Genomic DNA, 55,895 nt, shown 5'->3' on the forward strand with positions numbered 1-55,895 from the left:
TGCGCAGCTCGAAGGCTTCGACATCGTTCCAGCGCCGTTCGCGGTCGCGCCACACCTCGGGCGCCCCGTCAGGCAGCAGCACTTCGGAATGCACGACACCGCGCTTGCTGGAGAAGTCCTGGACGCGGTCGATCCGGTCATCGCGCAGCCTTGAGGCCGAACGGTATGCCGCGGACGCCACCGCACTGGAGCCGGCCCTGCGGCCGATGACCTTGACGTGAAGATGATAGATCGCCATCGCGATCCGAACATCAGCACGGCGAAGCGCACGTCGGAACGACGTATAAACGCGCCCTCCCTCGAAAAAATCTCGGGAGCGACGAGGACATCCCAGTCTGTCCCGGCAACATTACAGCCTTACGGAAGTCGCTCAACTATCATCATTGCATCAACTGCTGATGGAGATGACCATGCGCAAGCCACGGGACTTCGACGCAGAGCTGAAGGCGCTTGAAGACAAGGCACGAGAGCTCAAGACCCGCAAGGTGCAGCAGCTCGGCGATCTGGTGATCGCGACCGGCGCGGACGCGCTCACGGCGGAGGAATTGGCCGGCGCGCTGCTCGTGCTGGCCGAGACCAAGGATCCTGGACGGAGGGAGGCGTGGGCGCGACGGGGCGCCGCGTTCTTTCACGGCAGGTCACGCCGAACTGCATCAGCGTCTCACCGCGACGTTGGTGGCGCTCAACCGCAACCGGGCGGCGCGCAACCGGCATCAGGGAGCGCAAGCACGGAATGATATGCGCACCTGGCAGGTCGAGCGCCGCAGGCGCACGCGGCATCTGATCGAGCTCGGTGGGCTTGTGGTCAAGTCGGGCATTCTCGAGCTCACTAGCGACGATCGCGCCATGATCTACGGCGCGCTGCTCTGCGTGGCCGACAAGCTAAGGAGCGGAGATGGCGATCGCGCGCGCAGCCTTTGGAAAGCGAGGGGAACGCAGGCGTTCGACAAGCATCACCGGCCCGAGGAGATGCATTGCACCCAAAGATAAATCGATTAGTCGTCCGGGATGTGCTGTGCGTGCTGGTCCGCTTCAATTCGGTGGAGCGCGGCACCGCGGGGTTAGCGGGCTACGAACGCTATTCCACTCAGGTTGATCTGCGTCGGAGTTTGACGGATTCCGTTGAAAAAGTCGGCGTTGCTGTCGGGCTGAAGTCCTGATTCAGTTGTCCTCGCGGATGGAGGGACGGGGCGATGATGGGCGAGCGGACCGGGGTGCAGGAGGCTCTGTTCTACGAGTTCAGCCTGGAGCGTCATGTTCCTGCCGGCCACCTCGTGCGGGCCATCGACGGATTTGTCGACCTTTCCGGCATCCGGGCGCACCTCAGGCCTTTCTACAGCGAGACCGGTCGGCCCTCGATCGACCCGGAGCTGATGATCCGGATGCTGCTCGTCGGCTATTGCTTCGGGATCCGCTCGGAACGGAGGCTGTGCGAGGAAGTCCACCTGAACCTTGCTTATCGCTGGTTTTGTCGCCTCGGGCTCGATGGCCGTGTGCCGGACCACTCGACCTTCTCCAAGAACCGTCATGGCCGTTTCCGCGACAGCGACCTTCTCCGGCATCTGTTCGAGACCGTGCTGCAGCGTTGCATCGCGGAGGGACTGGTCGGCGGAGAAGGGTTTGCCGTCGACGCCAGCCTGATCAAGGCCGAGGCCAGCCGGCAGAAAGGCGTCGAGGGCGAAGCAGGGCTATCACCCCAGGCGGCGGGACGCGCGGTCGAGGAATATCTCGCCGTGCTCGACGATGCAGCTTTCGGCGCGGCCACCGAAGTCACGCCAAAGCTCCTCTCGCCGGCAGATCCTGCTGCCCGCTGGACCGGCGCACATGGTGGCCAAGCCTTCTTCGCCTATTCCACCAACTATCTCTTCGATGTGGAGAACGCGATCATCGTCGACGTCGAGGCGACGACGGCTATCCGACAGGCCGAGGTTCTGGCGGCGAAACGCATGATCGAACGTTCGATGGACCGCTTCGACCTTTACCCGGCACGGCTGATGGGCGACAGCGCCTATGGCTCGGCGGAGATGCTTGCCTGGCTGGTCCATGAGCATGGCATCGAGCCGCACGTTCCGGTGTTCGACAAGTCGGGACGTCGTGACGGCACCTTCAGCCGAGCCGACTTCACCTACGACCGCGAGGCGGATGCCTATGTCTGTCCGGCCGGCAAGCTGCTGCGGCAGCGCCAGAAGGCCTATCGCGCACCCAAGCCCCTCGTCGATGAGGATGGCATGATGCGCTATCGTTCCAGCAAGCTGGATTGCGATGGCTGTGCCCTGAAGCCTCGCTGCTGCCCGCCCACGCCCGCCCGGAAAATACCCCGCTCGATCCACGAGGGCGCCCGCGACATGGCGAGGGCCATCGCCGGCACCGACGCCTATGTCACGTCGCGGCGGCAGCGCAAGAAGGTCGAGATGCTGTTCGCGCATCTCAAGCGCATCCTGAAGCTCGACCGCCTGCGCCTGCGAGGCCCGAACGGAGCTCGCGATGAGTTCCACCTCGCCGCGACCGCCCAGAACCTCCGGAAACTCGCCAAGCTCCTCCCGAGCGGACCGCAGACCAGCCCGGCATGACGGGAGAAGGCGTCCGATGGCGAAATCCGGCTTCGTGCCGGCACGCCTAACAAGCCGACTTTTTCAACGGAATCGACGCAAAAGGGGCCTCTCGACCGCCCTTTCCGGGACGTCGGCTTTGCGCCGCGATTTCGGCCATTGGTCTGGTAAAGTCCGCGGCTCAAAAGCGGACATTAGTGAGTGGGCATGTCGGCACCTTTGCGCCATACATGACATAGCGTGCGCAGCTGAAAAGAGACATTGAGGCGTGTGCTCCGAAGTCTACTTTGACTGAACTTTTTTTGGGGGGGCACACGCGATAACGACGTCGCGTAAAGCACTTACAGCCCGGAAACGCTGCGTATCCTCACGTCGAATGGCTGCGGCCGACCATCGTCAGCCGCCACTCCCGCCATAGGCGCTGGTTTCATGCTTGGTCTTGCCACGGAACACCCAGTAAGCATGAGCCTGATAGGCGAGGACGATCGGGATGATCACCGCGACGCCGACCGAAAGGAAAGCGAGAGACTGCGGGTCGGACAGCCCGTCCCACACCGTCACGTGGCGCGGCACGAGATAGGGCCAGAGGCTGACGATCAGCCCAATCAGTCCGAGCGCGAAGAGCGCGAGTGAAAGCAGGAAGGTGCGGGGTTGCGCACCGTCCCAGATGCCGCGCCAGAGCGCGACGATGACGGCGAGCGTCACCAGCGGCACCGGCGCGAGCAGCAGCAGATTGGGAAGGGCGAACCAGCGCGCCGCCACCTCCGGCACGCTCCACGCGCTCCAGGCGCTCACCAGCGCCATCATCGCGCCGGTGAGGATGAGCGCGGCATGGGCAATCTCGCGGGCGAAGACCTGCGTCGCGCCGTCGGTCTTCCAGATCAGCCAGCCGGCGCCGATCAGCGCATAGCCGCCGACAAGGCCGACCCCGCACAGGACGCCGAGCAGGTTGAGGAAGCTGAACGGCCCGCCGGCGAACATGCCATTCTCCACCGGCACGCCGGCAATCAGCCCGCCCAGGATCAGCCCCTGGCAGAAGGTGGCCAGCACGGAGCCCGCGAAGAAGGCGATGTCCCAGACCAGACGGAAGCGGGTCGCCTGCAGCCGGAAGCCGAACGCCACGCCGCGGAAGATCAGCGCGAACAGCATGAACATGATCGGCAGATAGAAAGCTGGCAGCAGGATGTAGTAGCCCGCCGGAAAAGCGGCGAAGAGCAGCGTGCCGCCCATCACCAGCCAGGTCTCGTTGCCGTCCCAAACCGGCTCGATCGAGGCCATCATCAGATCGCGGTCCTGATCGCGCGGCGCAAAGAGGAACAGGATGCCGACGCCGAGGTCGAGCCCGTCGGCGAGCACATAGACCGTGACGCAGAACACGGCGACGGCGGCGAAGAACAGCGGGACATAATCCGCCTGGAGAAGTTCGGTCATGGTCAGGCCCTCGCTGGGTCGGTGCCGCGCACGGGCGACGGGACGGGAGACGTGGTGAAGGCGCCGAGCGTGCTGCGCTCCATGCCGGGATGCTCACGCGTGACGGGCGAGCTATCGATCGGTCCCTTCAGAGCGACCCGGCCGGCGAACCAGACGAAGGCCAGCAGCAGCACATTGTAGACGGCGAAGAAGATCAGCAGGCTGGTCGTCACCGCCCCGGCCGCCACGGGCGCGGCCGCGTCCGCGGTGCGCAGCGCGCCATAGATGATCCAGGGCTGCCGCCCGGCCTCTGTCACGGTCCAGCCGGCCAGCACCGCAAGGAAGCCGAGCGGGGTTGTCGCCATCGTCACGTACTGAAACCAGCGTGCGGTGAACAGCCTGCCGCGCAGCCGCAGGATGAAACCGGTGATGGCGGTGGACAGCAGCACCACACCGATGCCGGCCATGATGCGGAAGGCGAAGAACACGATCGGCACATTGGGCTGGTCGGCCTCTGGCACTGCCTTCAGGCCTTGGACCTCGCCGTCCCAGCTATGGGTGAGGTACAGGCTGGCGAGGTGGGGAATCTCGATGGCGTAGAGATTCTTCTGCGCCTCCATGTCCGGCCAGGCGATCACGGTCATGGCGGGGCCTTTGGTGGTCTCCCACAGCCCTTCCATGGCGGCGAGCTTGGTCGGTTGCTCGACCATGGTGTTGCGCCCGTGCATGTCGCCGATGAAGATCTGCAGCGGCGCCAGCACCAGTGCCAGCCAGAGCGCCATGGAGAAGGCCTTGCGCGAGGCCGCGACGTGCTGGCCGCGCCAGAGATGGAACGCCGAGACGCCGGCGATCACGAAGGAGCAGGTCAGGAAGCTCGCGCACACCATATGGGCGAGGCGATAGGGGAAGGAGGCGGTGAAGATGACGTCCTGCCAGTTCACCACGTGATAGATGCCCTCGGCGTCGGCGACCGCGCCCGCCGGGGTCTGCATCCAGCTGTTTGCGGCAATGATCCAGGTGGAGGAAATCAGCGCGCCAACCGCCACCATCAGGCAGGCGAAGAAATGGGCGCCCTTCGAGACGCGTCCCTCGCCGAACAGCATGATGCCGATGAAGCCGGCCTCCAGAAAGAAGGCGGTCATGGTCTCATAGGCGAAGAGCGGCCCGAGCACATTGGCAACCGAGCGCGAGAAGCCGGCCCAGTTGGTGCCGATCTCGTAGCTCAGCACGATGCCGGTCACGACGCCCATGCCGAAGCCGAGCGCGAACAGCCGCATCCAGAAGCGCATCAGGTCGCGATAGACCGTGTTGCCGGTACGCCACCACAGGGCGCTGAGCACGGTGACGAACCAGGCGGTGCCGATGGTCAGCGTCGGCCACAATATGTGGAAGCCGATGGTGAAGGCGAATTGCAGACGGGAAAGGGCGACCGCGTCCATCTCACTGCGCTCCCTGCTGGGTGTTGGTCTTCACGAGGCGGACCGGCACCCCCTTCGACGACGGGGTGAAGCTTTGCGGATCGTGGGCGTAAAGCGGGACCAGCGGGTTGGTCTCGGGGTAATAGGCGGCGCAGCTGCCTTCCGGAAAGCTATAGGGCACGACCTTGAAGCCACGAACCGCGCGCTCGATGCCGTCCTGCGACAGGGTGAGGATGTCGACCCTGTCATCCGCCTTCAGGCCGCGCCGGTTCATCTCCGTCTCGTTGAGGAACAGCACGTCGCGCTGGCCGTACACGCCGCGATAGCGGTCCGAAAGCGAGTAAAGCGTGGTGTTGTACTGGTCGTGGCTGCGTACCGTGGTCAGCCATAGCGCGTCGGGATCATCGACCTTCGGATCCTCGCACAGCCCCTCGCACACCAGCAGATTGGCCTTGCCGGAAGGCGTCGCCCAGATGCGCTCGCGCGCCAGCGAGGTGAGGTGGAAGCCACCCGGCTCTTCGATCCGCGCGTTGTAGCCCTGGAAGATCGGGAATACCGCCTCGATGTCCTCGCGGATCAGCGAGTAGTCGGCGATCAGCTTCTCCCAGTTCACCTTGGAGCGGGCGCCCAGCGTCGCCCGCGCTATGCCCGCGATGATAGCCGGCTCGCTCTTCAGGTGCTCGGACGCCGGCCGGTTATGGCCGCGCGAGGCATGCACCATCGACATGGAATCCTCGACCGTGACCGCCTGCGGACCGCCGGCCTGCTCGTCAAGCTCGGTGCGGCCGAGGCAGGGCAGGATCAGCGCCTCGCGGCCATGAACGATGTGGCTGCGGTTCAGCTTGGTGGCGATGTGGACAGTGAGGTCGAGCCGGCGCATGGCGGCCTGTGTCTGCTCCCAGTCCGGGATCGCGGCCGAGAAATTGCCGCCCAGGCCGATGAAGACCTTGGCGTCACCGCGCACCATCGCCTCCAGCGCCGTGACCACGTTGTGGCCGAAGGCGCGCGGCGGCTTGAAGCCGAAGCGGGCTTCGATAGCGTCGAGCAGCGCATCGCTCGGCACCTCGGTGATACCGACGGTGCGGTCGCCCTGCACGTTTGAGTGGCCGCGCACCGGGCAGATGCCGGCGCCTTCGCGACCGATATTACCGCGGAGCAGCGCGAGGTTGGCCAGCTGCTGGACGTTCTTCGTGCCATGGCGGTGCTGGGTGATGCCCATCCCGAAGACGATGATCGCCCGCTCGGCCTTCATGTAGGCCTCGGCGGCGACCGCGATATCGGCCCGCGCGATGCCGGATTTACGTTCGATATCGGCCCATTGCGTTGCCTTCAGATCGGCGATCAGCGCGTCGATGCCGATGGTGTGGCCGTGGATGAAATCCCAGTCCAGCACCGGCCCACGCCCTTCCGCGCGGGCAGCCTCGTCCGCTTCGACCATCAGCTTCATCATGCCCTTGATGAGCGCGACATCGCCGCCGACCCGGACCTGAAACAGGCGCTGGGAGATTGGCGTCGAGGTGAGGGTCGCCATCTCCACGGGGTTCTGCGGCGCCTGGAAGCGCTCCAGCGCCCGCTCGCGGAACGGGTTGAACGACATGATGGTGGCGCCGCGCTTTGATGCGTTGCGCAGATCCGTCATCATGCGGGGCGAGTTGGTGCCGGGGTTCTGGCCGAAGATGAAGATGGCGTCGGCCTTCTCGAAATCCTCCAGCAGCACGGTTCCCTTGCCGACGCCGAGCGACTGCGGCAGGCCGACGCTGGTAGCCTCGTGGCACATGTTGGAGCAGTCGGGGAAATTGTTGGTGCCGTATTCGCGGGCAAACAACTGGTAGAGGAAAGCGGCCTCATTGGAGGCGCGGCCGGAGGTGTAGAAGTCCGCCATATTGGGATCGGGCAGCGCGTTGAGATGCCGCGCGACGATGGCGAAGGCGTCGTCCCAGCTCACCGGGACATAGCGGTCGCTGTAGGGATCGTAACGCATCGGATGCGTCAGCCGTCCCTGCATCTCCAGCTCGAAATCGGTGAAGGCCTCCAGCTCCGAAACGGTGTAGGCGGCGAAGAACTCCGGCGTGCAGCGCTTTGTGGTCGCCTCCCACGCCACGGCCTTGCCGCCATTCTCGCAATACTCAAACGGCGAGGGATTTTTCGGATCGGCCCAGCCGCAACCTGGGCAGTCAAAGCCGCCATGCTGGTTCATGCGCGAGAGCGTCGCCATGCCGGAAATGGCGATGTCCTGCTCGGCAAGGGCGGTGCCCATCGCCTTGAGGGCGCCCCAGCCGCCGGCCGGCTCATGATAGGGACGAATGGTCTTCACGATGCCCATAGGGGTCTCCTGTCGCACGTGGCTTGAGGGATCGGCCGGAAGGTCAAATCCGGATGGGGACCGCCGCGCTTGGGAACAGCTCTCAGCAAACCCGACGTCATCTAAAGACGAGGGCGTTCGCGGATAAATGATCTGAGGATATGCCGTGGGCACACTTAGGTATTAAGGCGTCGCACCATCGGGCGACCTTGGTCACCGGCAGAGATCGAGCGCAACGCGTGGACCCGAAGAGCGGTGGCGAAGGCCGTCCGCGTCCGCGCTGACGGTACGACATACCAAAGTGCGATGGTAAGGCACGGGCGTATAATTTCGCCGCCTCGCGGCCTGCCTATGCTGGCCTCGCAACCCCTGCATACGACATCGGCGCGAGATCATTATGAGCGGCGTATACGACGCACACGCCAAAACCTTGCCCAGCCCACTCGCGCCTTTCCAGGTCGTTTGGGCGCGGATCAGCCTTCTCGGCCCGCGTTTCCTGTTCGGGTTTCGCCTGGCCGCATCGGTCTGTCTGGCGCTCTACGTCACCTATTTTCTGGAACTTCAGAACTCGTTCTGGGCGGCGACGACCGCTGCCATCGTCTGCCAGCCCAGCCTCGGCGCCTCGCTGCAGAAGGCGCGCTACCGTGTGGTCGGCACCATCGTCGGCGCGCTGGTGATGGTGGCGCTGTTCGCGATGTTCCCGCAGCAGCGGAATTCACTGCTGCTCGGTCTCGCGCTGTGGTGCGGCATCTGCGGGTTTGCGGTGGTGATGCTGCGCAACTTTGCGTCCTATGCCGCCGCACTGTCGGGCATCACGGCGACGATCATCTTCGCCGACTCGCTGACCGATCCGAATTCGGCGTTCTTCCTCGCGGTCATCCGCGCGAGCGAAATCTGCATCGGTATCTTGGCGGCCGGGTTCGTCTTCATGCTCACCGATTTCGGGGCAGCAAGCCGGCAGCTCAAGCAGACGCTGTCGCTGACGGCGGACCAGCTGGCAAAGAGTTTCATCGGGACGCTGGCACTGAGGAAAGAGACGCCGGAGCTGCAGGCTTCGCGCCGCTCCGCTGTGCGTGCACTGGGGCCACTCAATGTGCAGATCGACGCCGCCATCGGCGAATCTGCCTATCTGCGCTCACGCGCGGGCAATCTTCGCTGCATGCTCGATGCGCTGGTGAGTGCGCTGGTCGCCTGGCACAATCTCAGCAACCACATCGTCCGGCGCCCCGATGACGAGAGTCCCGTCAGCCGCACGGTGGTCCCGCTGCTCCAGAGCATCGATCTCTCGCAGATCAACCATTCTCCGGAGGCGGCGCAACGTCGCTGCCGGGAGGTCGTGACGCAGATTCGCTCCATCCCGACCTTCGATGCCACCGGCTGTCTCGTGGTCGATGCCTCCCGCGATGTCGCTTTGGCCGTGTCCGGGCTGGTTGACGGCGTGGTGCTGCTTGACCGCCGGAAGAGCGAGCGCATCGCCCGACGAGCCCAGCCCCTCATTCTGACCGACCTGCTTCCGGCGGTGCTGAACGGGCTGCGCGTCTTCTTGGCGGTGCTCGGCACGGCCATCTTCTGGGTGGCGTCCGCGTGGCCAAACGGTTCCTTCGCCATTGTGTTCGCCGCTGCAGCCACGCTGATTTTCGGTTCGTTCGGCGATCTGGCACGCCCGCTCTCAAGGGATTACGCCATCGGCGCCGGGGTGATGGTCGCCATTGGCAGCGTCCTCTACTTCGCCGTCCTGCCGTCCATTTCCAGCTTTCCCGCGCTCATCGCGGTCCTTGGCACACTGTTCTTTGTCATCGGCACCATGCAGGCCGGCCCGTGGCACAGCGTCATGTTCCTCGCCATGTCGGTCGTCTCGCTCCCCATTCTGGGAGTGGCGAACCCGATTTCCTACAGCGCCGCCGCCTATTTCAATCTCGCCTTGGCGGTGCTGATTGGGACCATCATCGGCAGCCTGTTCTTCGTCCTCATGCCGGTTATCCCGCCGGGGACCCGCGCGCGCCGTCTGCTGGCCCTGTCACTACGTGATTTCCGCCGGCTGTCGCTCGGCACGCGAGGCGCCGACGAGCGGCGCTGGACCGCGCTAATGAGTCGGCGCATCGAGGCGCTGCCGTCGCAGACGACGCCGGAGGAGGCGGGCGGTATGATGGCGCTGCTCGCGCTGGGGCAGGCGGTCATCCATCTGCGAAACACCCTGACTGGTCCGTCCCAGGCCCTACTGTCCCGCGGGCTCGACGCTCTCGCCGGAGGGCGCCTCGACGCGGCCCGCGAGAGTTTCGACGCACTGCTGCATAGCCCCCTGCCGGGCCGCGCCCATGTCGGCCACCCGGCGCGCGTGCGGGCAGCGGTGGCCGTGATCCTCGACGCTATCGAACTGAATGCTGTGCTGCTCACCGCAAAGGTCGAGACGCGCCAGCTCTTCCTTTTGTCCTTCCGTTGAGAAAGCCGCGCACGTGTACACGGAGATCAACATTTTCGGGGTCTATGTCGCGCCCTTCGCCGTGATGATGCTCGCGGCGTGGCTGGTGACCATGCCGCTGAGCCTTGTCGTTGATCGCCTCGGCATTTCCCGCAGGGTCTGGCACCCCGGTCTCTTCAACCTCTGCCTTTACGTCATCGTCCTGTCCCTCATCGTGCTGCTCGCGGGTATACGCCAATGACTTCCATCGATCCGGCCGAGGACCGGCCCTCTCTTCTTCGCTCCGCGGTGCCCATGTTGCTGACGCTGTGCGCGCTCATAGCCGCAGGCCTGTGCGGATGGTGGATGTGGCAGGCCTATATGGAGGCGCCGTGGACCCGCGATGGCACGGTGCGTGCCTATGTGGTTACGGTCACGCCGCAGGTGTCGGGGCGCATTGTCGAGCTTCCGATCAAGGACGATCGGTTCGTCCATAAGGGCGATCTGATCGCCGTCATCGAGCCGGATGACTACCAGATCGCGCTCGCCAACGCGGAAGCCGCCGTCGCGCGCGCCGCGTCGGACCGCGACAACAAGCAGGCTCAGGCGCAGAGGCGCGCCGAGCTTACCGCTATCGCGGTGTCCAAGGAGGAGCAGCAGAGCTATGAGGCCGTCGCCGATATGGCGGTGGCGGCCTATCAGCAGGCGCTCGCCAATCGCGATCAAGCCAAGCTCAATCTCAGCCGCACGCGCATCGTCTCGCCTGTGAATGGCTATGTCACCAATCTTCTGGCGCAGGCCGGCGATTATGCGACGAGCGGCCAGCGTATGCTGTCCATCGTCGACAGCGACAGTTTCTGGGTCGACGGCTATTTCGAGGAATCGGTGCTGAACCGAATTCGCGTCGGCGACACTGCCCGCGTCTCACTCATGGCCTATCCAGAAACGCTGACGGGACACGTCACCGGCATCGGACGCGGTATCGCCATATCGAATACCCAGCCCGACGACACGGGCCTCGCGACGGTCAATCCGATCTTCACCTGGGTCCGCCTGGCGCAGCGCGTGCCGGTCCGGGTGGTTCTGGATCAGGTGCCGCCCTCGGTCACGCTTGCGGCGGGCCTGACGGCAACGGTGTCGATCACCGGTCCTGTTGCCTCGACGGGCGCCGGGAACCCGTCTCCGTCCGAAGCATCGCAAGGCCCGCCTCGTTAGCGACCTCTCCGAGATGTGCCAAATGCCTCGCGCGCGAGATGCTGCCCAGCGGCGATACGCCGCTTCCAGATCTCTCCCGCGGCGCTCCTTCCTCGTCGTCCAAAACAAACTGATCGAGAAGGCAAAGCCATGAAAGTCCTCACCGACAAGATCCTCTCGGAATCCGCCTATACCGCCGAGATCGACGTTCCCTTCGAGAAGGTCGACATCGCCGAGTGGCTATTCAGCCTGCCGGAAGCGGAATATCTGCGCTGCTGCCCGCCGGATCATATCGGCTCCGGTGTCACCACCACTGATGACGGCCGCCGCATGGTGATCAATGTCGAGATGATCGGCACCGGCCTCGTCATCCAGCACTACATCGCCGAAGAAGCGAGGCCGGATTATTGCCGGATGAACTCGATCTCCGATGTGTTTACCCCGGTCGGCCGCACGCAGGTGAACGTGCTCTGGGAGCTCGCTTGGCTCGAACGCCGTGGTGGCAGTATCGACGACTACGCGTTCCCGAGCCGGGTTAACCACGAAGGGCACCTCAGTACTCGACAGTACGCGCGATTGGTCGATGAATGGGTTACGGCGATTGGACTGCGCCCCGAGGAATACGGAACGCATTCGCTCCGCCGCACCAAGGCCCCCCTGATCTACAAGGCTACCGGCAATCTCCGAGCTATTCAGATTTTGCTTGGACAAACCAAAATCGAAAACACCGTTCGATACCTCGGTGTCGATATCGATGATGCGCTTACGCTTGCCGAGACAACGGAAATCTGACCCGCGCGGCCTCGCTAAACATGGCGAGGCCGCGTTCAGCAACGCGCCGCCATTTCGGCCAATAAGACTGACATCGGCAGTGTGTCGGCTGCATAACGGCGACTATCTGCACGGCGGCAGCCAAAACCGACCGGTCCGCTTACGGCCCGAGGCTGTGTGAAAACCCCTGATTATGCTAGGTTTAGGCACTGTTTCGGGGGGGGGCCAGATGGGACGTTTTGTCGAGGCTGCCGACCATCATCAGGCGAGCTTGCTGCCCGCTTGTTTGGAGGACTATGTCGATCCCGACAATCCGGTCCGCATCATCGATGCCTTTGTCGATGAACTCGATCTTGCCGAGCTCGGTTTTGCCCGCGTGCAGCCCGCATCGACCGGCAGGCCCGGCTACGCGCCGGGCACGATGCTCAAGCTTTATGTCTATGGATACCTGCATCAGCTGACCTCGAGCCGGAAGCTGGAGCGCGAGGCAGGCCGCAACATCGAACTGATTTGGCTGACAGGCAAGCTGGCACCCGACTTCAAGACGATCGCGGACTTCCGCCATGACAATGCCAGCGCGATCCAGATCGCGTGCCAGCGCTTCGTTGCAATCTGCCGTGCCCTTGGCCTGGTCGGTGGTGGCATGGTCGCGATCGACGGATCACGCCTGCGCGCGGTGAACACGCACGAGAAGAACTATACCAAGGGGAAGCTTGCGCGGCGCAAGGCCCATGTCGAGGAGAGCATCGCGCGCTATCTCGCCGAGCTTGAGGAGACCGACAGGGCGGAGACCGGCCCGGCGACGCCCCGCATCGCGCACCTGACCGAGCGACTGGCGTCGCTGCGCGGGCGCCTTGGCGAACTCGAGGCGATCGGCCGGCAGCTGGAAGCCTCCCCCGATGAGCAGATATCGCTGACCGATCCGGATGCCCGCGCCATGGCAACCGGCAGCGATCATCGCGGCGTGGTCGGTTACAATGTTCAGGCGGCCGTCGATACCCGGCACCACATCGTCGTCGCCAATGCGGTGACCAACCGCGGTCACGACCGCTCGCATCTGCTCGAGATGGCCACAGCCGCCCAGGCCGAGACCGGTGCTACTGAGATGATCGCCCTGGCAGATCGTGGATACTATGAGGGCGAGCAGATCCGCGCCTGCGCCGAAGCTGGCAGGTGCCCAAGCCCAACACATCGCCGGCTCAGGCGCGCGGCTTCTGGGGCAAGGCTATGTTCGTGTATGAGCCGCAGACCGACACCTATCGCTGCCCGGCCGATCAACAGCTGCAGAAACGCTTTGCCCGGGTGGAGGGCGACAAGCTCATCAGCGTCTACTTCAACCAGAAGGCCTGCCGCGCCTGCCCGTCGCGTCCGCTGTGCACGGCCGGCAAGGAGAAGCGCATCCGACGATGGGAGCACGAAGCGGTGCTCGATGCCATGGAGCGCAGGCTTCAAGCGATGCCCGAAGCCATGGCGGTCCGCCGCTGTACCGTCGAGCACGTCTTCGGCACCATCAAGGGCTGGATGGGTGCGACCCACTTCCGAACGCGCGGCCTCAAGCATGTCGCCACCGAAGCCAGCCTGGCGATCCTGGCCTACAACATGAAGCGCGCCATTGCCGTCGCCGGCGTGGCCTCTACCCTCAAGGCGATAGCCGGGTGACCGGAGCCGACGCGCGCCATGAAAACGGAGCTTGGCCGATCAACTGCGCAGCGTTCTCACACAGTCTCGGCCCCAACCCGGCCATTCGTCGCAGCCGCAGCGGACCTCCGTTCCTGGCGCGAGATCGACGTTTCTTGTTTCGCGGCAGCGGACCAGTGAAGGCCCCGTCGGTCATACTGCCGGCAGGGCAGAAGCTGCCGTGATCCGTCCGCGTTTTGCGTCGACCTCGGTTCCGTAGGGGGCCGAGCGCTGTTTAAGATCACTCAGGATCGAGTGCGCCAGATCGCCCTGCACCGGGATCGGCAGCAATCGGTTGTGATAGTCGTCGGCGCCGAGCCGCTTCTCCCCGCCGAGGACCACGGGGAGAAGATCAATGGCCGCTACCCTCCCATCGCCGTCGAAGTGGCAGGTGGCGACCACGCTTTTCCACACCTCGGGCGGGCTCCATTCTGTCTGCCCCTCCTTCAGGTGAAACAGGAAGTTGCCGAGGCCGTAGAAAAGCGGCGCGCCCCTATAGATCTCGATCGCCTGCAGCACGGGAGCGCCATGGCCGACGAAGGCGCCGGCGCCCGCATCGACGCAGCGATGCGCGAAATCGACGACCCACGCCGGCACGTTCTGCCAGCTCGGCTCCCAGTGATGCTGGTGCAGATAGGCGATCACGAAGGCGCCGCCGGCCGCGGCGCGGCGTATCGCGTCGAGCTGAAGGCAGGCACTGTCCTCGTCCACGACGATGCGGCGGCACGGCGCGGCGGCCTCGCGGAAGATCGTGCCCCAGAAGTCGATGTCATCCGCCGCGACCGAGGGACGGTCATTGGGCTGCGCGTAATTCGCCCGTTCCAGCGGTGAACTCTCGAACAGGCGCTGGATCTCCCGCAGGGGTTCGATCCGGGCGGGGTCCAGCTCGAAAATCCGCTTCACGCGCAGCCGGTTCACGCCGGGGCGCGCCGGGCGATCCCTGCCCGCGTCGTCGGCATACATGTTGTCCGGACCGGGGCCCGCATCCATCGCCACCAGCGCGACCTCGCGCCCGCCCAGTTGCGCGATGCCGGCGCTCTCGGCGTCGGCCCGGTCGATGCCGATCCCCGCGTGCAGGAAGCCGCGCGAGCCGACCTCTTCCAGCGTCGACAGGATGCCGGAAGGGCCGAGATCGAAGGCGTGGTTGTTCGACAACGACAGCACGTTGAAGCCGATGGCCTTCAACGCATCGAGCACGTCGGGGCCGGACGAGCCGAAATAGAACCCCTTAAGCGGCCAGCCCTGGTGCCGGCCGTAGATGCAGCCCTCGAAATTGGTGAAGGCGACATCGGCGCGCCGCAGGGTTTCGACCACGCGGTCGAAACCGGGCTCGGCAGCTTCCCGCACATCGTGATGGATGAGCGACTGGCCCGTCACGGCGAGGGTGAACGGCTTGGACATGACACGGTGTTCTTTCAAAGGAGGACGGCGGGGAGGAAGGCGGCGACGCCAGCAACGCATCGCCGCTCGTCCGCGGTGGGCTACTTCGGCGGCGACATGTCCATGCCGAACCACTTCTCGGTCAGGGCCTTGATGGCTCCGTCTTCATTGGCGCTCGCAATCGCCTTGTCGAAAGCGGCCTTCAACTGCGGATCGGTCTTGCGGATGCCGATGCCGGCACCAGGCCCCCACGGGCCGCCATTGAGCATGGGTCCGTAGAATTCGGCCACGTCGCCATCCTTGCTCTCAAGGAAGGTCTTCAGGACGAAGAAGTCCGCCAGCGTGCCGTCGACCCGGCCGGCAGCGACGTCCATGGTCATGTTCTCGTTGGTGTCGTAGCTGCGTATGGTCGCGACCTTGCCGAACAACTCGTTCACCACGACCTCGGAGTTGGACGACCGCAGCACGCCCAGAGTCCGCCCGCTCAGCGCGGTGCGCAGCGTGTCGATGGTCGCCTGCTTGGACGCGTCCATCTGGGTGAGGTTCAGCTTCGCCTTGGCATCGGTCGGCGGCAGGCCGAGACCCTTGCGCATCACGATCTGGTTGAAGCCCACCGCATAGGGCGTCGAGAAATCGATCGTCTTCTTCCGTTTCTCGGTGATCGACATGCCGCCCATGATGGCGTCGTACTTGCCGACCGTGAGGGCAGGAATGATGCCGTCCCAGTCCTGCGCGACGAAGGTGCAGGTCGCGCCCATGCGGCGGCACAGCTCATAGCCGAGATCGACATCGAAACCGATCAGCTTGCCGGTGGAGTCGGTGGAGTTCCAGGGCGGCGAGGAGCCCTCGGTCGCGATGGTGACTTTCATCGGTTCCTGCGCGAACGCGGGCGCCAGCCCCATCGTGGCGGCGAGGGCAAAGGGAAGGGCAAGGGCAAGCATGAGCTTTTTCATCTGTGTCTCCTCTGGAAAGGCATGCGGGGGCGTGCCGCCGAGCGCGCGGCGGTGGGTTCGGTGGATGGTGGCAGCGACGGCGTAGCCGGTCAGAGCGCCTGCCGCAGCTTCAGCAGCCACGGGCGGCGCGCCTTGTCCGGGGGCGCGCCCGAGAGATGGAGTTCGATGAGGTTGAACAGCCGCGAGGTCAGGAAGGTCAGGCCGAGATAGATCGCGCCGGCGGCGATGAAGACCTCGTAGGGCGCGAAGGTCTCCGAAACCAGCTTTCGCGCCAATCCCGTGATCTCCAGCAGCGTGACCGTGCTGGCGAGGGAGCTTGCCTTGATCATGCCGACCACTTCGTTGGCATAGGAGGGCAGCACGGTGCGGAAGGCGAGCGGGAACACGATCCGCAGGCGGATCTTGGTGGGCGACAGGCCGATTGCCTGCGCCGCCTCGACGAGGCCCGGCGGCACGGACTGGATGCCGCCCCGGAACACTTCGATCGTGTACGCCGCGCTGTTCAGCGAGAACGCCAGCAGTGCGCAATAGAACGGATCGCGGAACAGCAGCCAGAGGAAGCTTTCGCGCACGAAGGCGATCTGGCCGAGCCCGTAATAGATCAGGAACAGCTGCACCAGCAGCGGCGTGCCGCGAAAGACATAGGTATAGGCGAGTACCGGCCACGACAGCCATGGCGAGCGCGAGGCCCGCATGAAGGCCAGCGGCACGGACAGTACGAAGCCGATGAGGAGCGACAGGATGGTCAGTTCCAGAGTCAGCACGACGCCGCCCAGCAGGGTCTCGATGCTCTCGATGATGAGGGCGATATCCATGGCGTAACCCTCAATGTACCGGGGCGAGCACGCGCCGCTCGACAAGGCGGAACGTGAGCAACGAAACGCTGGTGAGCATCAGGTAGAGCGCCGACGCCGCGAGATAGAAGGTCAGCGGATCGCGCATCGACCCGGAACCGACGACCGCGACTCGCATGATGTCGGAAAGGCCGACGATCGAGATCAGCGACGTGTCCTTGAGCAGCGAAATCCAGAGATTGCAGAAGGCCGGAAGCGCGATCCGCGCCATCTGCGGCAGGATCACCAGCAGCCATGTCTGCCAGGGCGCCAAGCCGATCGACAGCGCGGCTTCGGTCTGTCCGCGTGGAATGGCCTGTATCGCGCCCCTGAAAATCTCCGTGGCGTAGGCGCCGAACACCACCGTGAGGCTGAAGACCCCCGCCCAAAGCGCACTGACCTCGACATAGGAGCCGACCAGCGCGGTGAGCGCGGCGGTGCCGCCGAAATAGACGAGGAGAATGACCAGCAGCTCCGGCACGCCGCGCACGATGGTGGTGTAGGCATCCGCGATCATCCGCAGCACCCGGAAGCGCGACAGCTTCGCCGCCGAGCCGGCAAGCCCCACCAGCATGCCAAAAGTGCCGCTGATGGCCGCCACCAGCACCGTCGTCTCCAGCCCGCGCAGGAACTGCTCCTGAAAACCGCCCATCGCCAGCATCTCCTCAACAGACCGGATCGAGAAAACGGCGCAGCCCCGCGGAGACCGGCCGCGCCAGCACCTCGTCGGGAGGCCCCTCCTCCTCGATCCTCCCGCCCTGCATGAAGGCGACGCGGCTGGACACCTCCCGGGCGAAGGAAAGCTCGTGAGTGACGAGGATCATGGTCCGCCCCTCTTCCGCGAGCGCGCGGATCGTGCGCAGCACTTCGCCGGTCAGCTCCGGGTCGAGCGAGGAGGTCGGCTCGTCGAACAGCAGTACCTCCGGCTCCATGGCGAGCGCGCGGGCAATGGCGACGCGTTGCTGCTGGCCGCCGGACAGGTGGCGGGGATAATGGTCGCGTCGCTCGATCAGCCCCACCTTGCGCAGATAGTGTTCGGCGCGCTCGGTGGCGGCCCGGCGCGTCAGTCCACGCACATGGACCGGCCCTTCCGTAACGTTCTCCAGCGCGGTCTTGTGCGGCCAGAGATTGAAGCTCTGGAACACCATGCCGAGCGACGCCCGCACGCGACGCGCCTGCCGCGCATCGCCGATGCGCGCGCCGTTCTGGCCGATCGGCCGCCGGATATCGAGCTTCTCGTCGCGGAACCAGATCTCGCCGCTATCCGGCACTTCGAGCAGGTTGAGACAGCGCAACAAGGTGCTCTTGCCCGAGCCGCTGGCACCCAGCACCGAGATGACCTCGTGCGGAAAAGCCGCGAGACTCACCCCGCGCAGCACCGGATGCGTCCCCAGCGTCTTGTGCACATTCTCGGCGCGCAGGGAGGCGGTCCCGGCCCCTTGCCCGCGAGGCGCGTGTTCCGAATGAATGTCGATCGCTGTGTGCATCTTGCGTCCGGCCCCGGGCACCGCGTTCGCTCGCCTCAGGGAGCGAGGCGGCCGGCACGAGGCCCGTGAAGCGGCCGGCGTGGTCAGAAAACAACCCTGCCTATATCGGCGTCAATTTATAAGCTGAGAATAATTTCGATAAGCGTCGCTTATCATCTACCGTCTTGTAAATGCTGGATAGGGCTAAATCTCAGCTGGTCGACCGCCGCCGTGTTGCACTTTTTGCTTAAGTCACGATTATGCCTTTCATCCTTCCACGCGAAAGCCGATAACGTGCCGGACCAGCCCAGCGCCGACGTCAAACTGCGTCAGTTGCAGATCCTGCGGGAGGTTCTGCGCACAGGATCGGCCCGCTATGCCGCGCGGCTGTTGAAGGTCAGCCAGCCGGCCGTCAGCCAGCACATTAAGCAGCTGGAGGCGACGCTTGGCTTTCCGCTGTTCTTACGCGAGAAGAACCGGCTGGTGCCAACCCATCAGGCATGGGAACTGCTCCGCGACATCGAGGTCGCCTTCGCCAGCCTCGACAAGGTCGGAAAGTCGATCGCCGCGCTGAAGGGCGAGGAACCCACGGCGGTGGGGCTCGCGGCGCCGGGCATCTTTTGCTTCGAACTGCTCCCACGCGCACTTGGCGCCCTGCGCGCGCACTATCCCGGCTGTTCGGTGCACCTGCATTCAGGCAGCTACCCGCAGACCGCCGAGCATGTCCTCAACGGGCGCGCCGATATCGGCCTCTCCCGCCTCCCGCTCGACGGAAATGTGTTCGAGTGGCGCCCGGTCGCGACCGCCCGCAACGTCTGCCTGATCTATCCCGGACATCGCTTCGAGCAGAAGGACCTGGTGGTCGCCGAGGATCTGGTCTCCGAGGCGCTTATCGACATCGATCCGCAGTTCTCGGCCCATCAGATGAACGTCAACTCGCTGCGCTACATGGGCGTCGAGCCCAACATCGCCGTGGAGTTCGACGCAACCGGGCACGATGCCGGCTTTGTGGCCGCCGGCATCGGCGTGTCCGTCACAAATGAAGTCATCGCGCGCGAATATCGCCGCTTCGGCCTGATCACGCGACCGTTCGAGCCGAGCGCGGTCTATCATTACGTCGTGTTCTGGCGGCGCGGCTATAAGCTGAACGAGCGCCAGCAGTGTCTCGCGGACGAGCTGGCGCGCAGCTTTGCTGCTCCGCCGCCGCGAACGGGGTCAACGCAACGCGCCGACCTCCCGCCCCGCCTCCTCCCGCAACAAGGCGAGGAAAGCCTCCGCCTCCCGCGAGGCGCCGCTGCGCCGGGTGAAGGCGCCGATGTGCCGGTGGAACGCCGCCTCCCCGAGCGAGAAGACCCGGACACGCTCTGACGCTGCACCGAGATCGGAATGAGGGATCAGCGCAACTCCCATGCCCTCGCTGACAAGCGCAATCATCGTATCGAGATAGTTGATCCAGATATTGTCGGCGACAACGGTGCCCGTCCGCTCCAGAAAAGCGTCGATCCGGCGACCACTGATGGTCGATCGGTCGTAGCGCAGCAGCGGCCGCCCGATCATCGCCTCGCGCCAGTCGGCGGCCTCCACCGCCGCCGGCGCGATGAGCACGAAGGGCTTCGTCAGCAAATGGTGCCACACGACGTTGCCGGGCAACTCACCGGAAGGCTGGATCATCACCGCCAAATCCAGCTCCTCGCGCTCAACCTGCCCGAGCAGGTCGTCTTCGCCGCGCATGGAGCGCAGGGTCACATTGGGGAATACCCGATGGAACGCCAGCATGCTGCGCGCGACGAGCCCACTATGCAGCGAGGCAACCGTGCCCACGCGCAAGGTGGTGCGGATTTCGGAAACCGCATGGCGCCGGCGCATCTCTGCGACCAGCGACACGACCTGATCGGCCAGCGGCACCAGATCCTGCCCCTCGGCGTTCAGCGTCGCGGAGCGGCCCGTCCGGAAGAACAGGCGATAGCCGACAAAGTCCTCCAGCCGGCGGATCTGCTCGCTGACCGCCGACTGCGTCAGCCCTATGCGCTCGCCGGCCTCGGTGAAGGTGCCGTAGCGCACGGCCGCCAGGAAGGTCTCGATTTCGCGCAGCATCTCCGCCACCTCCCATGCAGGACTATTCCGAGCATCGGAATCTGCGATGCTTAGCGACGGGATTATTCGTTTTCCGATCGCACTGCAACATGGTCTTCTTTCCCCATAACCAGAGGGAAAAACCATGTTTCATCGTATGTCCCGCCTCGCGGGAGGTCTGGTCGCGCTCGCTATGAGCCTTGGCCTGAACGCAGCCTCCGCTCAGGAATCCCGGCTCGATACCATCGTCAAGCGCGATAAGGTGATCGTCGCCGTCTCGTCCACGGCCCGACCGAACGGCTTCATCGACGAGAATGGCAAGCTGACCGGCTTCGAGGTCGAGTTCGCGCGGCTGATGGCCAAGGCGCTGCTCGGCGATCCCGACAAGATCGAGCTGATGACCACCACCGTCGATGGCCGCTTCCCCGCCGTGCTGTCCGGCAAGGCGGATTTCGGCATCTCCACCGCCACCATCTATCCCGACCGCGCGGTGCGCCTCGCCTTCACCCGGCCCTACATCGATTCCAGCACGCTGGTCGTGGTGCCCAAGGGCTCGCCGATCAAGACACTGGCGGACCTCGACAATGAGAACGTGGTGTTCGGCTCGACCAACAGCGCGGCCATGGTCGACCGCGCCAAGAAATACGCCCCGAAGGCCAAGGCCATCTTCTTCGACACCGACAGCGCGGCCGCGCTGGCGCTGAAGAGCGGCCGCTCGACCGCCTGGCAGGCGGATTCGGCGGCGGTCAATTTCTTCGTCGGGCACAATGGCGATGAGTTCGTGGTGCTCGACGGCTCGCTCGGCACCATCAACAACAACGCCATCTTCATGAAGCCCGGCGACTTCCCGCTCTGGCTGGCGCTCGACACCATCGTGCGCGAATACGTCAACGGCTCGCGCTACGGCGAATATGCGGCGCTCTACAAGACGTGGTTCGGCAAGGAGCCGCCGCCGCAGCGGCCGTTCAACCAGAACTGACGGCCCGAGCGTCCGTCCATGAATCTCGCCTTCATCCTCAACAACGCATCCCTGCTGATGGAGGGGGCGGCGATGACCGTCGCCCTTGCCATCGGCGCCCTGCTCGGCGCCACGCTCGGCGGCGGTGTGGTGGCCTACCTGCGCATGAGCCGCCATGCGCCGCTCCGCTATGTTGGCACCGGCTTCGTCGAAATCATGCGCAACACGCCCATCCTCGTGCAGATCTTCGTGCTGTATTTCGGCCTGCCGACGCTGGGCGTGCACATGTCGGCCTTCACTTCCGCCGTGCTGGCGATGTCGCTGCAGAACAGCGCCTATATCGGCGAGATCTACCGCGCGGGGCTGGTCTCGATCCATCCGCGCCAGCGGGAGGCGGCGCTGGCGCTGGGCATGATGCCCGCGATGGCGCTCAGGGTCATCCTGCTGCCGCAGGCGCTTCGCCGCGTCCTGCCGCCGCTCGGCAACCAGTTCATCATTATCATCAAGGACACCTCGGTCGCCTCGACCATCGCGGTCGCCGAACTGACCCAGGCCAGCAAGCTGCTGCTGGATCGCAGCGCCGCGCCCTACGAGACCTTCCTGACGGTGGCCCTGATCTACCTCGCCATCAGTGCGGGCGTCGCCGGCGTGCTGAAGCTCGCCGAATGGCGCTATCCGGTGAGGGCCTCGTGATGACCGCCGCCATGCTGATGTCCTCCGGGATGTACCTCGCCCAGGGCGCGCTGGTGACGATCGGCCTGTCACTGGGGATCATCGCCGTCGCCACCGTCGCCGGCATGCTGCTGGCCCTGCTCCGACTTTACAGCTGGAAGCCTCTTGGCCTCCTGGCCGCAGCCTATGGGCTGGTTGCGCGCGGCGTGCCGCTGCTGGTGCTTCTGATCGGTAGCTATTTCAGCCTGCCTTATCTGGGGCTCGACCTGCCGCTCTGGCTGGTCGTGGTGCTGGTTGGCGGCCTGTACTTCGCGGCCTATGTGGCGGAGGTGTTCCGGGCGGCACTGGCCGCGGTCCCGCGCACGCAGTGGGATGCCGGCCGGGCTCTCGGCATGCGGCGCGTCCAGCTGTTCACCATCGTGATCCTGCCGCAGGCGCGGCGCCTCAGCCTCCCGCCCTACCTGAACGTCGCTCTGGTCGCGGTGAAGAACACCTCTCTGGTGTCCGCCATCGGCGGCTGGGAACTGGTGGCTGCGGGTCGGGAAATCGGCGAGCGGACCATGGAGATACTCCCCGCCTATCTCGCCGTCGCCGCGTTCTATTTCGTGATCTGCTTCTCAATCTCGCAGATCGGGCGCCATGTCGAAAAGAAGATGCGCTATGTCTGATCTCACCTCCCCCGCCACCTCCGAGCCGCTGGTCGTCATCGGCCGGGTGGGCAAGTCGTTTGGCGCTGTCGACGTCCTCAAAGAGGTCAGCCTCACCGTCGCCGCCGGGGACGTGCTCTCGCTCATCGGCCCCAGCGGCTCGGGCAAGACGACGCTGCTGCGCTGCGTGAACTACCTGGAAACCTATGAGCGGGGCCTGATCACCATTGCCGGCGAAACCGTCGGCATCGAGCCGCTGCCCGATGGCCGGCGCCGCCGCAAGTCGGATAGGCAGATCGCCGCGCTGCGGGCGCAGGTCGGCATGGTGTTCCAGCATTACAACCTGTTCCCGCATCTGGATGTGCTGGAGAACCTCACCGTGGCGCCGTGCCGCGTCCATGGCGAGGCGCCGGGTCCGGTGCGCGAGCGGGCACTGGCGTTGCTGGAGCGTGTGGGCCTTGCCGACAAGCGTCACCGCTATCCTTCCGAGCTTTCAGGCGGCCAGCAGCAGCGTGTGGCGATCGCCCGCGCGCTCACCATGCGACCGCGCCTGCTTCTGCTCGACGAGGTGACCTCCGCCCTCGACCCGGAGCTGGTGGGCGAGGTGCTCGATGTCATCACCTCGCTGGCCGCCGACGGCATCACGATGATGATCGTGACCCATGAAATGGCGTTCGCACGCGAGGTGTCGACCTCGGTCGCCTTCATGGCGGATGGCCGGCTGATCGAAAGCGGCGCGCCCGAGGCCATTTTCGAAGCGCCGGATCACGAACGTCTGCGCAGCTTCATGCAGCGCTACCGCGCGGGGAACCGGCTGTGAGCGCGCCCTCATCCATCCGGGATTTCACCTCGATGACCACCCCCCTGCGCCCGACCTGGTGCGAAATCGATCTCGGCGCCGTCGCTCACAATGTGCGCCAGCTTCGCCACCTCATCGGGCCGGCGGTCGCGATCTATATGTGCCTGAAGGGCGACGCGAGCGGCTGCGGCGCCACGGAAGTCGCGCGGCGGGCCGAGGCTGAAGGCGTCGACGGCTTCGCCTTCGGCAACATCGACAGTGCCCTCGCCTGCCGCGCCGCCGGCGTCACGCGCCCGATCCTGCTCTATCCCACCTGCCTGCCCGACAGCGCGCCCTTGCTGGAGCAGGCAGAACTGATACCCACGCTCTCCACGCTGGAGGACGTCGCGCTCTGGGATCGCGCGGCCCGCCACCGCCTGCCGGTTTTCCTGAAGATCGACGGCGGCGGCTTCCGGGCCGGCGCCTTCCCGCATGAGGCGGCGGCGATCGCGCGCGCGATCACCGAGAGCCGTCATCTTCGTCTGGCGGGGGTCTATGGCCACCCGATGACGAGCTACGGCTTCGAGGACGAGCCCTACACACTCGCCCAGCTGGAGGCGATCCAGCGGGCGCTTGCCGCCATCGAAGCGGAGGGCATCGACGTGCCGATCCGCATGGTCTCCAGCTCGGCGATCGTCCTCGGCCACCCGGAGGCGGATCTGAACGCGGTGGATCCGGGTCGACTCGTCGTCGGCATGACGTTCCAGTCGGTCGCCGAGCGGCAGGCGAGCTGGAGGCCCGCGCTGGTGGGATTGAAGAGCCGCCTTGTCATGGTGCGCGCGCTCGCGCCGACGGATGACATCGTTCGGGCACCGTTTCTGACGCTCCGCCCGAACATGCGCCTCGGGCTCATTCCCTTCGGCTGGAGCGATGGCTTTCCGAAGTCCATGCCGCGGAACGCTACCTTGCTGATCCGCGGAAGACGGGTGCCGCTGCTCGGACCCTCGCATTCGGAATTGCTGCGCGTGGACCTGACGGATGTGCCGGACGCGCAGGTTGGCGACGAGGTGGTCCTCCTCGGCCGGTCGGGCGATGCCGCCATACCGCTTGAGGAACTGGCGGAACAGTGGCGGATGTCGACGCACGACCTCTTTCCCGCGATCGGAAAGACCCTGCCGCGCCGCTACATCGACTAACTCGACCTCTTAGAGCCCTCAGCCACAGTCCCGATGGCGTCCGGGCCGGGAAAAGATGTGCCATTGCCCTGATCGCATTCAAGCCCCCCGCACCCGTGCTTCCGCATCGGCATCGGGAGCAGTGCTCCAGGCAGTCAAGCCGGCAGCATCGTGACGCTGCAGCTGCATCAAGCGTGCAACATCCCTGCGGATGCGTCGCAGTTCCGGCCACGGGAAATGCCGCCCCTCGGCGCCCTCGGCACCGACGGCGATCAGCACGTCGAGCTTCGCAGAGAGACCGCACAAAGAGGAGGCATCCGCTGCAAAGAGCCGCGCGATCAGACGCTCTTCGTCGGCGGATGCCGCAGCCTCTTGATATCGTGTGACGGAGTAGCCGATGGCGCGATCCGCGTCGTCCCACCGCTGCTGATGTGCACGCAGCACTGCAGCGACTTCGGCGCGCTGGGTACAAAGCGACGGCAGATCGGCCGCAAGCTCATCGAACTGTCGCATTGAGCCGATGCTAACCGGCGACTACAGCAAGAACCACCTGCGGAAAACCGATCATCCGCGCAAGTTCGGACTCCAGGCGTTGCTGTTTCCGGCATAGAGCGAGCGTGCCGATGCGCGGTGCGCCACGCTTTCCATGCAATGATAGCGACATCTGTCGTGCCGCCATCACGCGGCACGGCCGCAGACGAACTGTTGATAGAAGCGCCGCCGACCGTCAGCAGGGCGGCGGAGAGAATGTCTCTCCGCGAGGGCCGGGACAGAGTCGTGCTAATCTCCGAATTAGCCATGATCGAACTGACGGCGCCTTCGCCGTCCAAGCGGGCCGACGGGGTCATCATTACGACCGAAGCCGAATAACGGGCCGTCCGCCCGAATTAATCCTTGCCTTCCGCCCAAGATCGCATAGCGTCTCACTGATGCTCAGCCCAACTCATATAGCGCCTTGAAATTGCGGGCCTATTTGTTGACTTCACCTATTCTGAAATAATACGTATCACATATATTTGAATGCTCTGCTGAAGGTATTTTTGCTTGCTCAGGGAGCCACTCCCCCGTTTCCGGGGCGGCTCAGCTTCTCCCAGATCGCCTCGGCATCGACGGCGAGATGCCTGCAATTGAGCCGAGGCCCTCCGGCGTGGCCTGAACGATCGCGGTGAAGCAGCCTGACCCGCAGCGTCGCGCCCGCCTTCGCCGCCGTCGCTCCAGGATTGCGCCGTTGCCAGCTACAGCGTCGACCGCCATTGGAGCGGCATTCGGGGCCTCTATCGAAGGACGCTGGCCGCGACGCTCCGCTTGCGCAATCCGCGGCTTCGGGCACCCTGCGGCACCGACGTGCGCGAAGGCCATCACCTGGGCGACGGCGGTGAGGGTGCTCGGCGCCCGCAAGGGCGCGGGCACCTCAACCGGCGACGGGAAATCGATGCCCTCTTCTTGCTTCGCCGGCCCTGTGGCATTCGCCTCTGTGGGACCGGACGCCTCTTCGGGGACGCATCGATGGCGGATCGGGCTCAGGAAAGCTGAATGCGATGGAGCATTCGAACATGGACAGGCTCAAGATCGCGCTGCTGCTGGTGGGGCTCGGCGGGCTTACGGGCGGGCTCATACTCCATGTCGCGGGAAGGCCGGATGTCGCGCAGATCGTCTGGTCTGCGGGCGTCGTGCCCGTCCTGGCCGCGCTGCTGGTGGAAATCGTGCGCAGCCTGTGGCGCGGCGAGGTGGGCCTCGACATCGTGGCGGCGCTGTCCATGTCCTCCGCCCTGGTGTTCGGGGAGACGCTGGCGGCGGCAGTGGTCGCCGTCATGTATTCCGGCGGCACCTTCCTCGAAAGCTTCGCTGAGGGCCGCGCCCGCCGGGAGATGCGCGATCTCCTCTCGCGCGTCCCGCGCCTGGCGACGCGATATCGCGACAACGGTCTGGTCGACGTGCCCCTCGACGATATCGTGCCCGGCGATCGTCTGCTGATCCGGCAGGGCGATGTCGTGCCGGTCGACGGCACCGTGGCCTCCGCCTCCGCCTTCCTCAACACCTCGGCCCTGACCGGAGAATCGCTACCCGTCCGCGTCAATGCAGGCAACGAGGCGATGAGCGGCTCGACCAATGCTGGCGAAGCCTTCGACCTGACGGCGTCGCGGCCAGCAAAGGACAGCACCTATGCGGGCATCGTCCGGCTGGTGGAGGAAGCCCAGCGGTCGAAGGCACCGATGTCGCGGTTGGCGGATCGGTGGTCGCTCGGCTTTCTGGCCGTCACCGTCGGGCTCGCCTTTGCCGCCTGGTGGTTCACCGGAGACCCGATACGCGCCGTCGCCGTCCTTGTCGTGGCGACGCCCTGCCCGCTGATTCTCGCCGTTCCCGTCGCCCTGGTCGCCGGCCTGTCGCGGGCGGCGCATTTCGGCGTGCTTATCAAGGGCGCGGGTGCCCTCGAAACCATGGCGAACATCCGGACGCTGATCCTGGACAAGACCGGCACGCTGACGGAAGGCCAGCCCCGGATCGTCTCGATCGACGGCCACACCGGAATGGACGGGAACGATATCCTCCGCCTGGCAGCGGCCCTCGAACAGGCCTCCAAGCACCCGATGGCGCAGGCGATCGTCGCCGCCGCCCGAACAAGGGGCCTACCCCTACCCGCGCCATCGGACGTGACGGAAGTCCCGGGCGAAGGGGTGGCCGGATATGTGGAGGGCCGCGGCGTCCTCGTCGGCGGGCATGGGTTCGTTTCGGATCGCGTGGGGCGGTCCGGGGCGGAGCATCCGGCGCTCGCGGCGGGGGCCGTGCTCGTGGCGGTCGGCATAGACGGCCAGTTGGCGGGACATCTGATCATGGCCGATCCGCTGCGCGACGGGGCGCAGGCCATGCTGTCCGGCCTGCGCGGCCAGGGCGTCGAACGCATCCTGCTGGCCACGGGGGACCGCCGTGAAGTGGCCGAGCGCGTGACGCAGGGCCTCAGCCTCGACTGCATCCGTGCGGGCCTGACCCCGGACCAGAAGGTCCTGCTGGTGCTTACCGAGCACAAGAGGGGGCCGGTGATGATGGTCGGGGACGGCGTGAATGACGCGCCTGCGCTCGCAGCGGCCGATGTGGGCGTCGCCATGGGCGCGCGCGGTGCCGCCGCTTCTGCCGAAGCCGCCGACGTGGTCCTGCTCGTCGATCGCATCGATCGACTGGGAGCCGGGATGAAGATCGCGCATGGCGCGCGCCGGATCGCACTGGAAAGCGTCGTCGCCGGCATAGGGCTGTCCGTTCTCGGCATGGTAGCGGCGGCGCTCGGTGCTCTCACGCCCGTCCAGGGAGCCCTGCTCCAGGAGGCGATCGACGTCGCCGTCATCCTCAATGCCCTCAGAGCGCTCCGCCTCGCCCCGGCGGGCACGCCGCCCTCCCCATCGCCCCCGTCATCACCCGAACCGGCCTGACAGGGGGCTCGGCCGCACGCTTGCGGAACAGGTCACTGTGCGCTGTCGGGGACGGCCCGCGGCGGCGCGCTCCCGTGACCCGGCCTAGAAGCGGTAGCTCGCGCCGAGCACCGGGCCCTGCATGCGGACATCATAAAGAAAATTGCCGTCCTCATAGTCGACCGCGAGTGCCCGATAGCCCGCGCGCAGAGCGAGGTTCTCGTTCCACTGGTAGTTCACCGTGGCGATCGCCTGCCAGGTGAACTGTGAACCGACATCAAAGCCGCCAATGTCGCCGACCAGCGTGACACTCCACGGCCCTCCCAGCTGTGCCGACAGGCGACCGACCAGCACCGGATCGACCCAGCTGGCAGTCTGGCTGTATTCGAGGCTCGGCTCGATGCTGAGCTTGTTGTTGAGATGCCAGAAGCGCAGGCCCGCGCCGGCATCGATGGAGAGTTCGGGCGTATCATAGAGCCGGTACAGCACATTGCCCTGCAGGGTCAGGCTGCGCGAGCGGACCTCGACATCCGCCGCGTAGGGGCCGGGCAGGGTGCCGCCGGGCGAGACCTGCGTGAACATCACATCCGCCAGGAAACTCCACCGGCCGGCCCGCATCTCGCCCGCCCCCATCAACCCGCCGTCGAGATCCTTCAGCACGTCATTGAAGCTGAGGTCGATGTCGGTCGACGGCAGCGGCGGAAGGGTCGAGGTCGTGCCCTTGAGCGCGCTGGCCCAGAGATAGAACGAGGCAATGAAGACCGGCGTATCGGCGGTGGCCACCGGCGCGGGTTCCGCCGGCCGCAGCGCGTCGAGGTCGGCGCCCGAGGCCGGGGCACTGGCCAGCGCGGCAAACATGGCCGCGGCGAGCAAACCGGGAAAAGCGGCGTGATGCATCAATCGTTCTCCAGCCCCATTTCGTACAGCGCGGCGCCCGGCGTCGAAAGGGGGGCCGAGAGCGTTGATTTCAGCGCAGCCGCGTAGAAGAGCGGGGGGGCCATGCTCCGGGCGAGGCTCACCACCTTGGCCTGCAGCTCCGCCACCTTGTCGGGATGTGCCGCCGACAGGTCCGTCGTCTCGGAGGGGTCGGCTTCCAGGTCGAACAGCTCGGCCTTCGGCGGCAGCACGACCTGCCAGACCAGCTTCCACTTGCCCTCGCGCACGGCCCCCTGGGTCGGCTCGACATTGTAGACCACCTCGTCGCGCCCGGACTGGCCGAGAGCAAGCGCGGGCCAGACATCCCGACCGTCCAGCGGTTTGGCCGGGTCAAGGCGTGCCCCGGCGAGCTTGGCGAGTGTCGGCAGCATGTCCACCACATGCATCATGCCGGTCGCCTCCCCCGCCTGGATGCGGCCGGGCCAGTTGGCCAAGCCGACCACGCGCGTGCCCCCTTCATAGAGAGTGCCCTTGCCTTCGCGATAAGGCGTGTTGTCTGGCGGCAGGTCGCCAGTGACGGCACCTTCGCCGGCGAACATCCGGTTGCGAGTGCCGCCATTGTCGGAATGGAACACGGTCAGCGTATCCGCGCGCATGCCGCGCATCTCCAACGCCGCCATCACCTGGCCGATCTGATTGTCCATGGCGGTGATCATGGCGGCATAGGCCCGCCGCGCGGGGTCCTGGATCGAGGCGTACATGTCGAGATAACGCTGCGGCGCCTGATAGGGCGTGTGCGGGGCCGTGAAGGCAAGATAGAGGAAGAGCGGCGTGCCGGGATCATGCCGGCCGATCAAGCGGATGGCCTCGGCACCGAACAGTTCGGTGTCGTAGCCCTCTTCCTTGACCAGATTGTTGTCGCGATACCAGTCGGTGACGCCATGCGCCTCGTGCTTGAAATGGTCGATCTCGCCGACGAGCGGGCCATAGAAGCTGTCGAAGCCCCTCTGGCGCGGCCAGTATTTGCGATCGGCATGGCCCAGATGCCATTTGCCCACCAGCGCCGTGCGGTAGCCCGCTTCCTTCAGCGCCTGCGGCAGCAGGAATTCGTCGGTCGCCAACCCGTAATCGGCGCCTGACGGAATGACCCCTGTCTGAAGGCCATAGCGCAGCGGATAACGGCCGGTCATCAGGGCCGCGCGGGTCGGCGTGCACATGGGCTGGGCGTAGAACTGGCCGAACCGCGCTCCCTCGGCCCCGAGCCGGTCGAGATTGGGGGTGCGGATGTCCGAGCCGTGGAAGCCGACATCGGCGAAACCGAGGTCGTCGGCCATGATGTAGAGAATATGCGGGCGCGGGGCGTCCGCCGCCCGCGCGTCCCGCGCCAGCAGCGAAAGGCCGGCAATTGCCGCGAGAAAACCGGCGCCGCCGGCAAGGATGTCGCGCCGGTTGGGCGAGGCCGCGGCTGAAGTGGTGAGCGTGTCTGTCATGGCGTCCTCGTCGGGAGCCCGACCCGCCGGACACAACGAAAGCCGATGTGCACCGAGGCGGTGTCCAGGGTCTGGGGTTGGCGGGCCGCCGGGCGATAACGGCGGCAATAGCTGGGCGCGCACAGATGCGATCCGCCCTTCAGCACCTTGCGCGGGGCGGCGAGGCCGGGCGCGAGGAGATCCCGGCTTTCCGCGGCGTTGCCGCCCTGCGGGTTGCGGGGAATGCAGCAGGATTTGCCGGCAGGTTCGGGGGGTCGCTGGCGATACCAGTCGGCCGTCCACTCCCAGACATTGCCGATCATGTCGAACAGGCCGAAACCATTTGGCGGGTAGGCGGTGACGGGCGAGGTACCTGCGTGGCCATCCTCCGCGAGGTTCTCCATCGGGAAACGTCCCTGCCAGGTATTGGCGCGGTGCACGCCACCGGGCGCGAGCTCGTCACCCCAGGCATAATCGGCGCCGTCCAGGCCGCCGCGGGCGGCGAATTCCCACTCCGCTTCGCTGGGAAGCGCTTTGCGGCACCAGTGCGCATAGGCCAGCGCGTCCGCGTGGCAGACCTGGACCACGGGGTGGTCCATCCGCGCCGCGATGGAACTGCCGGGCCCCTGCGGATGGCGCCAGTCCGCGCCGGGCATGAAGCGCCACCATCGCGTCCAGTCCCGCCCGTCACCCGTGTCCGCGGGAGGGACGAAGACCAGCGAACCTGGTACCAGCAGATGGGGATCGGCCTCCGGATAATCTTCCGGCCGTGGCGGGCGCTCGGCGAGCGTAACGTAGCCGGTGGCGGCGACGAAGCGGGCAAAGTCCTCGTTGGTAACGGGAGCGCGGTCGATGAAGAAGCCGTCCACCGTGACCGGGTGAGCCGGTGCTTCCTCGGGATAATGGCGATCGGAGCCCATGAGGAAGCGGCCTCCGGCGATCCAGATCATGCCATCAAGGGCGCCGGCTTCGGGATCGGCCTCAAACGCGTCCGCAGTCGTTGCACCCATGGCTCATTCGCTTCCACGCCTGTCTCAGCGGCTGACCGTCGGGGCGGCGCACCTCTGGGTCGACAGGGGAGAGGCATAGCCAGACGCCCGGGTGCTGCTCAATTGCCATTTCGCGCCAGCATCGCCTCGCGCCATCGGGCGGGCGAGTCGCCCTCCCAGCGGCGAAAGGCGCGGACGAAATGGGCCGGGTCGCGATAGCCGAGCATTCGGCCAATGGACATGACCGGGAGCGCGCGGTCGGCGAGATGGCGCCGGGCTTGCCGACGCCGCCACGCGTCCACCTGGACCTCGAAGGTCGTCCCGAGCTGCGCCAGCTGGCGCTGGAGGCTGCGCGGCGACAGGCCAAGGCACAGTGCCGAGTCGATAAGCGACAGGCGTCCCGCCATCGCGGCGGCGGCGATGATGAGGTCAAGCGTCTCGATCAGCGCGCGGTCGTCGCGCATATCCCACGCCAGCGATGAGGTTGCCCGGTCCTCCGTCGGCGGCGGCACGGTGCCGAACATGGCGTTGGGCCGGTCGAGCCAGGCCGCATCGAAGCTCACGGTGATCCCGATGCCATTGCCGAAGGAGACGCCGGCGCCGAGCGTGTCCTCATAATCGCGGGCCGGCATGCGCGCCCGGTGCGGCAGCTGAACGTGAAGGTCGCCACCGCCCTCCCCCGTGACCGCCCGCAGCGCGGCCACGACGAAGCCGGCCACGCCTTCATTGAGCACCGCGGCATGACCGGCATCGCTGTCGGCGAAGGCGTGGTGCCAGCACGCCCGTCCGTCGCTCTCGCGGAAGGCAATATGGACGCCGCCCTGCAAGGAGGGCATGTGGTGAGTATGGGCGTGGAGACATTCGCGCAGCGTCCGCCCTCCAAGCAGGGCTTGCCCGCTAGGGCCGAGGCGCAACGGATCCGCGCCGGCCGCAAGGTCGAGCCCGATACCGGGTGAGCCTGTCCGCCGCGAAAAATCTTCCAGCAGGGTGGCGATCTGCGCCCGCGCCACGCGACGGCCCGGTTCCAGATCCGCCCCTATGCCGGCCCGCTCAAGCAACGGCATCAGCGCGACGCCCTGATGATCGGCGACGTCCGGCAGCATGTGCAGCAGCGAGAGATTGACGGGGTGTCGATCCCACATCGGCGATGACGTCCAGCCCCGCAAAGACATTGATGGCAATTTCTAGCGCCATATCGTTCAGCAGACCATGCGCATCCTGTCATTTCCCGGATTGGACCACGCCGAATTCCCGGCAACGGCTCCGTACCGGTTCCCGCGCGAGGTCGATGGCCGGCGCCGCCGCAAGTCGGACCGGCAGGTCGCCGCGCTGCGGGATGACGAGCTACGGCTTCGAGGACGAGCCCTACACACTCGCCCAGCTGGAGGCGATCCAGCAGGCGCTTGCCGCCATCGAAGCGGAAGGCATCGACGTGCCGATCCGCATGGCCTCCAGCTCGGCGATCGTCCTCGGTCATCCGGAGGCGGATCTGAACGCGGTGGATCCGGGCCGGCTCGTCGTCGGCATGTCGTTCCAGTCGGTCGCCGAGCGCAGGCGAGCTGGAGGCCCGCGCTGGTGGGATTGAAGAGCCGCCTTGTCATGATGCGCGTGGACCTGACGGATCTGCCGGACGCGCAGGTTGGCGATGAGGTGGTCCTCCTCGGCCGGTCGGGCGATGCCGCCATCCCGCTTGAGGAACTGGCGGAACAGTGGCGGATGTCGACGCACGACCTGTTTCCCGCGATCGGAAAGACCCTGCCGCGACGCTACATCGACGGAACGCGACGCCGTGGACTCCACCGGAACGAGAGCGATCGGCAACGCGAGGAGCGCTGCCGATCGCCGTCATGCCGCCAAAGCCGTTCGCCGCCCCGCCCCGCTCACGCCGGGACATCGAGGCCGTAGCGCGCGGCGGGATGGGCGAGTGACAGGCGCGGCCACATCGCCATGCGCGCCGCCGCCAGCCGGTCCCATTCGCCGGCGTCGGGCAGCGAGGGAATGGTGATCGCCTCACCGAGATCGAGCCCGGCCAGCGCGCCATCCACCAGTTCGTCCACCGCCATGAACATCTCGGCCGGCAGATGGCTGAAGTCGAGGCCGGAATTGTCGAAGAACTCGGTGCGGGTCAGGCCCGGCAGCACCGCCTGTATGCGCAGCTCCGGCCGGTCCTTGAACTCGTTCTGCAGCGACTGCGTGAAGTTGAGCACATAGGCCTTGGTGGCGCTGTAGGCGCCGAGCAGGCTCTCCGGCATCAGCGCCACCACCGAGGCGATGTTGATCAGCGTGCCGCCGCCGCGCGCGGCAAAGGCGTTCACCGCCGCCACCGAAAGCTGGCTGAGCGCCACGACATTGATCTGCACCATCGCATCGATGCGCGCGACCTCGGCGCCAAGCACCGGACCTTCGGTGCCGACGCCGGCATTGTTCACCAACAGCGAGATCGCGGCATCCTCGCTCACGCGCGCGGCAAGTCGCGCGACATCGGCGGGGTTGCCGAGATCGGCCGGCAGCACCTCGACCTTGCGCCCGGTCTCGCGCACCAGCTCGGCCGCGAGTTCCTCAAGCCGCGCCTTGTTGCGCGCGACCAGCACGAGGTCGTGGCCGCGGCTGGCCAGCCGGCGCGCATAGACCTTGCCGATGCCGGACGAGGCGCCGGTGACGACGGCGGTGCCCTTGGTGGCGGTGGCATTCATGACAGTCTCCATCTCAGCGCGGGAAAGGCCGCGTCCTTCATTTTTATATTATGATCATCATAATTAAATCTCAAGTCTCGAATGAACGGTTTTTCCCGCGCCTGCGTATAAAAACGAGGCCGCTATCCGCGACGCTGGGACCCGATGACAGACGCCCCTCCCCCGACCGCCGACCGATCCGATCCGCGCCCCGCCCTCGTCTGGCTGCGCGATGATCTGCGCCTTGCCGACAATCCCGCGCTTGCCGCCGCCCTCGCCTCGGGCAGGCCGGTGCAGCTGCTCTATGTGCAGGACGAGGAGAGCTCCGGCCTGCGCCCGCTCGGCGGGGCGGCGCGCTGGTGGCTTGCCCGCGCGCTCGCCGCGCTGGAGCGCGACGTCAACGCATGCGGCGGCCGGCTGCTGCTGCACCGTGGCGCGGCGGACACGGCGCTCCCCGCCGTGGTCGAAGAGACGGGCGCGGGCGCGGTGTACTGGAACCGGCGCTATGGCGCGGGCGAGATCGCAGTCGACACAGCGATCAAGACCGGGCTGCGCGAGAGCGGCGTGGCGGTGGAGAGCTTCAGCGCCAGCCTGCTGCACGAGCCCTGGACTGTGCTGACGCAGGCGAAGACGCCCTACAAGGTTTTCACCCCGTTCTTCCGCGCCGCCGCGAGCCAGCCGGTTCGCGCGCCCCTGCCCGCCCCCGCGCTCGATGGGCGGCTCGTCCCGGCGGCGCGGGCGGCGCAAAGCGAAGCGCTCGCCGACTGGCATCTCGAACCTTCGCAGCCCGACTGGGCCGGCGGACTGCGCCAGGCCTGGCAACCGGGTGAGAGCGGGGCGCGGGCGACACTGCGCACCTTTATCGACCATGGCATCCATGGCTATGCGCAGGGGCGCGACCTGCCGGGCCGCGAAAACGTGTCTCGGCTCTCGCCGTTCCTGCGCTTCGGCAATCTCTCGCCCCATCAGGTGCTCGCGGCTGTGCGCCATGCCGAGGCGGCCGGCGAGGTCGGGGCGCGCGACGCCGCCAAGTTCATCAGCGAAATCTACTGGCGCGAGTTCTGCTACCATCTGATGTTCCACCTGCCGGACATCGCGGCGGCCAATATCGACCGGCGCTTCGATGTCGTGGAGTGGCGCGACGACCCCGAGCTGCGGAAAGCGTGGCGCAAGGGGCTCACCGGCTACCCGATCATCGACGCCGGCATGCGCCAGCTCTGGCGCACGGGCTGGATGCACAACCGGGTGCGCATGCTGGTCGCCTCGTTCCTGATCAAGCACGGCCTCACGGACTGGCGCGAGGGCGAGCGCTGGTTCTGGGACACGCTGGTCGATGCCGACCCGGCGAACAACCCGGCCGGCTGGCAATGGGTCGCCGGCTCGGGCGCGGATGCCGCACCGTGGTTCCGCATCTTCAATCCCGTCACGCAGGCCGAGAAGTTCGATCCAGAGGGCGCCTATGTCCGGGAATTCGTGCCGGAACTGGCGGGCCTGCCGGACAAATACATCCACCGACCGTGGGAGGCCGATGCCGCGACGCTGCGCGCCGCCGGGGTGGAGCTGGGCACGACCTATCCGCACCCGATCCTCGATCTGGCGGCCGGGCGAACGCGCGCGCTGGACATGCTCGGGCGCATTCGCGGGGATTGAGCGGCGCCGCAGGTTGCCGAGGCGGCATTGCCCCACTAACTTCGTGGACCTTTCGCAACGCGCAGAACCCAAGTCATCCCATGGACATCCGCAACGGCCTCGTCGAATCGATCGGCAACACGCCGCTCATCAAGCTGCAACTCGCCTCGGAACAGACCGGCTGCACCATTCTCGGCAAGGCGGAATTCCTCAATCCCGGCCAGTCGGTGAAAGATCGCGCCGCGCTGTTCATCATCAAGGACGCGGTGGCCAAGGGCCAGCTCAAGCCCGGCGGCGTCATCGTCGAGGGCACGGCCGGCAACACCGGCATCGGCCTCGCGCTGGTCGGCAACGCGCTCGGCTTCCGCTCGGTGATCGTTATTCCCGAGACGCAGAGCCAGGAAAAGAAGGACATGCTGCGCCTCGCCGGCGCCGCGCTGGTCGAGGTGCCTGCCGTCGCCTACGCCAACCCGAACAATTACGTGAAGGTCTCCGGCCGCCTCGCCGAGGCGCTGGCCAAGACCGAGCCGAACGGGGCGGTCTGGGCCAACCAGTTCGACAATGTCGCCAACCGGCAGGCGCATATCGAGACCACCGGCCCGGAGATCTGGGAGCAGACCGAGGGCGAGATCGACGGCTTCGTCAGCGCGGTCGGCACAGGCGGCACGCTGGCGGGCTGCGCCATGGCTCTTAAGGAGCGTAATGCCCGCATCAAGATCGCTCTCGCCGACCCCTTCGGCGCCGCGCTCTATTCGTACTACACCACCGGCGAGCTGAAGGCCGAGGGCTCCTCGATCACCGAGGGCATCGGCCAAGGCCGCATCACCGCCAATCTCGAAGGCGCGCCGATCGACATCGCCTACCAGATCCCTGACGCCGAGGCGGTGCAGATCGTGTTCGACCTGCTGGAACATGAGGGCCTGTGCCTCGGCGGCTCGTCCGGCATCAATGTCGCCGGCGCCATCCGCCTCGCGAAGGAACTCGGGCCGGGGCACACCATCGTCACCATTCTCTGCGATTTCGGCACGCGCTATCAGTCCAAGCTGTTCAACCCGGAATTCCTGCGCGAGAAGGGACTGCCGGTTCCCGGCTGGCTGGAGTGCAGGATCGAGCTGCCGAGCGTGCTGGTGTGATGGCCACCCATCTGCTGTTTCGCGACGACGCCTATCTGGCAGAGACCGCCGCCACGGTGACCGGCCTGACGCCGGAAGGCGGCGTGATCGTCGACCGGACCGTGTTCTACGCCACTGCCGGCGGCCAGCCGGGCGACACCGGCGTGCTGGTGCGGGCCGACGGCTCGGAGATCGCACTCGCCACCGCCGTCTATGGGCCGGACAAGGCCGAGATCATCCATGTCCCCGCCGCGCCGGGCGGCGCGCTGCCGGAGATCGGCGAACAGGTCACGCTGCGGCTGGACTGGCCGGTGCGCCACCGGCGCATGCGCATGCACACCGCGCTGCATCTGCTCTCGGTTGCCCTGCCCTATCCGGTCACCGGCGGCTCGATCGGCGAGAGCGAGAGCCGGCTCGACTTCGACATTCCCGATGCCGGGCTCGACAAGGACGAGATCACCGCCAGGGTGAACGCGATGATCGCCACCGGCGCTGACGTTACCGAGAGCTGGATCACCGACGCCGAGCTCGACGCCAATCCCGGCCTGGTCAAGACCATGTCGGTGAAGCCGCCGCGCGGAACTGGCCGGGTGCGGCTGGTAAAGATCGACGGGCTCGACCTCCAGCCCTGCGGCGGCACCCATGTGCGCAATGTCCGTGAGATCGGCGCCGTGCAGGTGACCAAGATCGAGAAGAAGGGCCAGCAGAATCGCCGCGTGCGGCTGGCTTTCGCCTGAAAGCCGCGGCTGCGTGGCCGCCAACCGGAGCAAGAGTGATGGCCTACGATACCCACTTCGTCAGCACCGAATGGCTCGCCGACCATCTCGGCGCGCCCAACCTCGTGATCGTGGACGGCTCCTGGCACATGCCGGCGACCGGCCGCAGCGGGCGGGCGGAATATCTGGAGCGGCACATTCCCGGCGCGGTGTTCTTCGACCTCGACGCCATTTCCGACACGTCGAGCCCGCTGCCGCACATGCTGCCCTCCGAGACGCTGTTCCGCGCGGCGATGGAGGCGCTCGGCATTGGTCGCACCATGAAGATCGTGGTCTATGACACCGCCGGACTGTTCTCGGCGCCGCGCGTGTGGTGGACGCTCAAGGTGTTCGGCGCCGTCGACGTGCAGATCCTCGATGGCGGCTTTCCCAAATGGCTGGAAGAGGGGCGCCCGGTCGAGGCCGGCGAGCCGGGAATTTATCCCGCGAGCTTTCCCGCCAAGCTCGACCGCGACCGCGTGGCAAGCCTCGCCGATGTCGCGAAGACCATCGCCACCGGCTCGGCGCAGATTCTCGATGCCCGCGCCGCCGAACGCTTCCGCGGCGAGGTGCCGGAGCCGCGTGCGGGGCTGCGTTCGGGCCATATTCCCGGCGCGCGCAACCTTCCGGTCTCCGAGGTGGTGAAGAATGGCCGCCTCGCCGATGCCGACACGCTGCGCGCCGCCGTCGCGGCCGCCGGCATCGACCCCAAGCAGCCGGTGATCACCAGCTGCGGCTCCGGCGTCACCGCCGCCATCCTCTGGCTGGCGCTGGACACGCTCGGCACCCCGCCCAAGGCGCTCTATGACGGCTCGTGGACGGAGTGGGGCGGCTCCGACCAGCCGATCGCCACCGGCCCGGCGGACTGACCCCACCTACCTACCCGACATGCAAAAGGCCGGTCCGCACATGCGAGCCGGCCTTTTCTGTCGATGGAAGGCGGCTCTCCCGCCCGATCTGCGGGGCGGGTTCCCCGGCAGAGTGCTCGGCGCGCGCGTCAGTGCAGGATCTGGCTGAGGAACAGCTTGGTGCGCTCGTGCTGCGGGTTGGAGAAGAACGCGTTCGGCTCGTTCATCTCGATGATCTGCCCGGCATCCATGAAGATCACGCGGTTGGCGACCTGACGCGCGAAGCCCATTTCGTGGGTCACGCACAGCATGGTCATCCCCTCCTCGGCGAGGCTCACCATGGTCTCCAGCACTTCCTTGACCATTTCCGGGTCGAGCGCCGAGGTCGGCTCGTCGAACAGCATGATCTTCGGCTTCATGCACAGTGCGCGGGCGATGGCGACGCGCTGCTGCTGACCGCCCGAGAGCTGGCCGGGATACTTGCCCGCCTGCTCGGGGATCTTCACCTTCTTGAGGAAGTGCATCGCCAGTTCCTCGGCGTCCTTCTTGGGCATCTTGCGGACCCAGATCGGCGCCAGCGTGCAGTTCTCCAGAATGGTGAGGTGCGGGAACAGGTTGAAGTGCTGGAAGCACATGCCGACCTCGCGGCGGATCTCGTCGATGCGCTTGAGATCGTTGGTCAGCTCGATGCCGTCTACCACGATCGAGCCCTGCTGGTGTTCCTCCAGCCGGTTGATGCAGCGGATCATGGTCGACTTGCCCGAACCCGACGGCCCGCAGATGACGATGCGTTCGCCGCGATGGACGCGCAGGTTGATGTCCTTCAGGACGTGGAATTCGCCGTACCATTTGTGCACGCCGACCAGCTCCACTGCGATCTCGCGCATGGGCGGGGTGTGAACGGCGGGGAGTTCGTCGCTGGCGACGATCGAATGGGGCTCGGACATGGGACTCTCCGTCGTTCAGTGTCTGTGGGAAGTGTTCAGCCGCCGCTCCACGAACAGGGAATAGCGCGACATGCCGAAGCAGAAGAGGAAATAGACGATGCCGGCAAAGGCGAAGCCGGTGTAGAGCGTCACCGGCGTCGCCCAGTTGGGGTCGGTGAAGGCGGCGCGAAGCTGGCCGAGGAAGTCGAAGATCGAGACGATCAGCACCAGCGTCGTGTCCTTGAACAGGCTGATGAAGCTGTTCACGATGCCGGGAATGACCAGGGTCAGCGCCTGCGGCAGGATGATGAGGCGCATCATCTGCCACCAGCTGAGGCCCATGGACATGGCGCCCTCATACTGGCCCTTCGGGATGGCCTGCAGGCCGCCGCGGATCACCTCGGCCATGTAGGCCGCCGAGAACAGCGCCACGCCGACCAGCGCGCGCAGCAGCCCGTCCGGGTTCACGCCCGAGGGCAGGAACAGCGGCAGCATGTAGGTCGCGAAGAACAGCACCGTGATCAGCGGCACGCCGCGCCAGAACTCGATGAAGATCACCGAGAGCAGCCGCACGATCGGCATGTGCGAGCGCCGGCCGAGCGCTAGCAGGATGCCGAGCGGCATCGAGGTGACGATGCCGGTCACCGCGATCACCAGTGTCACCAGCAGGCCGCCCCAGGAGCGGGTCTCCACCTTCTGCAGGCCGAAATCGATATCCCACGCCAGGATGATGAAGCCGAGTCCGACGAAGAACATGCCGACGCCGCGCACCGCGCTCATCGCGCTGCCGCCGAGCAGGCCGACGATGCCGCCGGCAATGGCGCAGAACAGCGCCGCCGTCAGCACATAATCCAGCCAGAAGCCGAGGTTCAGCCCGAGAACCGTGCCGGTGCCCGACAGAAACGGGATCACCCCGGCATGGCCGAGCATGAAGTTCGAGAGGTCGATATTGCCGCCGGTGAGCAGCACGAAGGCCACCACCGGGTAGACCGCGAAGAACAGGAACGAGTTCAGCCGCTTCATCGGCCAGTCCAGCACCAGCAGCGGCACCAGCAGCACCGCGCCGAGCGCGAACACGATGTCCACCCGCCAGCGCTGGTCGGCCGGGTAGAAACCGTAGATCAGCTGGGCGAACTTCGCCTTGATGAAGGGCCAGCAGGCGCCGACCTCCGGGCCGAGGCAGGCTTCGCGGTTCTGGCCCTCCCATACCGCGTCGATGAACAGGAAGCGCACCACCGGCGGCACCACCAGCACCAGGAGCGCGATGCCGAACAGCGTGAGCAGGGTGTTGACGATGCCGGAGAACAGGTTCTCCCGCATCCAGGCGACCGCGCCGATATTCCGCCTCGGCGGCGGCAGCGGGGTTTGCATCTCGCCGCGGATGAAGGTTCCGTCGTCGAAGGTCAGGCTCATCGCGCGCTCCTCACCGTTCGACCAGCGCGACGCGCTTGTTGTAGGCGTTCATGATGACGGAGGTGATGATCGAAATCAGCAGGTAGACGCCCATGGTGATCGCGATGATCTCGATCGCCTGCCCGGTCTGGTTCAGCGTGGTGCCGGCGAACACGGCCACGAGGTCGGGATAGCCGATGGCGACGGCGAGCGAGGAGTTCTTGGTGAGGTTGAGATATTGGCTGGTGAGCGGGGGAATGATCACCCGCATCGCCTGCGGGATCACCACCAGCCGCAGCGTCTGGCTGGACCGCAGCCCGAGCGAATGCGCCGCCTCGGTCTGGCCGTGGCTCACCGCCATGATGCCTGCGCGCACGTTCTCGGCGATGAACGCCGCGGTGTAGGTGGCGAGCGCGACGGTCAGCGCGATGAATTCCGGGATGATACGCACGCCGCCGGCGAAGTTGAAGCCCTTGAGCTCGGGCACCTCGAAGGTTACCGGGAAGCCGGTGAGCACCATCGCGATCAGCGGCAGGCCGACGATGAGGCCGACATTCATCCAGAAGGTCGGCAGCGGACGGCCGGTTTCCTCCAGCCGGTTCTTCGACCAGGAGGAGACGAACACCGCGAGCACGATGGCGAGACCTAACGCCCACAGCACATAGCCGCTGCCGTCGGCGAAGATCGGGCGCGGCACGATGAAGCCGCGATTGGAGAGATAGGCCTCGCCGAACAGCGAGATGCTCTGGCGCGGGTTGGGCAGCGCGCTCAGCACGGCGAGATACCAGAACAGGATCTGGAACAGCGGCGGCAGGTTGCGCAGCAGTTCGACATAGACGCTGGACAGCAGCCGGACCACGAAATTCTTGGAAAGGCGACCCACGCCGACCAGAAGCCCGATGATGGTGGCGATGAAGATGCCGACCACGGCGACCAGCAGCGTGTTCAGCACGCCCACCAGGAAGGCGCGGCCATAGGTCGAGGATTCGCTATAGGGGATCAGCGTCTGGCTGATGCCGAAACCGGCAGTGTTCTCCATGAACCCGAAGCCGGTGGCGATGTTCTGCGCCTTCAGGTTTTCCTGGGCATTCTGGATGAAGTCCCAGCCGAGCACCACGATGATGATCAGCGCCGCGAGCTGGAACAGGATGCTTCGGATCTTCGGGTCGTTGATGAAAGATGTCCGCGACCGTGTCGTGGTCGCCTGCGCAAGGTCAGCCATGGTCCCCCTCGCCTCGGTTCGAGGCTTATTCCCTCATGTGCGACGGGAAACGGTCCGGTCTTGTGCCGGCTGAGGCCCGCTTCGCGCCACGATGGAGGTCGCGCCCCCGCCGGAGGGCGGGAGCGCGACGACCGGATCAGCGGATCGGCGGGGCGTACTGGAGGCCGCCCTTCGACCACAGCGCATTGGTGCCGCGCGCCAGCTTGAGGGGGGTGTCGGGACCGACGTTACGGTCGTACATCTCGCCGTAATTGCCGACCTGCTTGACGATCTGGAACGCCCAGTCGTTACCGATGCCGAGGCCTTCGCCGAACTTGCCCTCGGTGCCGACGATGCGCTTCACTTCCGGGTTCTCGGACTTCAGCATGTCGTCGACGTTCTTGGAGGTGATGCCGAGTTCCTCGGCGTTGACCTGGGCGAACAGCGCCCACTTCACGATGTCGAACCACTGGTCGTCGCCATGGCGCACGACCGGGCCGAGCGGCTCCTTGGAGATGATCTCGGACAGGACGATGTGATCGTCCGGGTTCGTCAGTTTGAGGCGTTCAGCCGCGAGGCCCGAACGGTCCGTGGTGTAGACGTCGCAGCGGCCGGAATCATAGGCCTTGATGGTCTCGTCGGCGGTCGCGAACGCGATCACTTCGTATTCCATCTTGTTGGCGCGGAAGAAGTCCGCGACGTTCTGCTCGGTCGTGGTGCCGGTCTGGGTGCAGACCGAGGCGCCGGAGAGCTCAAGCGCCGAGTTCACGTTCTTGTCCTTGCGGATCAGGAAGCCCTGGCCGTCATAATAGGTGACGCCGGTGAAGTTCAGGCCGAGCGAGGTGTCGCGCGAGATGGTCCAGGTGGTGTTGCGCGACAGGATGTCGATGTCGCCGGACTGCAGCGCGGTGAAGCGGTCCTTGGCGGAGAGCGGGGTGAACTTCACCTTGGTGGCATCGCCGAGCACGGCAGCGGCCACGGCGCGGCAGAAATCCACATCGAGGCCGGTCCACTCGCCCTTGTCGTTGGGGTTCGAGAAGCCGGGCAGGCCCTGGCTGACGCCGCACTGGACGAAGCCCTTGGCCTTGACCTGATCGAGCGTGGCCGCCTGTGCGCCGAAGGCACTGAGGCCGAAGGCGCCGGCGAGGGCAAATGTGGAAAGGAGGCGTTTCATGTTAGCTGCCTTCGTTCATTCGGTTTTGATTGGTCGCCCCGTTCGCGCGGCGCGAACGGCACGGGTGGAAAAGCAAGGCAATAAGCATGCCGCTTGGACAATTCGTCGAGTGGCAGAACATGCTTCCTTCGTCTGACGCACAGCCTGCGGCATGTGTAGACCCGCCTCGCCAGACCTAACGTCATCAGAACGCCCTATTCATGTACGGTCAAGCGCTTGACGGCGCGCCGGGTGACGCGGCCAATGGCGACGATATGGCATGACTCGGCATGGTGCGGTGATGGCAGGACAACCTAAGAACGGCGAAAATCACGCTTTTGCGGTGGAGACACGGATCGTCAATGGCGGACGCGATCCGCAACGCTTTGACGGCTTCGTGAACACGCCCATCGTGCGCGGCTCCACCGTTCTCTCGCCCACCGTCGCCGATCTCGAAGCCCATACCGGGCGCTACAGCTATGGCCGGCGCGGCAATCCCTCCGTGGAGGCGCTGGAGCAGGCGCTGACCGACCTCGAAGGCGGCGCCGGCGTGGTGCTGACCCCCTCGGGGCTGTCGGCGATCAGCGTCGCGCTGCTCTCGGTGCTGGAAGCCGGCGATCATCTCCTGATGGTCGACACCGCCTATCAGCCCACACGCCGGGTGTGCGACGCTGTGCTCCGACGCTACGGCATCGAGACCAGCTATTACGATCCGCTGGCCGGCGCCGGCATTGAGGCGCTGATCCGGCCCAACACCCGCGCCATCTTCATGGAATCGCCGGGCTCGCAGTCCTTCGAGATGCAGGACGTGCCGGCCATCGTCGAGGTCGCCCGCCGCCACTCCCTCACCACGCTGATCGACAACACCTGGGCGACGCCGCTGTTCTTCCGGCCCCACGATGCCGGTGTCGATGTCGCGATCCAGGCCGGCACCAAATATCTCGGCGGCCATTCCGACCTCAACATCGGTACGGTCTCGGCCACCGATCCGGTGTTCCGCAAGATCAAGCTCACCCATGGCGATCTCGGCATCACGGTGGCGCCGGAAGACGCGTTCCTCGCCACGCGCGGCCTGCGCACCATGGCGGTGCGCCTCGCCCATCACCAGACCGCCGCGCTGAAGGTGGCGCAGTGGCTGGCGGCGCGCCCCGAAGTGCTGCGCGTGATGCATCCCGCGCTGGAGGACGATCCCGGCCACGCGATCTGGCGCCGGGACTTCTCAGGATCGTCCGGCCTGTTCAGCATCATCCTCAAGCCGGTGCCGAAGGCGGCGGTGGATGCCTTCCTCGACAGCCTCCGGCTGTTCGGGCTCGGCTATAGCTGGGGCGGGTTTGAGAGCCTTGCCATCCCCTTCGACTGCTCGACCTACCGCACCGCCACGCGCTGGCAGCCGGGCGGCCCGGCGGTCCGGCTGCATATCGGGCTGGAGAATGTCGACGACCTGATCGACGACCTCGCCCAGGGGCTGGAGCATCTGGCGCGCGTCGCCGCCGGCTAATTCGCCCGGCGATACAGCGAGATGCGCACCCGGCGGCCTTCATTGTAGTCGAAGCCGGGAATGTCGGCTCCGCGCTCCACCCGCAGCCCCAGCGCCTCGGCGCGGCGCACGAAGCGCATTTCCTGCCGGCGCTCCACGAACACCGCCCGGCAGCCGCCCTCCTGAAGGAAGTCGGCCGCCGCCGCCCCGTCGAGGAAGCGCACCGGCCCCGGCGCCAGCAGCATCAGGCTCGGCTCGTTGAAGCCGGCGCTGCCGATCGCGATCGGCTGCCCCTGCCGCGCGCAGGTTTCCGCGCTCGCCGCCTCGGCAAGGCGCGGCGAGACCCAGATGCTCTGCAGGTTCGGCACGATGAGTTGCATCACCCCGAAGCCCGAGACCAGCATGCCCGCCACCGCGAGCAGCGTGGCCTTCTCGATGCCGTAATCGCGCACCGAGCCGGCGGCGATCACCAGAGCGAAGAAGCCGAGCAGCAGCAGCGGCCAGGCCAGCACGCTGGTGGTGCGGTCGAAGATCGCCAGCCCGAGCAGCGCCAGCACCGCGATCAGCGCGCCGATCACCGGCCACAGCCACAGCAGTCGCACCAACCGCATATTTGCAAGCACCAGCGCCCCGCGTTCGACCGCCAGCGCGATCAGGATCGCGATCGCCGGGAAGGTCGGAAGCACGAGGACGGGGATCTTGGTCGGGTAGAGTTCGAGAATCAGCCAGACCGGCAGCACGAAGGCGAGAAGGCAGCGCACCGCGCGCAGCCGCCGTGCCTTCCAGATGATCGTTCCGGCCAGTGCCGCCAGCGGCGCCGCCGGCCAGAACAGTCCCCAGAACATCAACAGATAGCCGCCGGGCCAGGCGGTGAATCCCGGGAAGAACGGCGCGACGCGGCCGGTCAGGATGCGCTGGGCGGTCTCGGCGGCGCTATCCGTCCCGGTCCAGCGCCGCAGCGCGAACCAGATCACCGCCAGCACGAGGCACACCGCCAGTCCCTGAAGCGGCGCGAGCGGGCGCAGCAGCTTGAAGGAGCGGTCGGCCGCCGCCAGCGCGACGAGCGGCGCGGCGATATAAAGCGGCGCCAGCGCCCCCTTGGACATCAGCGCCACGATGAGCCCGCCCCAGAAGATGGTCGCCAGCGGGCGATCGATCGCGGCCGGCAGCGGCGGGCGGCCGACATTCTCGCCGCCGGGGCCGACATAGACCCGGGCGAAGGCCCCCATCATCGCCGCCACCGCCGCGACCAGCATCGCATCCGGCACGGCGAGCCGGGCCGCGACGCCGATGGCGGCGCTGGAGGCGAGCAGCGTCGCCGCCAGCAGAGCGGCACGGCGGCGCACGAAGGCAAGTGCTGCCCAGAATGTAAGCAGAACCGCACCGATCCCGGCGGCCAGCGAGGGAAGCCGATACAGCGCGATGGCATGGACGGCGCTTTCGCCGGCCACCGCCTCGCCGATCGCGACCACGCCCGCCTGCAGCCAGTAGAAGCCGAACGGGCGGGTGTGGCGCGCCTCGATGCCAAGGCGCGTCTCGGTGAGGCCACCACCCTCGACCATCTGCCGGGAGATCTGCGCGGTGCGGGCTTCGTCGCGATCCACGACGGGAATCGCGAACAGGCCCGGCAGGAAGGCGATGAGCGACAGGCCGACGAGGAACAGGCAGGCCCGCAGGTTGCTCTGCGAACAGGCATCAAACAAGGCAAGGATGCGGTCGGCCGCCCGCAGCCGGCCGGGCGCGGCGAGCGGCGAGACCCGCCTGTTATGCGTACCTGTTCGCGAGATCATGCGGCCGCCCTTTCGAAAGCGGGCGGAACATACCAGATGCGACGCGCGCGAAAAGCGCGACGCGCGCATAAGCCGGCCGTGAAGCTGCGCTATTCGGCCACCTGCTGCACCGGCCCGCGACCCGTGGCGCGCTCCGCGCTCCAGTTGCGGATGAAGCCGGGCACCCGCGAGGCCGGCATGGCCTGCGAATAGAGATAGCCCTGGCCGTGGTCGCAGCCGTTGTCGCGCAGATAGGCTGCCTGCGCCTCGTTCTCGACGCCTTCGGCCACGGTCTGGATGCCGAGGCTGCGCCCGAGATGGATCACCGCGCGCACGATGGCGGCGTCGTCGATGTCGTGCTCGATGTCGTGGACGAAGGAACGGTCGATCTTGATGCGGTCGACCGGGAATTGCTTGAGGTGGGTCAGCGAGGCGTAGCCGGTGCCGAAATCATCCAGATCGATGCGCACCCCGGCGGCATTCAGGGCGCGCAGGCTCTGGCGCACCACCTCGTTGCCGCGGCCGAGGAATACGGTCTCGGTGACCTCGACGGTCAGGCGTTCGGGCGGCAGGCCGGCGGCGTCGAGCGCGGAAAGCACACGCTCGGGCAGCTCGCCGCGCGCGAACTCCGCTGAGCTCACATTGATGGCGACATGGCCGAAATCGCAGCCCGAAGCCTCCCATGCCCTCATATCGCGCATGACGACTTCGAGGAGCCGCTCGCCCATCAGCAGCGCCAGGTGGGGATCCTCGAACGCCTGCCCGAACTCCTGCGGCCCGAGCAGCCCCTTCCTTGGATGGCGCCAGCGCAGCAGCGCCTCGAATCCGACAATGGCGCCGGTCGAAAGCGAGACCTTCGGCTGATAATAGGGCGTGAACTCGCCCCTCTGCAGGGCGAGCCGCACGCGCTCGGCGAGCTGGACGCGGTTCTCGGTCGCCTGCTGCATGCGCGAATTGTATTCCACCGCGACCCCGCGGCCGGATGACTTCGCGCGGTACAGCGCGATATCGGCGTTCTTCAGCAGCGTGGACGGATCGGTGCCATGATCGGGAGAGATGGCGACGCCGATACTGCTGCGGCAGGACAGCGAGGTGCGGCGATAGACGAAGGTCTTGTTCAGCACCGCCAGCACGCGCTGCGCCACCAGAAGCCCGTCCGTCGGATTCTCGATCCGTGACAGCAGCACGATGAACTCGTCGCCGCCGAGCCGGGCCACGACATCGACCTCGCTGACGCTGCAGCTCAGCCGTCCGGCGGCCTCGATCAGCAGGGCATCGCCGGCATCGTGGCCGAGCGTGTCGTTGACGTCCTTGAACTGGTCGATGTCGATCAGCAGCACGCCGACATGCTTGCCCGAACGCCTGGCCCGGCGCAGGGCCGCTTCCAGCTTCTCACGCATCAGCCCGCGATTGGGCAGGCCGGTCAGGGCGTCATGGTTGGCCATGCGCCACATGCGCTGCTCGGATTCCTTCTGCTCGGTCACGTCCTGGAGGATGCCGAAGGCGCGCACCACCTTGTCGTCCTCGACCTCGACCTCGCAGGTCTTGCGCACGATGCGATGGCGTCCCTGCGCATCGACGAAGGGCAGCTCCAGCTCGAACGGCTCGCGGGTGCGCAGCGCGTGCTCAAGCTTGCGCTGGAACTGGTGGCGCGCCTCGACCGGAAAATGCGAGAGCGCGATGTCGGCGGAAGGCTCGCGGCCCGGCGTCAGGCCGTAGATGCTGAACATACCGTCCGACCAGGTGAGCCGATTGTTGGCGATGTCGAACTCCCAGCCGCCGACCCGCGCCAGCCGTTCGGTCTGCGCCAGCAGGGTCTGGCGCCGCCACAACTCCCGGCTCTGAATCTCCAGCAGGTTCTGGCTCGTGCGCCGGTGCTCCAGCTCGCGCTTGGTGCGCCGCGTCGCTTCATGAAAGCGGAACTGGTCGGTGACAATCTGGGCGAGACGGCCGACCAGCTCCACCTCGGCGGCGGAAAGCTGGCGCGGCTCGGGGCCGAAGATACAGAGCGAGCCGATATTGAGGCCGGCGCGCAGCGCGATCGGGGCGCCGACATAGAACCGTATATGGGGCTCGCCGGTGACATAGATGTTGTCGCGAAAGCGCGGGTCCTTCGAGGCGTCCGGCACCACCAGCACGTCCGGCGACATGATGGTCCAGGCGCTGAATGAATGCTCGCGCGAGGTGCCGTCGGCATCCCAGCCGGACTTGGCCTTGAAGAGCTGCCGCTCGCGGTCGACGAGGCCGATGCAGGCCGTCGGCACGTTCAGCACCATGCGGCTGAGCAGGCACACGCCTTCCAGCGCCACCGAGGGGCCGGAATCCATAATCTCAAGGGCATGCAGTTCGGCAAGCCGCTCGGCTTCATTCTCCGGTACCGGATATGCCATCGATGACCCGCTGAGACTGCTGGATGAGCAAACTACCGCAATCCTGCACGCGACGGGGTCGGAAAACTACGAATATTGCCACATTCCGGCAAAATGATCGTCAAGAATGGCGCGGCGAATGGCTTGCGGCGCCGCTTCAGCCCGTCGCCAGCGCGTCGGCCGCCATTTCCTGCGCCACCGGCGCCAGCCCGCCCACCTCCACGATGAACCGCGCGACCTCGGCGACGCCCTTGCCCGCCCGCACATTGGCGAAAATATAGGGCCGCGCGCCGCGCATGCGCCGGGAATCCCGGTCCATCACCTCAAGCGAGGCGCCGACATAAGGCGCGAGGTCGATCTTGTTGATCACCAGAAGGTCGGAGCGGGTGATGCCTGGCCCGCCCTTGCGCGGGATCTTCTCGCCCGCCGAGACGTCGATGACGTAAATGGTGAGATCGGCCAGCTCCGGCGAGAAGGTAGCCGCGAGGTTGTCGCCGCCGGATTCGATCAGGATCAGGTCCATCTGCGGAAAGCGCCCCCGCATTTCGGCGATGGCGGCGAGGTTCGCCGAGGCGTCTTCGCGGATCGCGGTATGCGGGCAGCCGCCGGTCTCCACGCCCATGATGCGCTCGGCCGGCAGCGCGCCCGCGCGGGTGAGGATTTCCGCGTCTTCCTTGGTGTAGATGTCGTTGGTGATGGCGCACAGGTCGTAATGGTCGCGGAAGAGACGGCACAGCGCCTCCATCAGCGCGGTCTTGCCGGAGCCGACGGGGCCGCCGATGCCGACGCGGAGCGGGCCTGTGTTTGCCATGGCGTGACGACCTTTCTTTTGGATCAGCTGCGGAACAGGCGCGTGTACTGGGTTTCGTGGCGCATCGAGGCGATGTCGGAGCGCAGCGCCGCGCCGCCGAGCCGCTCCAGCGGGACCTGCGCCGCCGCGACCGCGACCTCGCGCAGGCTCGGCGCGCAGCCGGCGAGCACGCGATTGCCGTCGGTCTGGCCCAGCGGCACAAGGCGCACCGCCGCCGACACCAGATTGGCGCACACGGCGGTAAGGAAGGCGGTCAGCGTCGGGGCAAGCGGCAGGCCATGGGCGGCCGCCGCCGCGCCGACGGCCACCGGATAGGCATAGCGCCCGTCCCAGGCGGCGCAGGCCCGCTCCAGCACCGGGGTCGGCCAGGCGGTGCGGGTGGCGGTGAGGAAGGCGTCGCCCTGGTTGAGCGTCTCCATCTGCCGCTCGCGCGAGGGCGCGAACGCCGCGCCGAGTTCGGCGACCTCCGCGAAATCCGCGTCACAGCCCGCCGCGACCGCGCGCCAGGCATGGGCGAGCAGCACGGCATCGGCGAACGGGCCGCCATGGTGCAGCAGGTCCTCGATCCAGCCATGGAGCGAGGCGGCATCGGTGATATCGCCGGTCTCCACCGCCCATTCGAGTCCATGGGAATAGGCGAAGGCGCCGACCGGATAGGCCGGCGACAGCCAGACGAGCAACGGCACGAGGTCGACGGCGGCCGGGAACGCAGCGTCCCGGCCCGTCGCCCCAGCCTTACTTATGGCCGTGATGGTGGTGATGGCCGTGCCCGTGGTGGTGGTCGTGGGAATGATCGTGATGGGCGTGATCGTGATGATCATGGCCGCAGCCGCAGGCGTCGCCGTGCGCGTGATGGCCGTGCTCGTGCTTGGTCTCGCTGACATGCAGCACGTCGCGCGCCGGCGCGGCCTGATGGGTGTGGTCGTGCCCGTGATCGTCGCTCACATGGTGATGATGGTGCTGGCCGTGATGGTCATGCCCGCAGCCGCACGCCTCATCATGTTCGTGATGCTCGTGACCCTTGTGTTCATGACCCTTGTGTTCATGGCCGTGATGTTCATGAGCATGGTGGTCGTGAGCATGATGCGCGTGATCGTGGTGATCATGTCCGCAGCCGCAGGCCTCGCCATGCTCGTGCCCGTGATGCTCGTGCCCATGGTGCTCGTGCCCATGGTGCTCGTGCCCGTGCGCCTCGGCGGCCTCGTAGGCGCCGCCTTCCGGCTCGAACGAGGCTTCCACCACATTCACCTGCGCGCCGAGGCCGCGCGCCATCTCCTCCAGCACGCTGTCGCGGGCGATGCGGATGCGGTCGGCCAGCAGTTCGGCCGGCACATGGCGGTTGCCCAGATGCCAGGCGAGGCGCGCGAGGTGGTGGGCGTCCTTCGCCACGATCTCGGCCACCGGCTCCTCGGCCGCGACCACCGCGACGGTGCGCCCATCGTCGAGCAGCAGGCCGTCGCCGTCCTTCAGCCGGGTGGCTTCCGCGAAATCGAGCAGGAACACCACGTCGCCCTCCCCGCGCATGGCGATGCGGCGGCGATGGCGGCCGTCATGGGGCAGCACCACCTTGTCGGCGGCGGCGCTCGTGTCCCAGGTGCCGGCGGGCAGCAGCGTGCGGGCGTGGATCATGGCGGTCTCCTTCGAGCGAAGCTCTGTCTGGAACCGACAATTAGAACAGGAAGTAGCGCTGCGCCATGGGCAGCTCGCTCGCCGGCGCGCAGGTCAGCAATTCGCCATCCGCGCGCACTTCATAGGTTTCCGGGTCGATTTCGATATTCGGCGTCGCGTCATTGTGAATCATCGATGCCTTGCCGATGCCGCCGCGCACATTGTCGACCGCGACGAAGCGCTTCTCCAGCCCGAGCCGCGCGCCCACGCCCCGCTCCACCGCCGCCTTGGAGGTGAAGGTGAGGCAGGTCGCGGTGCGCGCCTTGCCGAAGGCACCGAACATCTCGCGGTAATGCACCGGCTGCGGGGTCGGGATCGAGGCGTTGGGGTCGCCCATCTGCGCGGCGACGATCGCCCCGCCCTTCACCACCATGTCCGGCTTGGTGCCGAAGAAGGCCGGCGACCAGATGACGAGATCGGCCAGCTTGCCCGGCTCCACCGAACCGATATGGCGCGAGACGCCATGCGCGATCGCCGGGTTGATGGTGTATTTCGCGACATAGCGCCGGGCGCGGAAATTGTCGTTGCGCTCGCTGTCGCCCGGCAGCGGGCCGCGCTGAAGCTTCATCTTGTGCGCGGTCTGCCACGTGCGGGTGACCACCTCGCCGAGCCGGCCCATCGCCTGGCTGTCCGAGCTCATCATCGAGAGCGCGCCGATGTCGTGCAGGATGTCCTCGGCCGCGATGGTCTCCTTGCGGATGCGGCTTTCGGCGAAGGCGAGATCCTCGGCGATCGAAGGGTGGAGATGGTGGCACACCATGAGCATGTCGAGATGCTCGTCGAGCGTGTTCACCGTGAACGGCCGGGTCGGATTGGTGGAGGACGGCAGCACATTGGGCAGGCCGGCGACCTTCATGATGTCCGGCGCATGGCCGCCGCCCGCGCCCTCGGTGTGGAAGGCATGGATGGTGCGGCCCTTGAAGGCGGCCACCGTGTCCTCGACAAAGCCGCTCTCGTTCAGCGTGTCGGTGTGGATCATCACCTGGATGTCATACTCGTCCGCCACCGAGAGGCAGCAGTCGATCGCCGCCGGGGTGGTGCCCCAGTCCTCGTGAAGCTTGAGCGCGCAGGCACCGGCCTCGATCTGCTCGGCGAGCGAGCCCGGCAGCGAGGCATTGCCCTTGCCGGCCAGCGCGAGATTGACCGGGAAACTGTCAAAGGCGCGCAGCATCATCTCGATGTGCCACGGGCCGGGGGTGCAGGTGGTGGCGTTGGTGCCGGTCGCAGGTCCGGTACCGCCGCCGAGCATGGTGGTGACCCCGCTCATCAGCGCGTGCTCGATCTGCTGCGGGCAGATGAAGTGGATGTGGCTGTCGAAGCCGCCGGCGGTAACGATCTTGCCCTCGCCCGAAATCACCTCGGTGCCGGGGCCGATCACGATGTCGACGCCGGGCTGGATATCCGGGTTGCCGGCCTTGCCGATGGCATGGATGCGCCCGTCGCGCAGGCCGATATCGGCCTTCACCACGCCCCAGTGGTCGAGGATCACCGCATTGGTGATGACCGTATCAACGGTGCCCTGCGCGCGGGTCATCTGCGCCTGGCCCATGCCGTCGCGGATGGTCTTGCCGCCGCCGAACTTCACCTCCTCGCCATAGGTGGTGAAGTCCTTCTCGACCTCGATGATCAGCGAGGTGTCGGCGAGGCGAATGCGGTCACCCGTGGTCGGCCCGAACATCTCGGAATAGACGGCGCGGGAAATCTTGATGGCCATGGAGACGTATCCGGTCAGACGGGAAGCGGGAGGGCGCGGGAAGCGGGAGCGACGGCGATCACAGACGGCCCATGACCGCCTGCCGGAAGCCGTAGACCTCCTTCTTGCCGACGAGGTTCACCAGCATCACCTCGCGCGACTGGCCGGGCTCGAAGCGCACGGCAGTACCGGAGGGGATGGCGAGCCGCATGCCGCGCGCCTTCTCCCGGTCGAAATCGAGCGCGGGATTGGTCTCGAAGAAATGGTAGTGGCTGCCGACCTGGATCGGGCGGTCGCCGGTGTTCGACACGGTGAGCGAGATGAATTCGCGCCCGGCGAGCAGCTCGATATCGCCCTCCTCGAACAGGATTTCGCCCGGCGCGCCCTCATGCCCCAGTCCGCCGCGGATCGGCTCGTGGACCGTGACCAGCTTGGTGCCATCCGGGAAGGTGGCTTCCACCTGCACGTCATGGATCATCTCGGCGACGCCGGGCATCACCTGATCGGCGGTGAGCACGGTGGCGCCCAGCGTCATCAGTTCGGTGACGCTCTTGCCGTCGCGCGCGCCTTCCACCACGACATCGGTGATCAGCGCCACCGCCTCGGGGAAGTTGAGCTTCACGCCGCGCTCCAGTCGGCGGCGGGCCACCATGGCCGCCATGGCGACCAGCAGCTTGTCCTTCTCGCGCGGGCTTAGATTCATCGGCGTTTCTCCGGCTCAACTCAGGCACAGGCGGCTAGGGAAGCATGGTTGTCGCGAGGACGCCACGCACCCCCCCTGCAAATCCCAATGCTTTCGCCAGTCGTGCGGCAGACGCGGCGGAAAGCGGGATCGCGGGCGGCGCGGCCATGCATCAGGAGTGCCAGATGCGCGGCGCCTCGGTGACGCCGAGTTCGGGAATGATACGCCGGATGGCGCGCTCGATCCCCGCGCCGTCGCGCGCCAGCAGGCGCACGGAAAGCATGCCGTTCCAGGCGCTGGCGCCGGCCTCCAGCCCCTCGGGCAGTCCGTCCGCCATCTCCTCGCCGATGCCGAGCGCGGCGCGCACGCGCTCCAGCCGGCTCTCCGCCTCGGGCGCGATGAGGAGAATGGTGGCAAGCCCCGCCCAGTTCCGCGCCACGGCGCGGCGTCCGAGCGCCGCGGAAATATCGCCGGAAAGATCGAGCCCGTCGGCATAGATCAGCCGGCCGTCGCGACGCACCCGCCAGCCGTCGAACAGGCTGCCGGCGCGCAGCGTTTCGCCGGAAGCGGTGCGCCCCAGCACCAGCGGCTCGATCATCAGCAGCCGGCCGCTGCCGGCGACCTCCGCCGTGATGGAGCGCTCGACGCGGGCGCGGTCGAACAGGATGGTGGCCTGCGGCATCCAGTCGAGGCAGGCGCCCTTCCCGACCTTCAGCTCCACGTTGAGCCGGGTGAGCGCGCCGTCGGAACGGTAGATCTTCTCCGCCGCCTGGGTGGTGAGCACGAGATGGGCACCGTCGCGGGCATGGGCCGAAACATGAGAACTGTCGCCACCGGCAAAGCCGCCGCCGGTGTTCAGCAGTACGCCTTCCAGCGCCGCGCCGCGCCGGCCGGAGAGCGGGAAGCGCACGCGGCTCGGCCCCGCCTCCTCCACCGCGCCGCGCACGGTGCGCCCGCCGGCGGCGAGCGCCTCCACGAACAGCCGCCCTTTCGCGCGCAGCTCGACGGGAATGGTCGAGCGGGGCGAAGCGTCAGACGGCAATTCGGTTGCGTACATCCGGGTCCTCAAGGGCGGCGCCATCGCCCGACATCACCACCGCGCCGCGCTCCATCACGATGAAATGGTCCGCGAGCTCCTTGGCGAAGTCGAAATACTGCTCGACCAGCACGATGGCCATATCGCCCTTGCTCCGCAAGTAGCGGATGGCGTTGCCGATGTCCTTGATGATCGAGGGCTGGATGCCCTCGGTCGGCTCGTCGAGCACCAGCACCTTCGGGCGCATGGTCAGCGCGCGGCCGATGGCGAGCTGCTGCTGCTGGCCGCCGGACAGGTCGCCGCCGCGCCGCCGCATCATCGAATCCAGCACCGGAAACAGCGAAAACACGTCGTCAGGTATCGAACGGTCGGCGCGCTTGAGCGGTGCAAAGCCGGTTTCGAGATTTTCCGCCACGGTGAGCAGCGGGAAGATCTCGCGGCCCTGCGGCACGAAGGCGATGCCGCGCCGCGCCCGGTCGGCCGGCGCAAGCCGCGTGATGTCCTCGCCGTTGAAGCGGATCGCGCCCGAGGCGACCGGCGCCTGCCCGACGATGGCGCGCATCAGGCTGGTCTTGCCCACGCCGTTGCGCCCCAGCACGCAGGTGACCTTGCCCGGCTCGGCGACCACTGAAACCCCGCGCAGGGCCTGCGCCGCGCCGTAGAAGAGGTTGACGTCCTGAACTTCCAGCATGCCGCTCAACGCCCCAGATAGACTTCGATGACGCGCTCATTGGCGCTCACCTGATCGAGCGTGCCTTCCGCCAGCACGGAACCTTCGTGAAGGCACATCACCCGCACGCCGAGGTCGCGCACGAAAGTCATGTCATGCTCGACCACCACGACCGAATGGCCGTTGGCATTGATCTCGCGAAGCAATTCGGCGGTCTGCGCGGTCTCGGCGTCGGTCATGCCGGCGACCGGCTCGTCGACCAGCAGGAGCTTGGGGTCCTGCGCCAGCAGCATGCCGATCTCCAGCCACTGCTTCTGCCCATGCGAGAGCGCCCCGCCGAGGCGGCCGCGATGCTCGGTCAGCTTGATAGTCTCGAAAATCTCGTCGATGCGGTCGCGCTGCTCGGCGGTCTCCTTGCGGAAGATGTTCGGCAGCGCCGAACGCTGGCCCTTCAGCGCGAGCCGCAGATTGTCGAGCACGGTGTGGCTCTCGAACACGGTCGGCTTCTGGAACTTGCGGCCGATGCCGAGCGTGCAGATCTGCGTCTCGTCGAGCTTGGTGAGGTCGACCGTTCCGCCGGCGAAGAACACGTCGCCCCTGTCGGGCCGGGTCTTGCCGGTGATGCAGTCCATCATCGTGGTCT

General features: G+C 66.6%; 52 protein-coding genes and 2 pseudogenes (1 of these 54 running past the window's edge). 24 read left to right on the top strand and 30 right to left on the bottom strand.

The window, feature by feature from the left end; all coding sequences use genetic code 11:
• The coding region (locus VRZ77_RS08140) for a MobA/MobL family protein (protein ID WP_414592170.1) at positions 1–238 on the bottom strand (238 nt) is incomplete at its 3' end.
• Between the two features lie 172 nt (positions 239–410).
• Here VRZ77_RS08140 and VRZ77_RS08145 point away from each other — a divergent pair.
• The 4 genes from VRZ77_RS08145 to VRZ77_RS08160 are packed head-to-tail and all read left to right on the top strand — an operon-like array spanning position 411 to position 2,570.
• On the top strand, positions 411–737 hold the full coding sequence (locus VRZ77_RS08145) for a conjugal transfer protein TraD (protein WP_414592171.1): 327 nt from the start codon (positions 411–413) through the stop codon (positions 735–737).
• A gap of 1 nt (position 738) precedes the next feature.
• Positions 739–990, top strand: a complete 252-nt coding sequence (locus tag VRZ77_RS08150; RefSeq protein WP_414592172.1) for a conjugal transfer protein TraD — start codon at positions 739–741, stop codon at positions 988–990.
• A 29-nt stretch (positions 991–1,019) separates the two neighbouring features.
• Entirely contained in the window at positions 1,020–1,160 is a 141-nt protein-coding gene (locus tag VRZ77_RS08155; RefSeq protein WP_414592173.1) for a hypothetical protein, read from the top strand.
• 33 nt (positions 1,161–1,193) lie between these two features.
• The gene (locus VRZ77_RS08160) at positions 1,194–2,570 is read left to right on the top strand and encodes a transposase (protein WP_414592174.1); all 1,377 of its coding nucleotides are present in this window, start codon (positions 1,194–1,196) and stop codon (positions 2,568–2,570) included.
• Between the two features lie 375 nt (positions 2,571–2,945).
• Here the strand turns inward: VRZ77_RS08160 and cydB are convergent, their stop codons facing one another.
• The 3 genes from cydB to VRZ77_RS08175 are packed head-to-tail and all read right to left on the bottom strand — an operon-like array spanning position 2,946 to position 7,700.
• Positions 2,946–3,980, bottom strand: coding sequence for a cytochrome d ubiquinol oxidase subunit II (gene cydB, locus VRZ77_RS08165; protein ID WP_414592175.1), 1,035 nt, complete (start codon positions 3,978–3,980; stop codon positions 2,946–2,948).
• A gap of 2 nt (positions 3,981–3,982) precedes the next feature.
• Positions 3,983–5,398, bottom strand: a complete 1,416-nt coding sequence (locus VRZ77_RS08170; RefSeq protein WP_414592176.1) for a cytochrome ubiquinol oxidase subunit I — start codon at positions 5,396–5,398, stop codon at positions 3,983–3,985.
• Between the two features lies 1 nt (position 5,399).
• A complete protein-coding gene (locus VRZ77_RS08175; RefSeq protein WP_414592177.1) occupies positions 5,400–7,700 on the bottom strand; it encodes an FdhF/YdeP family oxidoreductase in 2,301 nt (766 codons plus the stop codon).
• 376 nt (positions 7,701–8,076) lie between these two features.
• Between VRZ77_RS08175 and VRZ77_RS08180 the strand changes: the two genes are divergently transcribed.
• The 5 genes and pseudogenes from VRZ77_RS08180 (at position 8,077) to VRZ77_RS08200 (ending at position 13,701) form a co-directional block, all read left to right on the top strand.
• The gene (locus VRZ77_RS08180) at positions 8,077–10,119 is read left to right on the top strand and encodes an FUSC family protein (RefSeq protein WP_414592178.1); all 2,043 of its coding nucleotides are present in this window, start codon (positions 8,077–8,079) and stop codon (positions 10,117–10,119) included.
• Positions 10,120–10,132: 13 nt separating this feature from the next.
• Positions 10,133–10,339, top strand: a complete 207-nt coding sequence (locus VRZ77_RS08185; protein ID WP_414592179.1) for a DUF1656 domain-containing protein — start codon at positions 10,133–10,135, stop codon at positions 10,337–10,339.
• A complete protein-coding gene (locus tag VRZ77_RS08190) occupies positions 10,336–11,292 on the top strand; it encodes an efflux RND transporter periplasmic adaptor subunit (protein WP_414592180.1) in 957 nt (318 codons plus the stop codon). Before VRZ77_RS08185 ends, VRZ77_RS08190 begins: the two co-directional genes overlap by 4 nt.
• A 129-nt stretch (positions 11,293–11,421) precedes the next feature.
• Positions 11,422–12,063, top strand: coding sequence for a tyrosine-type recombinase/integrase (locus VRZ77_RS08195; protein ID WP_414592181.1), 642 nt, complete (start codon positions 11,422–11,424; stop codon positions 12,061–12,063).
• Between the two features lie 208 nt (positions 12,064–12,271).
• Positions 12,272–13,701 (top strand): annotated as a pseudogene (locus tag VRZ77_RS08200) (IS1182 family transposase).
• Positions 13,702–13,872: 171 nt separating this feature from the next.
• Here VRZ77_RS08200 and VRZ77_RS08205 read toward each other — a convergent pair.
• The 5 genes from VRZ77_RS08205 to VRZ77_RS08225 form a co-directional block, all read right to left on the bottom strand.
• Positions 13,873–15,120, bottom strand: a complete 1,248-nt coding sequence (locus VRZ77_RS08205; protein WP_414592182.1) for a CapA family protein — start codon at positions 15,118–15,120, stop codon at positions 13,873–13,875.
• An 80-nt stretch (positions 15,121–15,200) separates the two neighbouring features.
• Positions 15,201–16,052, bottom strand: coding sequence for a transporter substrate-binding domain-containing protein (locus tag VRZ77_RS08210; protein WP_414592183.1), 852 nt, complete (start codon positions 16,050–16,052; stop codon positions 15,201–15,203).
• A gap of 89 nt (positions 16,053–16,141) precedes the next feature.
• Positions 16,142–16,867 carry an ABC transporter permease gene (locus VRZ77_RS08215; protein ID WP_414592184.1) on the bottom strand — a complete coding sequence of 242 codons (726 nt, stop codon included), beginning with the start codon at positions 16,865–16,867 and terminating at the stop codon, positions 16,142–16,144.
• A gap of 10 nt (positions 16,868–16,877) precedes the next feature.
• On the bottom strand, positions 16,878–17,537 hold the full coding sequence (locus tag VRZ77_RS08220; RefSeq protein ID WP_414592185.1) for an ABC transporter permease: 660 nt from the start codon (positions 17,535–17,537) through the stop codon (positions 16,878–16,880).
• Positions 17,538–17,550: 13 nt separating this feature from the next.
• Positions 17,551–18,372 carry an ATP-binding cassette domain-containing protein gene (locus tag VRZ77_RS08225; RefSeq protein ID WP_414592186.1) on the bottom strand — a complete coding sequence of 274 codons (822 nt, stop codon included), beginning with the start codon at positions 18,370–18,372 and terminating at the stop codon, positions 17,551–17,553.
• A 273-nt stretch (positions 18,373–18,645) separates the two neighbouring features.
• Between VRZ77_RS08225 and VRZ77_RS08230 the strand changes: the two are divergent.
• A pseudogene (locus VRZ77_RS08230) lies at positions 18,646–19,530 on the top strand (LysR family transcriptional regulator); the annotation flags it as partial.
• A gap of 36 nt (positions 19,531–19,566) precedes the next feature.
• On the opposite strand, the gene VRZ77_RS08235 reads toward VRZ77_RS08230, so the two are convergent.
• Positions 19,567–20,445, bottom strand: coding sequence for a LysR family transcriptional regulator (locus VRZ77_RS08235; RefSeq protein WP_414592187.1), 879 nt, complete (start codon positions 20,443–20,445; stop codon positions 19,567–19,569).
• A gap of 124 nt (positions 20,446–20,569) precedes the next feature.
• On the opposite strand from VRZ77_RS08235, the gene VRZ77_RS08240 reads away from it, so the two are divergent.
• The 5 genes from VRZ77_RS08240 to alr are packed head-to-tail and all read left to right on the top strand — an operon-like array spanning position 20,570 to position 24,675.
• A complete protein-coding gene (locus VRZ77_RS08240) occupies positions 20,570–21,403 on the top strand; it encodes a transporter substrate-binding domain-containing protein (RefSeq protein WP_414592188.1) in 834 nt (277 codons plus the stop codon).
• A gap of 18 nt (positions 21,404–21,421) precedes the next feature.
• Complete coding sequence (locus VRZ77_RS08245; protein ID WP_414592189.1) at positions 21,422–22,075, top strand: amino acid ABC transporter permease; 654 nt, start codon at positions 21,422–21,424, stop codon at positions 22,073–22,075.
• Positions 22,048–22,722 (top strand): amino acid ABC transporter permease, encoded by a 675-nt coding sequence (locus VRZ77_RS08250; protein ID WP_414592190.1) that lies wholly within the window; start codon positions 22,048–22,050, stop codon positions 22,720–22,722. The genes VRZ77_RS08245 and VRZ77_RS08250 overlap by 28 nt, the downstream gene beginning before the upstream one ends.
• Positions 22,715–23,521, top strand: coding sequence for an amino acid ABC transporter ATP-binding protein (locus tag VRZ77_RS08255; RefSeq protein WP_414592191.1), 807 nt, complete (start codon positions 22,715–22,717; stop codon positions 23,519–23,521). Before VRZ77_RS08250 ends, VRZ77_RS08255 begins: the two co-directional genes overlap by 8 nt.
• Positions 23,522–23,553: 32 nt before the next feature.
• Entirely contained in the window at positions 23,554–24,675 is a 1,122-nt protein-coding gene (gene alr / locus VRZ77_RS08260) for an alanine racemase (RefSeq protein WP_414592192.1), read from the top strand.
• Between the two features lie 78 nt (positions 24,676–24,753).
• Here alr and VRZ77_RS08265 read toward each other — a convergent pair whose 3' ends face one another.
• The gene (locus VRZ77_RS08265; RefSeq protein WP_414592193.1) at positions 24,754–25,167 is read right to left on the bottom strand and encodes a hypothetical protein; all 414 of its coding nucleotides are present in this window, start codon (positions 25,165–25,167) and stop codon (positions 24,754–24,756) included.
• 1,025 nt (positions 25,168–26,192) lie between these two features.
• Between VRZ77_RS08265 and VRZ77_RS08270 the strand changes: the two genes are divergently transcribed.
• The gene (locus tag VRZ77_RS08270) at positions 26,193–28,076 is read left to right on the top strand and encodes a heavy metal translocating P-type ATPase (RefSeq protein ID WP_414592194.1); all 1,884 of its coding nucleotides are present in this window, start codon (positions 26,193–26,195) and stop codon (positions 28,074–28,076) included.
• A gap of 84 nt (positions 28,077–28,160) precedes the next feature.
• Here the strand turns inward: VRZ77_RS08270 and VRZ77_RS08275 are convergent, their stop codons facing one another.
• The 4 genes from VRZ77_RS08275 to VRZ77_RS08290 all read right to left on the bottom strand — a co-directional run bounded on the left by VRZ77_RS08275 (position 28,161) and on the right by VRZ77_RS08290 (position 32,531).
• Entirely contained in the window at positions 28,161–28,952 is a 792-nt protein-coding gene (locus tag VRZ77_RS08275; protein ID WP_414592195.1) for a hypothetical protein, read from the bottom strand.
• Complete coding sequence (locus VRZ77_RS08280; RefSeq protein WP_414592196.1) at positions 28,952–30,421, bottom strand: arylsulfatase B; 1,470 nt, start codon at positions 30,419–30,421, stop codon at positions 28,952–28,954. The genes VRZ77_RS08275 and VRZ77_RS08280 overlap by 1 nt, the downstream gene beginning before the upstream one ends.
• A complete protein-coding gene (locus VRZ77_RS08285) occupies positions 30,418–31,410 on the bottom strand; it encodes a formylglycine-generating enzyme family protein (RefSeq protein WP_414592197.1) in 993 nt (330 codons plus the stop codon). The genes VRZ77_RS08280 and VRZ77_RS08285 overlap by 4 nt, the downstream gene beginning before the upstream one ends.
• Before the next feature lie 98 nt (positions 31,411–31,508).
• Positions 31,509–32,531, bottom strand: a complete 1,023-nt coding sequence (locus VRZ77_RS08290; protein WP_414592198.1) for a helix-turn-helix domain-containing protein — start codon at positions 32,529–32,531, stop codon at positions 31,509–31,511.
• Positions 32,532–32,677: 146 nt separating this feature from the next.
• On the opposite strand from VRZ77_RS08290, the gene VRZ77_RS08295 reads away from it, so the two are divergent.
• On the top strand, positions 32,678–32,974 hold the full coding sequence (locus tag VRZ77_RS08295) for an alanine racemase (protein ID WP_414592199.1): 297 nt from the start codon (positions 32,678–32,680) through the stop codon (positions 32,972–32,974).
• Positions 32,975–32,988: 14 nt separating this feature from the next.
• Entirely contained in the window at positions 32,989–33,294 is a 306-nt protein-coding gene (locus VRZ77_RS08300) for an alanine racemase C-terminal domain-containing protein (protein ID WP_414592200.1), read from the top strand.
• On the opposite strand, the gene VRZ77_RS08305 is transcribed toward VRZ77_RS08300, so the two are convergent.
• Positions 33,270–34,082, bottom strand: coding sequence for an SDR family NAD(P)-dependent oxidoreductase (locus VRZ77_RS08305; protein ID WP_414592201.1), 813 nt, complete (start codon positions 34,080–34,082; stop codon positions 33,270–33,272). The two genes, VRZ77_RS08300 and VRZ77_RS08305, sit on opposite strands and share 25 nt — an antisense overlap.
• Before the next feature lie 144 nt (positions 34,083–34,226).
• Here VRZ77_RS08305 and VRZ77_RS08310 point away from each other — a divergent pair, with 144 nt between their 5' ends.
• From VRZ77_RS08310 to sseA, 4 genes are all read left to right on the top strand, one after another.
• A complete protein-coding gene (locus tag VRZ77_RS08310; RefSeq protein ID WP_414592202.1) occupies positions 34,227–35,711 on the top strand; it encodes a cryptochrome/photolyase family protein in 1,485 nt (494 codons plus the stop codon).
• Positions 35,712–35,791: 80 nt separating this feature from the next.
• The gene (locus VRZ77_RS08315; protein WP_414592203.1) at positions 35,792–36,823 is read left to right on the top strand and encodes a cysteine synthase A; all 1,032 of its coding nucleotides are present in this window, start codon (positions 35,792–35,794) and stop codon (positions 36,821–36,823) included.
• The gene (locus VRZ77_RS08320) at positions 36,823–37,539 is read left to right on the top strand and encodes an alanyl-tRNA editing protein (protein WP_414592204.1); all 717 of its coding nucleotides are present in this window, start codon (positions 36,823–36,825) and stop codon (positions 37,537–37,539) included. Before VRZ77_RS08315 ends, VRZ77_RS08320 begins: the two co-directional genes overlap by 1 nt.
• Before the next feature lie 38 nt (positions 37,540–37,577).
• Positions 37,578–38,426: a 3-mercaptopyruvate sulfurtransferase gene (gene sseA, locus VRZ77_RS08325; protein ID WP_414592205.1), complete on the top strand. Its 849-nt coding sequence runs from the start codon at positions 37,578–37,580 to the stop codon at positions 38,424–38,426.
• A gap of 128 nt (positions 38,427–38,554) precedes the next feature.
• Here sseA and VRZ77_RS08330 read toward each other — a convergent pair whose 3' ends face one another.
• The 4 genes from VRZ77_RS08330 to VRZ77_RS08345 form a co-directional block, all read right to left on the bottom strand.
• Positions 38,555–39,292, bottom strand: coding sequence for an amino acid ABC transporter ATP-binding protein (locus tag VRZ77_RS08330; RefSeq protein WP_414592272.1), 738 nt, complete (start codon positions 39,290–39,292; stop codon positions 38,555–38,557).
• Positions 39,293–39,367: 75 nt separating this feature from the next.
• Positions 39,368–40,744: an amino acid ABC transporter permease gene (locus VRZ77_RS08335; RefSeq protein WP_414592206.1), complete on the bottom strand. Its 1,377-nt coding sequence runs from the start codon at positions 40,742–40,744 to the stop codon at positions 39,368–39,370.
• 10 nt (positions 40,745–40,754) lie between these two features.
• Entirely contained in the window at positions 40,755–41,945 is a 1,191-nt protein-coding gene (locus tag VRZ77_RS08340; protein ID WP_414592207.1) for an amino acid ABC transporter permease, read from the bottom strand.
• Between the two features lie 136 nt (positions 41,946–42,081).
• Positions 42,082–43,098 carry an amino acid ABC transporter substrate-binding protein gene (locus VRZ77_RS08345; protein ID WP_414592208.1) on the bottom strand — a complete coding sequence of 339 codons (1,017 nt, stop codon included), beginning with the start codon at positions 43,096–43,098 and terminating at the stop codon, positions 42,082–42,084.
• On the opposite strand from VRZ77_RS08345, the gene VRZ77_RS08350 reads away from it, so the two are divergent.
• Positions 43,097–43,234, top strand: a complete 138-nt coding sequence (locus VRZ77_RS08350) for a hypothetical protein (RefSeq protein WP_414592209.1) — start codon at positions 43,097–43,099, stop codon at positions 43,232–43,234. The genes VRZ77_RS08345 and VRZ77_RS08350 overlap by 2 nt on opposite strands.
• Before the next feature lie 144 nt (positions 43,235–43,378).
• Positions 43,379–44,575: a cystathionine beta-lyase gene (gene metC, locus VRZ77_RS08355; RefSeq protein WP_414592210.1), complete on the top strand. Its 1,197-nt coding sequence runs from the start codon at positions 43,379–43,381 to the stop codon at positions 44,573–44,575.
• Here the strand turns inward: metC and VRZ77_RS08360 are convergent.
• The 10 genes from VRZ77_RS08360 to urtD all read right to left on the bottom strand — a co-directional run.
• On the bottom strand, positions 44,572–46,344 hold the full coding sequence (locus VRZ77_RS08360; protein ID WP_414592211.1) for an ArnT family glycosyltransferase: 1,773 nt from the start codon (positions 46,342–46,344) through the stop codon (positions 44,572–44,574). The genes metC and VRZ77_RS08360 overlap by 4 nt on opposite strands.
• Before the next feature lie 89 nt (positions 46,345–46,433).
• Complete coding sequence (locus VRZ77_RS08365; RefSeq protein ID WP_414592212.1) at positions 46,434–48,713, bottom strand: putative bifunctional diguanylate cyclase/phosphodiesterase; 2,280 nt, start codon at positions 48,711–48,713, stop codon at positions 46,434–46,436.
• A 136-nt stretch (positions 48,714–48,849) separates the two neighbouring features.
• Positions 48,850–49,503, bottom strand: coding sequence for an urease accessory protein UreG (ureG, locus tag VRZ77_RS08370; RefSeq protein WP_414592213.1), 654 nt, complete (start codon positions 49,501–49,503; stop codon positions 48,850–48,852).
• Positions 49,504–49,526: 23 nt separating this feature from the next.
• Positions 49,527–50,324 (bottom strand): urease accessory protein UreF, encoded by a 798-nt coding sequence (locus tag VRZ77_RS08375; RefSeq protein WP_414592214.1) that lies wholly within the window; start codon positions 50,322–50,324, stop codon positions 49,527–49,529.
• A complete protein-coding gene (locus VRZ77_RS08380; protein WP_414592215.1) occupies positions 50,239–51,132 on the bottom strand; it encodes an urease accessory protein UreE in 894 nt (297 codons plus the stop codon). The genes VRZ77_RS08375 and VRZ77_RS08380 overlap by 86 nt, the downstream gene beginning before the upstream one ends.
• A 40-nt stretch (positions 51,133–51,172) precedes the next feature.
• Entirely contained in the window at positions 51,173–52,885 is a 1,713-nt protein-coding gene (gene ureC, locus VRZ77_RS08385; protein ID WP_414592216.1) for an urease subunit alpha, read from the bottom strand.
• Positions 52,886–52,943: 58 nt separating this feature from the next.
• Positions 52,944–53,567: an urease subunit gamma gene (locus tag VRZ77_RS08390; RefSeq protein WP_414592217.1), complete on the bottom strand. Its 624-nt coding sequence runs from the start codon at positions 53,565–53,567 to the stop codon at positions 52,944–52,946.
• Between the two features lie 151 nt (positions 53,568–53,718).
• Positions 53,719–54,603, bottom strand: coding sequence for an urease accessory protein UreD (locus tag VRZ77_RS08395; protein ID WP_414592218.1), 885 nt, complete (start codon positions 54,601–54,603; stop codon positions 53,719–53,721).
• On the bottom strand, positions 54,578–55,273 hold the full coding sequence (gene urtE / locus VRZ77_RS08400; protein ID WP_414592219.1) for an urea ABC transporter ATP-binding subunit UrtE: 696 nt from the start codon (positions 55,271–55,273) through the stop codon (positions 54,578–54,580). Before urtE ends, VRZ77_RS08395 begins: the two co-directional genes overlap by 26 nt.
• A 5-nt stretch (positions 55,274–55,278) precedes the next feature.
• On the bottom strand, positions 55,279–55,895 hold the 3' portion of the coding sequence (gene urtD / locus VRZ77_RS08405; protein ID WP_414592273.1) for an urea ABC transporter ATP-binding protein UrtD. 178 nt of this gene lie beyond the right edge of the window; only the last 617 of its 795 coding nucleotides appear in the window; the start codon falls outside the window, past its right edge; it ends in the stop codon at positions 55,279–55,281.

It is taken from the genome of Ancylobacter sp. G4_0304, assembly GCF_047501495.1.
In the GTDB taxonomy this organism is placed as follows: domain Bacteria; phylum Pseudomonadota; class Alphaproteobacteria; order Rhizobiales; family Xanthobacteraceae; genus Ancylobacter.

Excerpts from the sequence above, each read along its gene's own strand:
- sseA (WP_414592205.1), top strand. The coding sequence starts at position 37,578 with ATGGCCTACGATACCCACTTCGTCAGCACCGAATGGCTCGCCGACCAT.
- VRZ77_RS08340 (WP_414592207.1), bottom strand. The coding sequence starts at position 41,945 with ATGGCTGACCTTGCGCAGGCGACCACGACACGGTCGCGGACATCTTTC.
- VRZ77_RS08145 (WP_414592171.1), top strand. The coding sequence starts at position 411 with ATGCGCAAGCCACGGGACTTCGACGCAGAGCTGAAGGCGCTTGAAGAC.
- VRZ77_RS08220 (WP_414592185.1), bottom strand. The coding sequence starts at position 17,537 with ATGGGCGGTTTTCAGGAGCAGTTCCTGCGCGGGCTGGAGACGACGGTG.
- VRZ77_RS08255 (WP_414592191.1), top strand. The coding sequence starts at position 22,715 with ATGTCTGATCTCACCTCCCCCGCCACCTCCGAGCCGCTGGTCGTCATC.
- VRZ77_RS08305 (WP_414592201.1), bottom strand. The coding sequence starts at position 34,082 with ATGAATGCCACCGCCACCAAGGGCACCGCCGTCGTCACCGGCGCCTCG.
- cydB (WP_414592175.1), bottom strand. The coding sequence starts at position 3,980 with ATGACCGAACTTCTCCAGGCGGATTATGTCCCGCTGTTCTTCGCCGCC.
- VRZ77_RS08390 (WP_414592217.1), bottom strand. The coding sequence starts at position 53,567 with ATGAATCTAAGCCCGCGCGAGAAGGACAAGCTGCTGGTCGCCATGGCG.
- VRZ77_RS08380 (WP_414592215.1), bottom strand. The coding sequence starts at position 51,132 with ATGATCCACGCCCGCACGCTGCTGCCCGCCGGCACCTGGGACACGAGC.
- VRZ77_RS08240 (WP_414592188.1), top strand. The coding sequence starts at position 20,570 with ATGTTTCATCGTATGTCCCGCCTCGCGGGAGGTCTGGTCGCGCTCGCT.
- VRZ77_RS08365 (WP_414592212.1), bottom strand. The coding sequence starts at position 48,713 with ATGGCATATCCGGTACCGGAGAATGAAGCCGAGCGGCTTGCCGAACTG.
- VRZ77_RS08270 (WP_414592194.1), top strand. The coding sequence starts at position 26,193 with ATGGAGCATTCGAACATGGACAGGCTCAAGATCGCGCTGCTGCTGGTG.
- VRZ77_RS08180 (WP_414592178.1), top strand. The coding sequence starts at position 8,077 with ATGAGCGGCGTATACGACGCACACGCCAAAACCTTGCCCAGCCCACTC.
- VRZ77_RS08225 (WP_414592186.1), bottom strand. The coding sequence starts at position 18,372 with ATGCACACAGCGATCGACATTCATTCGGAACACGCGCCTCGCGGGCAA.
- VRZ77_RS08335 (WP_414592206.1), bottom strand. The coding sequence starts at position 40,744 with ATGAGCCTGACCTTCGACGACGGAACCTTCATCCGCGGCGAGATGCAA.
- VRZ77_RS08195 (WP_414592181.1), top strand. The coding sequence starts at position 11,422 with ATGAAAGTCCTCACCGACAAGATCCTCTCGGAATCCGCCTATACCGCC.
- VRZ77_RS08245 (WP_414592189.1), top strand. The coding sequence starts at position 21,422 with ATGAATCTCGCCTTCATCCTCAACAACGCATCCCTGCTGATGGAGGGG.
- ureG (WP_414592213.1), bottom strand. The coding sequence starts at position 49,503 with ATGGCAAACACAGGCCCGCTCCGCGTCGGCATCGGCGGCCCCGTCGGC.
- VRZ77_RS08315 (WP_414592203.1), top strand. The coding sequence starts at position 35,792 with ATGGACATCCGCAACGGCCTCGTCGAATCGATCGGCAACACGCCGCTC.
- VRZ77_RS08175 (WP_414592177.1), bottom strand. The coding sequence starts at position 7,700 with ATGGGCATCGTGAAGACCATTCGTCCCTATCATGAGCCGGCCGGCGGC.
- VRZ77_RS08330 (WP_414592272.1), bottom strand. The coding sequence starts at position 39,292 with ATGCGCGAGATCGCAGTGGAGCTGGTCGGCGTGCACAAATGGTACGGC.
- VRZ77_RS08300 (WP_414592200.1), top strand. The coding sequence starts at position 32,989 with ATGATGCGCGTGGACCTGACGGATCTGCCGGACGCGCAGGTTGGCGAT.
- VRZ77_RS08150 (WP_414592172.1), top strand. The coding sequence starts at position 739 with ATGCGCACCTGGCAGGTCGAGCGCCGCAGGCGCACGCGGCATCTGATC.
- VRZ77_RS08395 (WP_414592218.1), bottom strand. The coding sequence starts at position 54,603 with ATGTACGCAACCGAATTGCCGTCTGACGCTTCGCCCCGCTCGACCATT.
- VRZ77_RS08275 (WP_414592195.1), bottom strand. The coding sequence starts at position 28,952 with ATGCATCACGCCGCTTTTCCCGGTTTGCTCGCCGCGGCCATGTTTGCC.
- VRZ77_RS08360 (WP_414592211.1), bottom strand. The coding sequence starts at position 46,344 with ATGATCTCGCGAACAGGTACGCATAACAGGCGGGTCTCGCCGCTCGCC.
- VRZ77_RS08345 (WP_414592208.1), bottom strand. The coding sequence starts at position 43,098 with ATGAAACGCCTCCTTTCCACATTTGCCCTCGCCGGCGCCTTCGGCCTC.
- VRZ77_RS08250 (WP_414592190.1), top strand. The coding sequence starts at position 22,048 with ATGGCGCTATCCGGTGAGGGCCTCGTGATGACCGCCGCCATGCTGATG.
- VRZ77_RS08205 (WP_414592182.1), bottom strand. The coding sequence starts at position 15,120 with ATGTCCAAGCCGTTCACCCTCGCCGTGACGGGCCAGTCGCTCATCCAT.
- VRZ77_RS08295 (WP_414592199.1), top strand. The coding sequence starts at position 32,678 with ATGGCCGGCGCCGCCGCAAGTCGGACCGGCAGGTCGCCGCGCTGCGGG.
- VRZ77_RS08290 (WP_414592198.1), bottom strand. The coding sequence starts at position 32,531 with ATGTGGGATCGACACCCCGTCAATCTCTCGCTGCTGCACATGCTGCCG.
- VRZ77_RS08210 (WP_414592183.1), bottom strand. The coding sequence starts at position 16,052 with ATGAAAAAGCTCATGCTTGCCCTTGCCCTTCCCTTTGCCCTCGCCGCC.
- VRZ77_RS08285 (WP_414592197.1), bottom strand. The coding sequence starts at position 31,410 with ATGGGTGCAACGACTGCGGACGCGTTTGAGGCCGATCCCGAAGCCGGC.
- alr (WP_414592192.1), top strand. The coding sequence starts at position 23,554 with ATGACCACCCCCCTGCGCCCGACCTGGTGCGAAATCGATCTCGGCGCC.
- VRZ77_RS08190 (WP_414592180.1), top strand. The coding sequence starts at position 10,336 with ATGACTTCCATCGATCCGGCCGAGGACCGGCCCTCTCTTCTTCGCTCC.
- metC (WP_414592210.1), top strand. The coding sequence starts at position 43,379 with ATGGCAGGACAACCTAAGAACGGCGAAAATCACGCTTTTGCGGTGGAG.
- VRZ77_RS08280 (WP_414592196.1), bottom strand. The coding sequence starts at position 30,421 with ATGACAGACACGCTCACCACTTCAGCCGCGGCCTCGCCCAACCGGCGC.
- urtE (WP_414592219.1), bottom strand. The coding sequence starts at position 55,273 with ATGCTGGAAGTTCAGGACGTCAACCTCTTCTACGGCGCGGCGCAGGCC.
- VRZ77_RS08265 (WP_414592193.1), bottom strand. The coding sequence starts at position 25,167 with ATGCGACAGTTCGATGAGCTTGCGGCCGATCTGCCGTCGCTTTGTACC.
- ureC (WP_414592216.1), bottom strand. The coding sequence starts at position 52,885 with ATGGCCATCAAGATTTCCCGCGCCGTCTATTCCGAGATGTTCGGGCCG.
- VRZ77_RS08375 (WP_414592214.1), bottom strand. The coding sequence starts at position 50,324 with ATGATCATCACGATCACGCCCATCACGATCATTCCCACGACCACCACC.
- VRZ77_RS08215 (WP_414592184.1), bottom strand. The coding sequence starts at position 16,867 with ATGGATATCGCCCTCATCATCGAGAGCATCGAGACCCTGCTGGGCGGC.
- VRZ77_RS08235 (WP_414592187.1), bottom strand. The coding sequence starts at position 20,445 with ATGCTGCGCGAAATCGAGACCTTCCTGGCGGCCGTGCGCTACGGCACC.
- VRZ77_RS08170 (WP_414592176.1), bottom strand. The coding sequence starts at position 5,398 with ATGGACGCGGTCGCCCTTTCCCGTCTGCAATTCGCCTTCACCATCGGC.
- VRZ77_RS08310 (WP_414592202.1), top strand. The coding sequence starts at position 34,227 with ATGACAGACGCCCCTCCCCCGACCGCCGACCGATCCGATCCGCGCCCC.
- VRZ77_RS08350 (WP_414592209.1), top strand. The coding sequence starts at position 43,097 with ATGTTAGCTGCCTTCGTTCATTCGGTTTTGATTGGTCGCCCCGTTCGC.
- VRZ77_RS08320 (WP_414592204.1), top strand. The coding sequence starts at position 36,823 with ATGGCCACCCATCTGCTGTTTCGCGACGACGCCTATCTGGCAGAGACC.
- VRZ77_RS08160 (WP_414592174.1), top strand. The coding sequence starts at position 1,194 with ATGATGGGCGAGCGGACCGGGGTGCAGGAGGCTCTGTTCTACGAGTTC.